Genomic DNA, 57671 nt, shown 5'->3' with positions numbered 1-57671 from the left:
CCGTTCAGCGATGTATTCGATGATCGCGAGCGAATCCCAGACCGTCACGTCGCCATCGATCAGCGCCGGAACCTTGCCGGACGGACTCACGTCCAGAATGCGCTTTTTGTCAGCCGCGCCGGTGTAGAGCGGAATCGACCTCTCTTCGAATGCTATGCCGCCAGCCTTGAGTGCCAGCCAGGGCCGCATCGACCATGACGAATAATTCTTGTTCCCGATCACGAGCGTCAGAGTCATCCCGGTTCACTCCGTATCGGTTTCACTCTCGGACAGCAGGCTGAAGGGCCCGTATCGGACACTTCCTCTTGCGGAACAATTATCGTTGCGTCATGGCATCAGCTATGACCGCACAAGATTCGCAGCCGGCGCTCTCCCTCGAAGACAGCATTCTCAAGGTCCTGACGCGCGATGTCACCAAAACGCTGAGCGCGCCGGAGATCGCGCAGGCGATTGCCTCCGAATCCGATTGGCACGCTCTGCTGATGCCGATCCGGCGCGCCGCGGTGGCCTTGGCGCAATCGGGGCGCCTCGTAATCTATCGCAAAGGCAAGCCGGCCGATCCGCTGGACTTCCGCGGCGTGTACCGGTTGGGCTTGCCGCGACAGGATTGAGCGCGCGAACCGACTAATCGGAGCGTGGCGACGGCAACAACGCATCGCTGCGCCCCGTCAGCCAATAAGCGACCAGACCAGCCCATTCATGCACGGCGGTATCGCTGGAGGCGAGGCCCGCGCTCAGCCTGTCGAACGGCGTGAAGGCATCGACCCATCCCCGCGTGCGCCAATCGACCGGATAGGCCTCGACATCGAAGCCGGCCTTGCGGAATACGCCGATCGACCGCGGCATGTGATACGCCGACGTGACCAGCAGCCAGCGTTCGCCGGGTTTCGGTGAAACCAGCTTGCGGGTAAACCGCGCGTTCTCGTCGGTGGTGCGGGAGTCGCTTTCCAGAACGATGCGCTCGGATGATATTCCAAGAGTTTCCAGCAACCGCCCGGCAACCGGCGCTTCGGGAACAAAGTCGGTAACCAGATTTCCGGTTCCGCCGCTGTAGACAATACGCGCCTTTGGAAACCGCCGCGCCAATTCGAGCGCGGCGATCACCCGCTCCGCGGAGCCATTGGTCTCCACGGAGCCGCGAGCGGCAGATATCGCGGGATCAATGGCGCCGCCAAGGATGATGATGCCGTCGGGATCGTGCCCGTCGTACTGCCATGCGGGGAAGCGATCCGACAATGTCAGCAGCAGCACATTCCCGGCCGGCGAATATCCGAACACCAACAGCGAGACGATGCCCACCGTCAGCAGGCAGACGCCGGTCCGTCGCCATCTCATCATCATCAGGCACAGGCCCAGACCGCAGACGATCGCAATCGCGTTCGACGGCAGCGCGACAAATCCGATGATTTTGGAAAGCACAAAGAACATGTGATCAGCCGGCAAGCGGAGGGACGACATCCATGAGCGAGCGGCGCGCCGAAATCAACCACCGCGGTTCATCGCTGTGAGCTAATCCCATTTCGGAGCAAAGCCGAAATCCGTTAACCGTCCCTTGGCGCTGCCCATCGCAGATATCTGCGCCATCTCCTCATCGCTCAGCGTGAAATCAAAAATATCGATGTTCTCCGACAGTCGTTCTATCCGCGAGGTCCGTGGGATAGCCGCCACGTTTTGCTGAACCAGCCAGCGCAGGCAAACCTGCGCCGCCGTCTTGCCGTGAGCGACCCCTATCCGGCGCAGCACGTCATCGGTCTTGATGCGCCCCTTGGCGATGGGACTGTAGGCAACCAGCGCCATGTCATGGCGTCGGCACGCTTCCACCACTTTGGCCTGATCGAGATAGGGATGATATTCGACCTGATCGCAAACCAGCGGCTCCGGGCAGAGTGCGACCGCCTCATCGATCAACGCGACGGTGAAATTCGACACGCCGATGTGGCGTGCCATGCCGAGCCGCCTGACGTTGGCAAGCGCGCCCAACGTCTCGGACAGCGGAATGCGCGGATTGGGCCAGTGCAGCAATACGAGATCGACCTGGGCGAGCCGCAGTTGCCTGAGACTTTCCTTGACGGACCGTTCGAGATCGTGGGGCGCGAAATGTGTGGTCCAGACCTTGGTCGTAACGAAAACATCGTCCCGATCAATGCCGGACGCGCGCAGGCCTTCACCAACCTCGCGTTCGTTCTCGTACATCTGCGCGGTGTCGATATGGCGGTAGCCGAACCTGAGCGCCTGCTCGACCAGACGCGCGCAGGTCCGGCCGCGAAGTTCCCATGTACCGAGCCCGATGGCCGGAATGCGCGCGCCATTGGCTTCAACGTATTGCATCGCAAATCTCCTGCGGCGATGTCACCGAGGGTAAGTCGATCTTTGCGCAAACATTATGCCGCTGGAGCCGCCAGGCGCGGCTGAATGCCTAGCCGCCCGGGCGCCCGTCGAGAGCAGCGAACACGGTTTCGGGCGCGTGCGCAATGACTGCAAGGAGCGCGCGCGCAGGTCCGCGCGGCATCCGCTTGCCCTGCTCCCAGTTCCGGATTGTCTCAACGGGGACGCCGAGCCGCGCCGCGAATTCGACCTGGGTCAGACCCGCCCGCCGACGCAGGCTTCTGACCTCGGGTTCTGCGTCCGGAGATATTCCGGCCACCGCAGACCCCACAACGAAAGGGTCGGAAGCGGAACTCGCATTCGCGACGGATATCGAAGGCGCCAGCGGAAACTCCCGCCCGTCGCGGATCTCCACGATCCGCCCGTCTGCCTTCAGTCGCAACCGTTGCATGACCACCCCACGATTCGGAGGATGGTCGATGATGCGCGTTAAGGCCCGGTGAACGGTTGGAGCGTGTGGCTGCGAATAAGCTATACTCGACACGGTGATACACACGTGATGAGCCGTCGCATGATGGGCAAGTTGAAGGTCGCGCTTCTCGTTCTTGTTTCATGGACCGTACCGGCATGGGCCGGCGACTGCCCGCGTCCTGGAACACTCGGTACGTCGCGCATCCTCGAGGTTGATGCCGCCAGGTATCCACGTATCGGCCTCAAGAGCTTTCCCCAGACGCTCCCGCTCGAAGACAAGGAAGTGATCCTCACTTTCGACGATGGTCCGGCGGCAACAACGCCGCGCATTCTGGCTGCGCTCGCGCGCGAATGCGTACTTGCGACGTTTTTCCAGGTCGGCAGGAATTCGCAGGCGTTGCCGGGTACGGTGAGAAAAGCTGCGGCGCTCGGCCATACGCTGGGGCACCACTCCTGGTCGCACCCGCACCTCAATGCGATGAGCTTTGAAGCCGCCAAGGACAACATCGATCGCGGCATTGCGGCGGACGAAGCCGCCCTCAACGGGAAGGCGACGACCATCCCGAGCACGCCGTTTTTTCGCTTTCCCTACTTCGAGTCCACGCCTGAACTTCTCGAAATGCTTCAAGCGAGGGGAATCGTCGTGTTCGGCGCCGATTTCTGGGCGAGCGACTGGCTGCCGATGACTCCCCAGGATGAATTGAAACTGGTTACCGGACGGCTCAAGGCTGCGCGGAAGGGCATCATCCTGTTTCACGACATTCGCGCGCAAACCGCTGCCATGCTGCCCGATTTTCTCAAATACATGCGGGTCAACGGCTACCGTGTGGTGCACGTCGTTCCGAAGAAGCCCAAAGACGCCGACAAGCATGCGAATGCCGATGACAGCCCGACCCATTCCGCCGGATCACGATGATTTTGAACCGGATCGATCAAAAATCGTGAATGATCGATTTCGATGTTCCGGGACGGGATGTGAGCGGAAAACCGCTACACGCTTTCCCTCATTCCGTTCCAGCCGCAAGTTAAGGCGGCATTCATAGCCCGGCGGGTAGTTTCGAGACCGAATTGGCGGCGCGAAGGTCTCTCGAATGACAAAGACATTGAACCGGACTTGGCTGAAGCCACAGCGTTTTTTTTGCGCCGGTCTTCTCGCCGCTGCCCTGGAACTCACGGCAGGTCCCGTCTTGGCCGGCGATTGTCCCGGCAATCCAGATGCGCTCGGAACCTCCAGGACGCTGGTCGTGGACCCCCGCGAACATCCGCGTATCGGAGGCATGCAATACCCGGAAACTTTGCCACTCAAAGATCACGAGGTGGTCCTGACCTTTGATGACGGTCCCCTGCCGCCGCACAGCCTCCAGGTGCTCGATATCCTCGCGCGGGAATGCGTGAAGGCGACCTTCTTTACCATCGGCAGCATGGCGCACGCCTATCCGCAAGACCTGCGCCGCGTGCTGGCGGCAGGTCATTCCATCGGCACCCATTCGCAAACCCATCCGCTCAGCATGAACCGGATGCCGATCGAACGGGCGCGAAAGGAAATCGATGACGGCATCGCTTCCGCGACGGCGGCATTGGGCGATCCTGCGGCTGTGGCGCCTTTCATGCGCATTCCCGGTCTGCTGCGGGCGAAGGACGTCGAGGATTACCTCGCGTCGAAAGGCATTCAGGTCTGGAGCGCCGATTTCCCGGCGGACGACTGGCGTCACATCTCGGCCGATCGCGTCTACCAGCTCGCGATCAGCCGGATCGAGGCCAAGGGCAAGGGCATCTTGCTGCTGCACGACATCCAGGCGAGGACGGTCGCCGCGCTGCCAAGGATTCTCCGCACGCTGAAGGAGCGCGGCTACCGCATCGTCCACGTAGTGCCCGCCACGCCCGATCGGCCGAAGACGCCGACATCGCCGCACGACTGGCAGACGCATCCGACGTCAGACGCGGTCGCGTCAGCGCATTGGCCCAAGGTACCGCGTTTCAGCTTCGCGCACGCCGGCACGCTGCCCGCTCCCGCGGTTTCAGATTCCGACTTGCGCGATGGCAAGCTGTTTCTTTTGCCGGAGGCATTCAGCGGTTCGCGCCGTTTCGTCCGGGGCGCCGCGCCCGCGCCGGAGGAGTCGCCCTGGCCGCGCCAGTCGGAGGTGGTCGAAGGCCCCGCTACCAACACATTTCCCGTGCCGGCGCAGAATATATTTACAATCCCGGAAAAATCCGCCGCGCCGTTAAAGGCCATGGTTTCGCTGCCGCATCACGCCAAACCAACCCTCCGGGCAAGCCGTCACGTCGATGAAGATGACAACGTGCAATCGATTTCCAGCGATGCCAGTGCTGCGAAGCGCTCCATTCCTGGGAGCCTGCCGGTGCTACGACCCGGTTTTCACTAGAGCTGGAGCGTTTTCGAGCGAAGTGGATACAGGTTCGCTTGAAGCGTTGTAACCAGCTTTCCGCCTCCGACGGGATCAGAAGCAGGCCCTGCAAAGTTGTGAAAGCCCTTCATCAAGCGGCCTGCTGAAGCCTGGTTCGTCCATCAGTGCCGGTCGCGCGTAGCGCGGAGCCGGACGATTTCTTCGGCTTCCAACTGCGCCATGTCGAGCAGGTAGCCGAGAGTTTCCAGGCCGTGGCGCCGGGCAATCAATCCGAGATCGGCGACCGCTGTCGCCAGGTAGCGCACTGCCTCATCCGGCCCGCCATCGCCAGCGGGTTCGTCCGCGCCGGTGTCGGGACCACGAGACTCTACGTTCCGGTCCGGTCTCCCTCTCATCCCGGCCGCTCCTCTCATCATGACCAGCCCCATCATGCCAGAGTGAAAGCTGTATCGCGGCTTCGCCACCCTCCATGCGTTCACAACTATAAGTTGTTAATAATGAAAACACAACCAAAATGACAGGTCAGCCTTTCGGCCTTTCACACAAGTCTATTTGACTTAAGAGCGCGCTGCACCCATGTTCGCCGCGAAACAGCCGGGGCGCTCCCGATGGAGCCAGCTTCGAGTTTTCATGTAAACTATTGGAATAACATGAATATCGTCATTGTCGAGTCGCCCGCCAAGGCCAAGACGATCAACAAGTATCTCGGCGCGTCATATGAGGTATTGGCCTCGTTCGGCCACGTCCGCGACCTCCCCGCCAAGAATGGATCGGTCGATCCGGACGCCAATTTCCAGATGATCTGGGAGGTCGATCCGAAGGCCGTCAGCCGACTCAACGACATCGCCAGGTCGCTCAAGGGTGCCGACAAGCTGATCCTCGCCACCGACCCCGATCGCGAAGGAGAGGCGATCTCCTGGCATGTGCTCGAGGTGCTGAAGCAGAAACGCGCGCTGAAGGACCAGAAGATCGAGCGCGTCGTCTTCAACGCCATCACCAAGCAGGCCGTCACCGACGCGATGAAGAATCCGCGCCAGATCGACGGCGCGCTGGTCGACGCCTACATGGCGCGCCGCGCGCTCGACTATCTGGTCGGCTTCACGCTCTCCCCCGTGCTGTGGCGCAAGCTGCCCGGCGCGCGCTCGGCCGGCCGGGTGCAGTCGGTCGCCCTGCGGCTGGTCTGCGACCGCGAGCTCGAGATCGAGAAATTCGTGCCCCGCGAATACTGGTCGTTGATCGCGACGCTCGCGACGCCGCGGGGAGAAACCTTCGAAGCCCGCCTCGTCGGCGCGGACGGCAAGAAAATCCAGCGGCTCGACATCGGCAGCGGCACTGAGGCCGAGGATTTCAGGAAGGCGATCGAGGCCGCCAATTTCACCGTCTCGACCGTCGAGGCGAAACCGGCGCGCCGCAATCCGCAGGCGCCCTTCACCACCTCGACGCTGCAGCAGGAGGCGAGCCGCAAGCTCGGCTTCGCGCCCGCGCACACGATGCGAATCGCGCAACGGCTCTATGAAGGCATCGACATCGGCGGCGAGACCACCGGCCTCATTACTTACATGCGAACCGACGGCGTGCAGATCGATCCGTCGGCAATTACGCAGGCGCGCAAGGTAATCGGCGAGGACTACGGCAATGCCTACGTGCCGGACGCGCCGCGTCAGTACCAGACCAAGGCCAAGAACGCGCAGGAGGCCCATGAGGCGATCCGCCCGACCGACCTGTCGCGTCGTCCCGCGGACATGAAGCGGCGTCTCGATTCCGATCAGGCAAGACTCTATGAGCTGATCTGGACCCGCACCATCGCCAGCCAGATGGAATCGGCGGAGCTGGAGCGTACGACCGTCGACATCGCGGCCAAGGCCGGATCGCGCATGCTGGAGCTGCGCGCTAGCGGTCAGGTCATCAAGTTCGACGGCTTCCTGGCGCTGTATCAGGAAGGCCGCGACGATGAGGAAGACGACGACAGCCGCCGCCTTCCGGCCATGAGCGAAGGCGAAGCGTTGAAGCGCGAGAACCTCAGCGTCACCCAGCATTTCACGGAGCCGCCGCCGCGCTTCTCGGAAGCCTCACTGGTCAAGCGCATGGAGGAGCTCGGCATCGGCCGACCCTCCACCTATGCCTCGATCCTGCAGGTGCTCAAGGATCGCGGTTACGTCAAGCTCGAGAAGAAGCGGCTCTACGGCGAAGACAAGGGTCGCGTCGTCGTTGCGTTCCTGGAAAACTTCTTCGCGCGCTATGTCGAATACGACTTCACCGCCAACCTCGAGGAGCAGCTCGATCGCATCTCGAACAACGAGGTATCGTGGCAGCAGGTCCTGAAGGATTTCTGGGACGACTTCATCGGCGTCGTCAATGACATCAAGGATGTGCGCGTTTCCGAAGTGCTCGACGTGCTCGACAACATGCTTGGGCCGCACATCTATGCGCCGCGCGAGGACGGCGGCGATCCGCGCCAGTGCCCGACCTGCGGTACCGGAAAGCTGAACCTCAAGGCCGGAAAATTCGGCGCATTCGTCGGCTGCTCCAACTACCCGGAGTGCCGCTATACCCGGCCGCTGGCCGCCGACGGCGATGCGGGCGGCGACCGCATTCTCGGCAAGGATCCGCAGAGCGGTCTCGACGTGACGGTGAAGTCCGGCCGCTTCGGCCCCTACATCCAGCTCGGCGAGCCCAGCGATTATGCCGAGGGCGAAAAGCCCAAACGCGCGGGCCTTCCTAAAAACACCTCGCCCGCCGACATGGAACTGGACCTCGCGGTAAAGCTCCTTTCGTTGCCGCGGGAGATCGGCAAGCATCCGGAGACCGGCGAGCCGATCACCGCCGGCATCGGCCGCTTCGGTCCGTTCGTCCGGCACGAGAAAACCTACGCGAGTCTTGAAGCCGGCGACGAGGTATTCGACATCGGCCTTAACCGCGCGGTGACGCTGATCGCGGAAAAAATCGCGAAAGGGCCGAGCCGGCGCTTCGGTGCCGATCCCGGCAAGCCGCTCGGAGACCACCCGACGCTCGGCGTCGTGGCGGTCAAGAGCGGGCGATACGGCGCCTATGTGACCGCGGGCGGCGTCAACGCCACCCTTCCGAGCGACAAGACGCCGGATACCATCACCCTCCCCGAAGCCATCGCGCTGATCGACGAACGCGCAGCCAAGGGAGGCGGCAAGACCAAACGCGCGGCGAAGAAGGCCAAGCCCGCCAAGACTGAAAAGGCTGCTGATGGGGATGCCGCGGCGAGGAAGCCGGCCAAAAAGGCAGCCAAGAAGGCGGCCGCGAAACCGGCCTCCGCCAAGCCGAAGTCCGACGCGGTGAGCAAGGCGCGAGGCCCTGTCGCGGCGGCCAAACCACCCGCCACGACCGCGAAGCCGCCTGCCAAGAAGAGCGCCGGCAACGGCTAACGTGGACAAACCGCGCGACAGGCGTTTCCCGGACCGCGAGACTATCGTCGCCTTCATTCGCGCGCATCCCGGACAAGCCAACACGCGCGAGATCGCCCGCGAGTTCGGCTTGAAGAATGCGGATCGCGTCACACTGAAGAAGGTCCTGCGCGATCTCGCGGACGACGGCACGATCGTCAAGCGAGGCCGCAAGCTACGTCAGGCGGAAACGCTACCGCCGACGCTGATGGCCGATATCACCGGACGCGACAGCGACGGCGAACTGCTCGCTACGCCGACCGAGTGGGACGAGGAAGCAGGCACTCCGCCAAAAATCCGCATTCACGTCCCGCGCCGCGCGAAGCCCGGCACCGCTGCCGGCATCGGCGACCGCGCGCTGCTTCGCATTGAGGCGACGGAGCCCGACGACTCCGCGCCTTATCGCGCCCGCGTCATCAAGGTGATCGATCATACCCGCGCGCGCATCCTTGGCATCTATCGCGTCCTGCCGCAGGGCGGCGGTCGTCTCGTGCCGGTCGACAAGAAGCAGGCCGGCCGCGAATTGAACATCGCGAAGGCCGACAGCGCCGGCGCGGAAGACGGCGATCTGGTTAGTGCCGAGCTTGTGCGCACCCGCGACTTCGGTCCTGCGTCAGGCAAGGTCAAGGAACGGCTCGGATCGCTCGCGACCGAAAAAGCCATCAGCCTGATCGCGATCCACGCCCATGACATTCCACAAGTCTTTGCGCCGGCTGCCTTGCGCGAAGCGGAGGCTGCGAAGCCTGCGACCCTTCAGGGTCGCGAGGATTGGCGCGCGCTGCCGCTCGTGACCATCGATCCGCCAGATGCCAAGGATCACGACGATGCGGTTCACGCTGCGCCCGACGACGATCCGAACAACAAGGGCGGCGCTGTCGTCACCGTGGCTATCGCCGACGTCGCCTATTATGTGCGGCCTGAATCGGCGCTGGATCATGACGCGCTGAAGCGCGGCAATTCGGTCTATTTCCCCGATCGCGTGGTGCCGATGCTGCCGGAGCGCATCTCCAACGATCTCTGCTCGCTGGTGCCGGGCCAAGCGCGCGGGGCTCTCGCCGTGCGGCTGGTGATCGGTCCCGACGGCCGCAAGCGCTCGCATGCGTTTCATCGCATCCTGATGCGCTCTGCGGCGAAACTGAACTACGCGCAGGCACAGGCTGCGATCGACGACAACCCCGACGATGTCACCGGTCCCCTGCTCGCGCCGATCCTGAAGCCGCTCTATGCGGCCTACGCTCTGGTGAAGCGCGCACGCGACGAGCGCGATCCGCTCGATCTCGAATTGCCCGAGCGCAAGATTCTGCTGAAGCAAGACGGAACGGTCGACCGCGTCATCGTGCCGGAGCGGCTCGACGCGCATCGGCTGATCGAGGAATTCATGATCCTCGCCAACGTCGCCGCAGCCGAGACGCTGGAGAAGAAAGACCTGCCGCTGATCTATCGCGTTCATGACGAGCCGACGGTGGAGAAGGTTCACAACCTCCGCGAATTCTTGAGGACGCTGGACATATCGTTTGCCAAGAGCGGCGCGCTGAGACCCGAATTGTTCAACCGCGTGCTCGATCACGTCAAAGGCCACGACTCCGAGTCGCTGGTGAACGAGGTCGTGCTTCGCTCGCAGGCGCAGGCCGAATATTCGGCCGAGAACTACGGCCACTTCGGCCTCAATCTGCGCCGCTACGCCCATTTCACCTCCCCGATCAGGCGATACGCAGACCTGATCGTGCACCGCGCCCTGATCCGGGCGCTCGGCCTTGGCGACGGCGCCTTGCCCGCGACCGAGACCGCCGAGACGTTGGCGGAGGTCGCCGCCCAGATTTCGGTCACCGAGCGCCGCGCCATGAAGGCGGAACGCGAGACTGCCGACCGCCTGATCGCGCATTTCCTCGCCGACCGCATCGGAAATATCTTCGAGGGCCGGATTTCGGGCGTGACCCGCGCGGGGCTGTTCGTGAAACTGACCGACACCGGCGCCGACGGGCTGATTCCGATCAGGACCCTGGGCACGGAATATTTCAACTATGACGAGACCCGCCATGCACTGGTCGGCTCGCGTAGCGGTTCCATGCACAAGCTGGGTGACGTGGTGGAGGTTCGTCTGGTAGAAGCGGCACCCTTGGCAGGTGCTTTACGTTTCGAGCTCCTATCGGGCAGGAATTCCGGGTCACATGACCGCACCCCCCGCCAGCGCGAGGGACGAAACAGGAAGGAGACGCGCGGGCCGCAGGGAGCGCGGCGTCTCAAAGTCCGTTCGAAAGCCCATCCGGGCCGCAAACCGCGCAAGACGTCACGCAAGCCGGGCAAGAGCAAGGCTGGCAAACCGAAGAAGGGCAAATCATGACGACAACTCGGCCCGATCCCGCGACCACCAAAGTCTGGACCCGCGAATCCGCGATTGGCGAGAAGCGCAACGCCTGGGCCGCGGTGAGACGCGGCCTTTTCTGCCGCTGCCCGAGATGCGGCGAAGGCAAGCTCTTTCGTTCCTTTCTGAAAACCGCCGACAAGTGTTCCGAATGCGGACTGGATTTTACGCCGCACCGCGCCGACGATCTTCCGGCCTACCTCGTCATCGTCGTCGTCGGCCACATCGTGGTCCCGCTGGCCCTCATGATCGAGAAAGAATTCTCGCCGCCACTCATGCTGCAGTGGGCGATTTATCTGCCGATGACGCTGTTCATGGCGCTATGGCTGATTCAACCGATCAAGGGTGCTGTGGTCGGTCTCCAGTGGGCCCTCCGCATGCACGGTTTTGACGAGAATTTCGTCGACGACCACGTCTGAATCCGGCGGTTCAGCCGGATCATCGAGTCGTCCGTAGCGACATGCAAGAGACCGCGGAGCAGCCTGCGCAACAGGCGAGTGGTCCGATTCTGACATTCGTATCCCTTTTCTCCATGGATTTTGCGAATGTCAGATCAAAAGGACCACTAGCAAATATAGGTTTCTAGTGGAGTTCTGGATTTGACGTTCGCATCACGAACCGGCGGCGAGTTGGCTAGCGAACGTGAAATCCACGCCACGAGCCATCACTCCTATCGCCGGCCGAAAGATGCCGCCACGCTGATCCTGATCGACCGCAGCGCGGCCGCGCCAAGGGTGCTGCTCGGCAAGCGCCACGACAACGTGGTCTTCATGCCGGGCAAGTTCGTCTTTCCCGGCGGCAGCGTCGAAAAGACCGACCACAGGGTGCCTGTCGCCGCGCCGATCCCGAAAGAACTCGAAGCCAACCTGCTCAAGGGCAGTCCAAAGATTCAATCGTCGCGCGCCCGCTCGCTCGCAGTCGCCGCGATCCGCGAGGTTTGCGAGGAAACCGGACTTTGCCTCGGACGCAAGACCGAGAAACCCGTCGCGAAACTGACCGGGGCGTGGCAACACTTCGGCAATGCCGGATTGCTGCCGGACCCCTCAGGCCTTTACCTGATCGCGCGCGCCATCACCCCGCCCGGTTGCGTACGCCGTTTCGATACCCGCTTCTTCAGCGCGGATGCCTCCGCCATCGCCCATCGCGTCGAGGGCCTGGTCCACGCCGACGCTGAACTGGTCGAACTTGTCTGGGTGGAGATGGATGCAAAACCTCTCGCCGGCCTTCATTCGGTGACCCGGAGCGTACTCGACGAACTCCAAAAGCGTCTTGCCGCCGGGCCGCTGCGACACGATGCCGACGTGCCGTTCTTCCATTTCTGCGGCGGCAGAATGCAAAGGGATATTTTGCCGGGCACGGCTTGAATCACCAATTCCGCGATGCCGGCGCAGCGCGCGACCGCTCCTTGCGGCAGCCGGCCGAGAAAATGGCCATTTTGCGGGAAACACCGATTTGAAGCCCTCGACAGCCTCGAAATCCTTGACTTTGGGCGTTTCACGGCTAGTTTGCCGGCCAACGCGGGCCTGACGCTGGGCCGGCTTTCCAGATTCCTGACATCGAAGGATTGCACATGGCCAAGGCGGTCACCATCAAGGTCAAGCTGGTTTCCAGCGCCGACACCGGCTTCTACTACGTCGCCAAGAAGAACTCGCGCACCATGACCGACAAGATGGTCAAGAAAAAGTATGATCCGGTGGCGCGCAAGCACGTCGAATTCCGCGAGGCGAAGATCAAGTAACGGCGCTTCGTCAGCGGTGAATCAGGACGGGGCCTTGGGCCCCGTTTTATTTTGCGAGAACCTGCGGCAGTGTCAGGCCGCCTCCGCGACGACGCGGTTTCGCCCATCGTGCTTGGCGCGATAGAGCGCGATGTCGGCGCGCTTGAGAACGTCGGCGACAGGTTCGCCCTTGCGCTCCAGAATCGACAGGCCGATCGAGATCGTCACCTCGATCCGCTTCGCACCGTTGTGGATAGCGAACGGTTCACCGGCGATCGAACGGCGCAGCCGCTCGGCGACGATGCCCGCGACATGCAGGTCGGTTTCCGGCATCACGATCACGAACTCCTCGCCGCCATAGCGGCAGGCGAGATCGATGCCGCGGATGGATTTGCGGACCCGCACCGCGAATTCGCGCAGAACATCGTCGCCGGCATCGTGCCCATAGTTGTCGTTGATCGACTTGAAGAAGTCGATGTCGAGCATCATCAGCGCCAGCGGCTTGCCGCGCGTCGCGGCCTGCTCGGCCAGCGTGACCAGATGGCTTTCCATGTAACGACGGTTATGCAAACCGGTCAGCCCGTCAGTCACCGCCATTTCGATCGAGTTCTGCACATTGTCGCGCAGGTGATCGGTATAACGGCGGCGGCGTATCTGCGTGCGGGCGCGCGCCAGCAACTCGTTCTTGTCGATCGGCCGCAGCAGATAATCGTTCACGCCGATCTCGAGACCTCGAAGCAATCGCGCATTGCTGTTGGCGTCGGCGATGGCAAGGATCGGAACGTGCCGCGTGCGTTCCAGCGACCGTGCCTGGCTGCACAACCGCAAGCCGTCGAAATTTTCCAGTCCGAGCGACACGATGAGAAGATCGTAATTGTTCTCGGCGGCGTGAAACAGCGCCTCGGACGGATCGGTTTCGACATCGACGGTATGTTCGGCGCTCAACACCGCCGCCAGCCGCTCGTACGACGAGGCGCGGTCGTCCACCAGCAGAATGCGGCCGCCCTTCCCGGCATCGGCAACCGCGTCGCGTTCCGGCGCCTGCATTCCGATCTCGAGCGACGTCGCGGCGCGCAGGCGCAGTTCGTCGGTCATCATTTTCAGGCGCGTCAGCGAACGCACCCGCGCGATCAGCACCGCATCCGGAGCAGGCTTGGTCAGGAAGTCGTCCGCGCCAGCCTCGAGGCCCCGCACGCGATCGGACGGGCTGTCCAGCGCCGTTATCATCACCACGGGAACGAAATGGGTCGCCGGGCTGGTCTTCAGCCGGCGGCAGACCTCAAAGCCGTCCATGTCCGGCATCATCACGTCGAGCAGGACGATATCGCACCTGGCGCGCGCGCAGATTTCAAGCGCCTGCGCGCCGCTGGAGGCGGTCACGACGTCGAAGTATTCCGCCGACAAGCGTGCTTCCAGAAGTTTGACGTTGGCGGGAATATCGTCGACGACCAAAACACGCGCGGACACCGCTGTCTCCTCAACCCACGAACCGTCGAACGGTCTCGATAAACTTGCCGACCGAAATCGGCTTGGACAAATAGGCTTCGCAACCACCCTCGCGGATGCGCTCTTCGTCGCCCTTCATCGCAAAGGCCGTCACCGCCACCACGGGAATCGAACGCAGTTCGGGATCGTCCTTGATCCAGCGCGTGACATCGAGGCCGGAGACCTGTGGCAACTGAATATCCATGAGAACGAGGTCGGGGCGAAGCCTGCGAACCAGATCGAGCGCCTCGAAGCCGTTGCTGGTCCCAGACGTCTGGTAACCGTGAGCCTCCAACAGATCGCGGAAGAGCTTCATGTTGAGCTCGTTGTCTTCCACGATCAGGACCGTCTTGGCCACCCTGACCTCCAGTCGATACACTCACCCACCTTGGTGAGCGAAACATGCACAAGCATCGCAAAACTTGTCCGCAAACTGGATTTAGATTTGCACTAGAATTCGCTCCAAAGCCGTTAAGGCGAATGCCCGTCTTTTTGCGAGCGGATTAGCACTTGCTTGAACACGTTTCCCGGACTCGGGCATGATGGTCCCAAAGTAGAAGCGATATATTACGGAAAGGCAAACACCCGCGATGACAAAGCGTGTGCATAATCCGCGCGAAGTAGCTGAAATCGTGGCGATTCAGGCGCTTTCTTTTATCGCGGATGACGGTGAACGACTTGGCCGGTTCCTGTCGGAAACCGGGATCGGCCCGGAAACCCTGCGTGCTTCCGCCTCCGATCCTCACTTTCTTACCGGCGTGCTCGATTTCGTGCTGCGGGATGATGCCACCGTCAGCGCTTTTTCAGAATCCTCCGGACATCATCCGACCACCATCGCCGCAGCCAGGATGGCGCTCGGCGATTCTCTCGCGGGACGCGAGACCCCGTGACCGAGGCGCCGCCGGACGGTCCGTTATGCTTCTGCCGGGATTGTTTCGGCGATCTCGACTTTTCGGCGATCCGCTGCAGCGCATGCGGCTCTCCTCGGCTCGTGCGCCACCGTCAACTGCCGGCCCTAGCGCTCGCCCATATCGACTGTGACGCATTCTATGCCACCGTCGAAAAACACGACAATCCTGCGCTGGCGGACAAACCCGTCATCATTGGCGGCGGCAAGCGCGGCGTGGTGTTGACGGCCTGCTACATCGCTCGGACGTATGGCGTGCGTTCCGCGATGCCGATGTTCAAGGCGCTCGCGCTCTGTCCCCCGGCCGTCGTCATTCCGCCTGACATGGCGAAATATATCCGGATCGGCCGCGAAGTACGTCACGCCATGCAGGCGCTGACGCCGCTGGTGGAGCCGCTGTCGATCGACGAAGCCTTCCTCGACCTTCGCGGCACCCGGCGCGTCCACGGCATGATTCCAGCCAAGGTGCTCGCAATGTTTGCGGGCGAGGTCGAACGCAGCATCGGCATCACGGTGTCGATCGGACTGTCCTGCAACAAGTTCCTCGCCAAGATCGCCTCGGACCTCGACAAGCCGCGGGGATTCGCGGTGGTGGACCAGGACGAAGCGCGCATCATGCTCGCGGACAAACCGGTCGGATTCATTTTCGGCGTCGGCCCGGCCACCCAGGAACGATTGTCGCAGCGCGGCTTTCGAACCATCGGCGATCTGCAGCGTGCCGACGAGATCGACATGATGAAGAAATTTCCGACCGAGGGCCGCCGGTTGTGGCGGCTGGCGCGCGGCATGGACGACCGGCGGGTGATCGCGGACCGCGGCGCCAGGACCATCTCCAGCGAGACGACGTTCGAAACCGATATCCGCGACTTCGCCACGCTCGAACGAATCCTCTGGCGGCTGTCGGAGAAAGTATCATCGCGGCTCAAGACAAGCGAGCTGGCGGGATCGACGATCACGCTGAAGCTCAAGACATCCGACTTCCGGCCACGGACCCGTTCGCAATCGGTCTCCATTCCGACTCAACTCGCGTCGAAGATATTCGCAACCTGCCGCGAAATGCTGGCGAAGGAAATCGACGGCACCGCGTTCCGCCTGATGGGAGCGGGCGTCAGCGCGCTGCGGCCGGGGTCGCGGGCCGATGACACCGATATGCTGGATCGCCGCTCGGCTCATGCTGAGCGGGCTATGGACGATCTGCGCAGAAAGTACGGAAGCGCTGCCGTCATCCGGGGCATAGCCTACGACGGTCCCGAGAAACCGCGTCAATAAAGGCAGGCAGACGGCTCACCCGATTTACCTTTTTGTGTACGTTACTTGCAGGGTTTGGCTTTCCTGACATCGCTGACGTCGAATTTGCCCAAGGTGCCGGAAATCACGAAGTCGTTGTAGTCGAGCACCAGCGCCCGCGACACGCCGTCTTCGAACAGTTCGAACGACATCGTATAGACCGGCGTTTGTTCGCCGCTGTGGGTCTTGGCGTCGCGATCGTAGTAGCTGACGGTGACGGGCCACCGGGTCAGTTTCTTCATGTGATCGTTGGTGGTGGACGGATCGGACGTCGATCCGGGTTTATCGCCGTGAATCGGTTTACCGATGACCGAGAGCGTGTTGTAGACTTTCTCGCCGTTGTCGGAGCCGTCATACACGGTCAACTCGAGCAGGGACTTGCCCTCCTTCGCGGCCGCAATGATGCGCTGAATCTGTTCGGTCGGAAACACGACCTTGCCGTCGACCGTGAACGTCTTGGCCACCGGTTGCGTCAGCTTCACGGTAATCTTGTCGCCGGTCCGTTCGGCGAGACCGTCAACCTCGCTCTGATCGCTGTCATTCATGCGGGTCACGATCTTGAACCGGTAGCTCTTGCCCTCCGCATCCTCCCAACTCGTGGATTGCAGGTCGCTGAGTGTGCTTCGCCCTTCCCCGCCATCCATTTCCGAGACCTGCCTGAAATCGGATGTGTACCCCTCACAGGCATTTCCGGAGAACTTGTACAGGATTCGCCCGCGCGCGCTGTCCAGCGACGTGCCGCCGCGCGACTTCAGAAGGCTCAGATCGTACAGCGCCTGATGGGGCAGAAACGAAGTCCCGGCTGCGGCGTGGGCTGGCTTTCCAAGTAGCGGCGAAAACGCTGCTGCCACGACCAACGTCAGAGCCCCGGGCCAAAAACCGAAGGTAAAGCAATCGAAGCGGGCGCGCATATCACCTCTCGATGTGGCCGAATCCAAGCATTATCGCTGCCCTATTGCGTCGCAACTAGGGCGGCGCGGCAGCACACTGCGATTTGATGGCCGACTTGACCATCGATCAAACCTTGCTCGGCATTTCCGCAAACCGGTCTCGCTCCGCCATCACTTGCATGTGACATGACGATGCGAGATAGAACCACTGAGCCGAGTTTTCAGGCAAAACAACCATCAGCGGGGGCCGAAATGGCAGGAACGATCGAGCAGAAGTTGGCGGCGCAAGGCGTTACGCTGCATGAACCAGCGTCGCCCGTGGCGAATTACGTCGGATTCGTCCGTACCGGCAATCTGCTGTTCGTATCCGGACAGCTCTGCTTCGGTCCGGAGGGCGAACTGATCGCCAAGGGCAAGCTCGGCGGCGGAGTCACCGTCGAACAGGGCAGCGCTGCGGCCCGCGGCTGCGCACTCAACCTGCTGGCGCAGGTCAAGGCTGCGCTGGGTGATCTCGACAAGGTGGTCCGCGTCGTCAGGCTGGGCGGCTTTATCAACTCCGCTCCCGATTTCCTTGACGCGCCCAAGGTGATGAACGGCGCATCCGATCTGATGGTTGAGGCGTTTGGCGACAAAGGCCGCCATTCCCGTTCGACCGTCGGCGTTGCATCCCTTCCCGCCGATGCGGCGGTCGAAGTGGAAGGTCTGTTCGAAGTTGCCTGACGCCGATGCGCGCACCTGACTGGTTGACGGCACGCCCGGTCGCCCACCGCGGCCTGCATGAGGAGGCCCGTGGCATCGTCGAGAACATGCCGGCGGCGGCCCGAGCGGCTATGGCCGGAAACTTCAGCATCGAACTCGATATCCAACTCACCGCCGATGGCGAGGCGATGGTTCATCACGACGACGAACTGGGCCGCCTGACCGAAGGTTCAGGAGCCCTGCGAACCAAAACCGCCGCCGAACTGAAACAGGTTGCCTTCAAGAACACGTCCGAGAGAATGATGTCGCTCGCGGACCTCTGCGCGCTGGTTGCCGGCCGCGTGCCGCTGGTGATCGAGGTCAAAAGCCATTTCGATGGGGATCGCCGGCTGGTGCGGCGGATGGCCGAGGTGCTGTCGTCATATGAGGGACCCGCTGCGGGCATGTCGTTCGACCCGGATCAGGTGCTGGCTCTGCGCGAACTGATGCCGGCGCGCCCGCGCGGCATCGTGGCCGAGCGGACCTATACCGCGGCCGAATGGCCCGGTACGACGCCTGATCAGCGCGCAGGCATGACCTATCTGCGTCACGCCTTCCGCACCCGGCCGCATTTTGTCGCTTACTGGGTGAATGAACTTCCGGCGTTAGCCCCATGGGTTGCAAGAAACATTTTTGGATGCTCCCTGCTGACATGGACGGTGCGAACCGCGGAACAGCGCATCCGCGCCGAAAAATATGCCGACCAGATGATTTTCGAGGGCTTCCATCCGGAGGTCTAATCTCCACTCCCTTGACGGCCCCGGCGCCGTGCCCAATCTCGTGGATCGAATGAAACCGCCACACAGCGGACATCACCACGTGCAATGGCTGATCGCAGGCTCAAATCCTCGATGACGTTATCCGACATATCGCTCGAAGCTATCGACTCGGTCGGCCAGATTCCGGCTGCGGACTGGGACGCCTGCGCAAATCCTGCAATCGAGCACCACGGATCGTCGGCGTCGGGAGATGAAGTCCCTGCACATTCGATTTTCAGATCAAATGAGACATACAACCCTTTCGTCTCACATGCCTTTTTCAGGGCGCTCGAAACATCGAATTCGGCGTGTGCGCGCACCGGATGGAAACCCTGCCACCTGATCGCGCGCCGCGACGGAACGGTCGTCGGCATCGTGCCGTGCTATCTGAAGTCCCACTCGCAGGGTGAGTATGTCTTCGATCACGGCTGGGCGGACGCCTATGAAAGAGCAGGCGGCCGCTATTACCCCAAGCTCCTGGCCTCGGTTCCCTTTACCCCTGCCACCGGTCCGCGGCTTCTGGTTCGCCCCGGCTGCGACGAGACGCGCGTCCCCGCCGTACTGGCCGGAGGCCTCATCGGACTCTGCGATGCGACGCAGGCTTCGTCGGCTCACGTCACCTTCGCCCGCGAGGAGGAATGGGCGTTTCTCGCAGGAAACGGATTCCTCCAGCGGACCGACCAGCAATTTCACTGGCGGAACGAAGGCTATTCGAACTTCGAGGATTTTCTCGCCAGCCTCGCCTCGCGACACCGCAAGGCGATCCGCCGCGAACGGCGCGATGCGCTCGCCAATGGCATCACCATCCATGTCCTCACCGGCAGCGATCTCACGGAGGAAGCCTGGGACGCCTTCTTCCGGTTCTATATGGAGACCGGATCACGCAAGTGGGGCCGGCCTTATCTGACCCGGTCCTTCTACTCCATGATCGGCGAGAGCATGAGCCGGGACATCGCGTTGATCATGGCCCGGCGCGATGGCCGCTGGATTGCCGGCGCCATCAACTTCATCGGCTCGGACACGCTGTTCGGGCGGCATTGGGGCGCGATCGAACATCATCCCTTCCTGCATTTCGAAGTTTGCTATTATCAGGCGATCGATTTCGCGATCCGCCACCGCCTGAAACGGGTGGAGGCGGGCGCGCAGGGCGAGCACAAGATCGCGCGCGGCTATCTGCCGCAAACCACCTACTCCGCGCATTATATCGCCGACCCTGCGCTGCGCCGCGCGGTAGGCGATTATCTCAAGCGCGAACGACAGTATGTCGCCGAAGCTGGCCGCGAACTGACCGAGGCCGGGCCGTTTCGCAAAGCGAGTAATGGCGAGGGCTGAGGTTTTCCTCGTTTTCCGGGGAATGTATCCGTCGTCACCCGGTTTCGAAATCGCCGTCCTGCGGCGGCGCAATCGGCGTGAACTGGCAACGGTTCGGCTTGATGTCGATCAGCGGCGTTTCGTCAATGCAATCCAGTCCACGCACCAGAACCGTCGATCCCTCGATGCCGACCAGCTTGACCAGCGAGGTTCCCAGCGGATTGGGCCGCACCGGGGATCGCAGCGAAAACGTGCCGTGCGTCTCGCCGCTGCTCTTTGGCGTCTGTAGCACGATGTCGCGACGCGACAGGTGCAGCCAATAAATGACCTCGATGCTCGTATATCGTTCGAGCCCCTGCAATGCTGGCTTCCAGAGATCGAAAATCTCGAGCCGGCAAACCGGCCCGTCTTCGCGCCCCTGACGCGGGGTTTTCAGGCGCGATGTCCAGGGCGTGCGAATTCTGCCGATGAACACCAGCCCGGCGTCGGTCGCAGGCGGCAATTCGACGACAACCTCTCCTTCTCGGACCTCATATTCACGCACCATGGCCGTTATCTCCCTGCGTCCTGATATCACGATACGGACCGTTATTTATCATAAAACATAACCAGATCTCGTCGAGCGGAGCATCCTCGCATCTGTCAACGCTCAGCCGTGAAATGCCGAACTCAACTTCTCATGCGCATGTTTCGCAGCACGAGGCAGGCACCGCCAGCGTGTCTGATCCGGTTGCAGAGACCATCGGCTTCCGCGCGCGTATCGGCCCCTACCCTGACCTGATAAAACGTCCGGGTGCCACGGCTACGCAATACCGAGCCCAGCAGACTTGGATCGCGGTCGCCGATCACGGAGCCGAGGTGCCGGATGGCTCGTGCGTACATGGCCATGGCGCGGACCCGGCTGAAGCCGGCCGCAAGCTGTACGCCCCAGGGTTTGTCTGCACCAAGCTTCACGCGTTCTTCAAGCCCCGCAACAAAAGGATTTGGCGCGCGCTTCAGCATCGCCATCAATTCGCGGCAACTCGATGATGGCTGTGCGCGATCCGGCGGCTTGCCGCCCTTGCCGGCATCGGCCCAGTCCTCGATCGGCGATCCCGTGATCGCGAAGACGTAGTTTCGCGTCTCGGCCGGCATCGATCCCTTGCCGTCGAGCCAGTCCTGCACGCGGCGAGGGCCGGCATTATAGGCCGCGGCCGCCAATCCCAGATTGCCGAATTGCCCGCGCAATTCGTTCAAATACTCGGCCGACTTCGGCAACGCCTGCACCGGGTCGAACGGGTCGAGCAGCCGCCGCTCGCTTGCCGTTCCCGGCATGAACTGCGCGATGCCCTGCGCGTGCTCGCCGCTGCGGGTCAGCGGACCAACGGCATCGGTCTGGAATCGACTCTCCTGCCAGATCACGCGTGCGAAAAATTCCAGCGGCAGGTTCTCGGCCCTGGCTGCCGACTCCACCATCAGGCAGATCGCTTCGCGCGTGTCCTGATCCGTCTTGGCCGCAGGTCCGGGATCAGGTGCCGTCTCCCAACCGACCTGCGCAAAGACGACGCGCGGCATTAGCAGCATCAAGACAAACGCGCACCGCAACAGAATGGGCGGGCATGACCCATCCGTATTCTTCCGCGACGGCGACGAACCGAAACTCATCCCGCGAGCATAACAGGCTTCCTGAGAAGCCCGATATATCCCCGCCGGTCCTTGAGAAAGGGATCGCCCAAATCCGGGAACCGACATTCGCTGCAAGGCTGCAGCGAATGTCGAAAACGCGCCTTAGCGCTTCGAGAACTGGAACGAGCGGCGGGCTTTCGCCTTGCCGTACTTCTTGCGCTCGACCACGCGCGAGTCGCGCGTCAGGAAGCCGCCCTTCTTGAGAACGCCGCGCAACTCGGGTTCGAAATTCGTCAACGCCTTCGACAGCCCATGACGAACGGCCCCCGCCTGACCCGACAAGCCGCCGCCGGCGACGGTGCAAATCACGTCGTATTGACCGGCGCGGGCTGCCGCGACGAGCGGCTGCTGGATCATCATGCGCAGCACCGGACGCGCAAAGTAAACCTCGACCTCGCGGGCATTGACCAGAATCTTGCCGGCGCCCGGCTTGATCCAGACGCGGGCAACCGCATCCTTGCGCTTGCCGGTGGCATAGGCGCGGCCGTACTTGTCGACCTTTTTGGTGTGCTTCGGCGCGTCGGATTCGGCCGTCTTCAGTGCGGACAACTGATCGAGAGACTGCATGGTATCGGACATCGTTATGCGGCCCTCATGTTCTTGCGATTCATCGCACCGACATTGATGACTTCCGGCTGCTGGGCTTCATGCGGGTGCTCTGCGCCGGCATAAACACGAAGATTGCCAAGCTGCACGCGTCCGAGCGGACCGCGCGGGATCATGCGTTCCACGGCCTTTTCGATGACGCGTTCCGGGAAACGACCTTCGAGGATCGACTTCGCGGTGCGCTCCTTGATGCCGCCGATATAGCCGGTGTGATTGTAATAGACTTTGTCGTCACGCTTGCGGCCGGTGAGAACCACCTTGGCGGCATTGATGATGATGACGTTGTCGCCGCAATCGACATGCGGGGTGTAGATCGGCAGATGCTTGCCGCGCAGCCGCATCGCAACGAGGGTGGCGAGCCGTCCGACCACCAGCCCGCTGGCGTCGATCAGCACCCACTTCTTCGTCACTTCGGCTGGCTTTGCCGAGAACGTTTTCATGTGAGAAATCCGTGAAAAGAGAACCTCAACGCCCGAGCGTCGAACCGAGGGCGTTCTAGAGAAGCAATCAATTCCAGTCAACGTCATCCGATCGATATTTTTATCTTATAATCAGTAGCTTATAAAAATGGTTTTATATTACCTCTCAAATTTTCAAGCATTCGGAATGGAGTAGGTAGAGGTCACATGGGCGATCGGATCTGGTGACGTGCCGGACAGCAGCGTCACTTCGCCCACCGCCAGACGCTTGCCGAGCTTGAGAAGTCGCGCTGCCGCAAGGACATCCTGACCCGGGCGTCCCGGGCGCAGAAAATTGATGTTGAGATTGGCGGTCACCGCGAGGCCGACCGGGCCGATGCGGGACAAAAGCACCACGTACATGGCGAAATCGGCCAATGCCATCAGCGTCGGCCCGGAAACCGTCCCGCCGGGGCGCAGCATGCGTTCGCTGTAGCGCTGACGCAGCAGCGACGTTTCGCCGTCGGCGCTTTCGATGGCGATATCGCCGTCCCTGAAGGCCTGAGGGAACTCGGCGTGAAGAAACGCCTCGAGTTCGGCCACGTTCATTTTCGCAGTCGCCATGTCGTCCTGCCCCTGCTCACGCCCGATGGTGCCTGTTACATTAGGATGATCGTTTCGCCCAAGCGGATAATTCGATGACCGCCAGCCCTGCCCGCGCCGAGACCCCGGAACGACCACCGGTACTCTTGCGGCAAACCGAAGGCAGCATCGCCGTGCTGACCCTCAACCGCCCGGAGGCGCGAAACAGCCTGTCGGAACGGCTGATCGGCGAGTTGCATGCGGCGATCGAGGCGGCCGGCGCGGACCCGACGGTTCGCGCGGTCGTGATCGCCGCCAACGGCCCGGCGTTCTCGTCCGGCCATGACCTTAAGGAGCTGACCGCGCACCGCGCCGACCCCGATCGCGGCCGCGCCTACTTCGCGCACGTGATGACGATCTGCAGCGCGATGATGCAGGCCATCGTCCAACTGCCGAAGCCGGTGGTCGCCTGCGTCCAGAGCGTCGCCACCGCAGCTGGCTGCCAGCTTGTTGCGACCTGCGATCTCGCCGTGGCTTCAGAGAAAGCGCGCTTCGCAACGCCGGGTGTCGACATCGGTCTGTTCTGCTCGACGCCGATGGTGGCGCTGACCCGAAACATCGCGCGCAAGCAGGCCATGGAAATGCTTTTGACCGGAGACCCGATCGACGCCGCGGCGGCGCAGCGGATGGGGCTGATCAATCGCGTGGTCGCCGATGGGTTCGAGCGCGATGCCGCACTGGAGCTTGCGCAGAAGGTCGCGCGCAAATCGGCCTATGTGGTGAAGCTCGGCAAGGCCACCTTCTACCGGCAGGCCGAAATGAATCTGGCCGATGCCTATCGTTACGCCGCCGAGGTCATGACCGAGAACATGATGGCCCGCGATGCCGAGGAAGGCATCGGCGCCTTCATCGAAAAACGTGACCCGAAGTGGAAAGATCGATAGGACTCAATTTTCTTCGTCATTTCGGGGCGCGGCGCCCTTCGCGAGCAAACCCGGAATCCATAAACACTGCCGGACACACGGATTGCGGGGCGGCGCGATAAGACCGCGCATCCCGGAATGACAACATCGGCTTGAACGGCCGCGATGATTTCAATGACCTGGACTTGAAAATGAACCACGACACCTACGACGACAGCTATATCCGCGGGATCCTGGACAGCGTGAAGACCATCGCGATGGTCGGCGCCTCGCCGGTCAACGTGCGGCCGAGCTACTTCGCGTTCAAGTATCTCGCCGAACGCGGATACGACATGATCCCGGTCAATCCGGGCCACATCGGCAAGAGCCTGGTCGGCAAGCCCTTCGTTGCATCGTTGAAGGACATCGGCCGCCCCCTCGACATGGTCGACATCTTCCGCTCTTCCAGCCACATCATGCCGATCGTCGAGGAGGCGCTGACGCTGTCGCCTTTGCCGAAGGTGATCTGGATGCAGCTCGGCGCGCGCGACGACGCGGCGGCTGCGAAAGCCGAGGCGGCCGGCATCAAGGTTGTGATGAACCGCTGTCCGAAGATCGAATACGGCCGCCTGTCGTCGGAGATTTCATGGATGGGCGTCAACTCGCGTACGCTGAGTTCGAAACGCGCGCCCATGCCCGTGCATGGCCAGCGGCTGTCGCTCAACCGCGTGAGCGTTGGCGGCGGCAGCACGCTGGCCGCCGACCGCGCCGCCAAGGACAGAAGCGACCCGGCGTGAGCGCATAAACCTTCCTCAGCTTCGCCGCGCCCCAAGGCCGCATGCCGAAACCGGCAAAGCCTCTCCTAGCGCCTTGACGGCGGCGCATGATCCCATCAGCATCGAAAACACTTTAGCGGAATGACCTCCGACCGAAACAGGACATGAGATGACCGATCGCATCCCCGGCTTTGCAACGCTTGCCGTCCACGCCGGCGCGCAGCCTGATCCGACCACCGGCGCGCGCACGACGCCGATCTATCAGACCACGTCGTTCGTCTTCAACGACGCCGACCACGCAGCGTCGCTGTTCGGATTGCAGGCCTTCGGCAATATCTACACCCGCCTCGGCAATCCGACCAACGCGGTGCTGGAGGAACGCGTCGCCGCGCTCGAAGGCGGCACCGCGGCGCTCGCGGTGGCCTCGGGACACGCCGCGCAGGTCGTCACGCTTCAGCAACTCATGAAGCCCGGCGACGAGGTCATCGCCTCGCGCAAGCTCTACGGCGGATCGATCAACCAGTTTACCCACGCCTTCAAGAGCTTCGGCTGGAACGTGGCGTGGGCCGACCCCGACGAGATCGAATCCTTCGAGCAGGCGGTCACGCCGCGGACGCGGGCGATCTTCATCGAATCCATCGCCAACCCGAGAGGCTCGATCACCGACATCGAAGCCGTCGCCGCTGTCGCTCGCAAGGCGGGCGTTCCCCTGATCGTCGACAACACGATGGCGAGCCCCTATCTCATACGGCCGATCGAGCACGGCGCCGACATCGTGCTTCACTCGCTCACAAAGTTTCTCGGCGGCCATGGCAACTCGCTCGGCGGCATCATCGTCGACGCCGGTACGTTCGACTGGTCGAAGGACAACAAGTATCCGATGCTGAGCGAGCCGCGCCCGGAATATCACGGCATCCGGATGCAGGAGACGTTCGGCAACTTCTCATTCGCGATCGCCTGCCGTGTGCTGGGCCTGCGCGACCTCGGCCCGGCGCTGTCGCCCTTCAACGCCTTCATGATCCTGACCGGCATCGAGACGCTACCGTTGCGGATGCAGAGGCATTGCGAGAACGCTCAGGCGATCGCCGAATGGCTGGCCGCGCATCCCGCGGTCGCCGCCGTCAACTACGCCGGATTGCCGAGCGACAAGTACAACGCGCTCGCACGCAAATATTCGCCGAAGGGCGCGGGCGCGGTGTTCACGTTCAGCCTGAAGGGCGGATACGACGCCGGCGTCAATCTGGTGTCGAAACTCCGGCTGTTCTCGCACCTCGCCAATATCGGCGATACCCGCTCGCTCGTGATCCATCCGGCATCGACCACGCACAGCCAGCTTGACGACGCGGCCAAGACGCGCGCAGGCGCCGGCCCCGACATCGTCCGCCTGTCGATCGGCATCGAGGACAAGGAAGACCTGATGGCCGACCTCGATCAGGCGATGACGTAGAACGGGTTTGCTTTGGACGGGATGCCCGTCATGCCCGGCTTATGCCGGGCATCCACCTTCTTCGAAGAGAGAGGGATTGCCGGGGGTGCGGCAATGACAAGATAGAACCGCTTCTGTCAAAACGCGCAAACTCTAACGCGACTGCTCCGCCGCAGGCGAGCGAGGCCGTTCGCCCATGACGGGTGCTCGCCGCACTTCAGTCAGATAGTTGAGGGTCAGCGACACCCAGATGATGCCGTAGAGCAGCATGAAGCAGCTCGAGTTCACGCCAAGCAGGTCGAGGATCGCTCCGAATATGATCGGCAGCAGAAAGCCGCCCAGACCGCCCGCCATGCCGACGATGCCGGACACCGCTCCCATGCTGTCGGGGAAATCGTCGCCGATGTACTTGAACGTCGAAGCCATGCCGCAGGCAAAGGCGATGCCGAGCGTGAACAGAAGCATCGTGAAGAACCACGACGGCAGGGCGATGCGGAAACTCAGGGGATCGCGGATCGTGTGCACGATCAGATCGGTTTTGGGGTAAGACAGCAGGAACAGGCAGACCCACGCGACCCACAACACCCACCATGTCACGTTGTGGGCACCAAAGCGATCCGACAGCCAGCCGCCGAAAGCGCGGAAGGCGCCGCCGGGCAGCGAGAAGCAGGCGGCCAGCAGCGAAGCCTGCGCGATGGTGAAGCCGTACTCGGTCTTGAAATATTGCGGCATCCAGATCGACAGCGCGGTGAAGCCGCCGAACACGATCGAATAGTACTGGCAGTATTTCCAGACCCGCGGATCGCGCAGCACCGACAGTTGCTGCCACATCGATGGTACCTGACCGCCGACGCCGGGATCAGGCTTGGACAACACCCAGAACAAAAGCGCCGTGACCAACAGCGCGACGGCATAGACCTTGGGCACCATCTGCCAGCCATAGGCCGCGATCAGCCAGGGCGCGACGAACATGTTGAGCGCCGCACCAACCGTTCCCGCGCCGAAGAAGCCCATCGCGAAACCTCGGCTCTCCTTTGGAAAGAAACGCGCGATGTAAGGCGTGCCGACCGAAAACGAGGCGCCGACGAGGCCGAGCGCCAGTCCGAGCAGCAGAAACTGCCAGAGCGCGGTCGCATAGGCGGCAAGCCAGAGCGGGACCGCACAGACGACCAGCAACAGCAGCATGATGATCCGTCCGCCGAAGCGGTCGGTCCAGATGCCGAGCGGCAAACGAAAAATCGCACCAGTCAGGACGGGCGTCGCCGTGAGGAGACCGAACTCGGTCGAACCGAGCCCCAGTTGTTCGCGGATCGGAATGCCGACCACGCCGAACATCATCCAGACGGCGAAGCAGACGGTGAAGGCCCAGGTGGTGATGAACAGGACGGACAGATTGCCGGATCTCGCCATTCCTCACCCCGATTTCGCTCCGCCCGCTTCGGGCTCGCCATCGATCGGGCGGGGTTATGAGATTTCCACCTTATCGAGGCTTGCTCATGACCCGGGCATCATGATGCAGGTTCGAAAATCTGTACAGGGCCAGAATTCGGGCCGGTCCGTTATGAGGACGTGAATCAGTCCGTGACGATTGAATCGATCACATCGCGTGTCAGGCGGATTCTGCTGATAGTACCACCACCGCTCCGTTTCTCAACGGAGGGCTGCCGATCGCCTCGGGCGTGCAAAAAAAGAGACGCGCCGCAACTACGCCACGCTTCCTTTGATCGGCCTATCCGGCCGCCACGCGCAGCCGGTGCCGCTCCAACGCGGTGTTGCCGGCCATCAGCCGTTCCGCCTGAACAACCGCGAGCGTCAGGACGAGGATCGCAACTCCCTGATGCACCAGCGCGAGCAGGATCGGAACCTGGTTCAGGAGAGTCAGGATTCCGAGCGTCGCCTGCAACGTCATTGCCGCCGCCAGCCAGAGCGCCCCGCGCACGACGGCACCGCCGGCGCGCGACACCACCGCGTCGATGAGATGCAGGATCGCGATCGCGAACAACGTATAAGCCATCATGCGATGCTCGAACTGCACCGTGAGCGTATTGTCGAACAGATTACGCCACCACGGTTGTTCGAAAAACAGCCGCGCGGAGGACGGAATGAACGATCCGTCGATGTCGGGCCAGGTATTGAAGACCTTGCCGGCGCGCAGTCCGGCGACCAGCGCCCCGAAATAAAGCTGCACGAATACCAGCACAACCAGAATGCCGCTGGTCATCCGCAATCGCAGCGGCGGCTGCAACGACGGTCGATCCGACAATCGCCGCACGGTCCAGACGATGGCCGCGAAAATCAGCAGAGCCAGCACCAGATGGGTCGCGAGACGATATTGCGACACCTCGACGCGATTGGTGAGACCGGAGGCGACCATCCACCAGCCGACCGCGCCCTGAAGCCCGCCCAGACCGAAAATGATCCACAGCCGGCGCTTCAGGTCGGACGGCAACATGCCGCGCCACATGAACCAGAGGAACGGCAGCAGGAAGGCCACGCCGATGAAGCGTCCCAGCAGCCGGTGGCTCCATTCCCACCAGAAGATGGTCTTGAACTGGTCGAGCGTCATGCCCGCGTTCATTTCGCTGTACTGCGGGATCTTCTTGTAGCCCTCGAAGGCCTGGGACCACTCATTTTGCGTGAGCGGGGGCAAAGTGCCCGTCACGGGCTTCCATTCGACGATCGAAAGACCGGATTCGGTCAGCCGGGTCGCTCCCCCGACCAGCACCATGGCGGCGATCAACAGCGCCACGAACACCAGCCACCATCGCACGGCGCGTAGCTGGAACCCCTTTTGTGCCATCGGACGGGTCATCAAAATCCGTGTGTTGAATGCATTTTTCGGGCCCTTTATAGTCCACCGCAGCCTCGGCGCAAGCCTCGTCCCAGCCCCGCGAGTTGCATTTTTAAGGTATGCGGATCCGTACTCGGAAATTCCTCGGCACCATCGCCCTGCTCGTGCTGGTCGTCGTCTGGTCGCTGCTCGGCATGACGGTCGCGCAGACGCCATGGCTCGCGGCATCCGGGCTCTATCAGGCGATCTTCTATCCGGTCGCCGGGCTCGGCTGGGTCTTGCCGGCCATGCCCATCGTCAGTTGGATGGCGAAACCCGACGCGTAAGCCCCCCATCGTCGCCGATTGACTGCTCGCGGAGCGCAACCGCCGCAATCCGCCCTCTCCCGCTTGCCTATTGGCATTACCCTTTGTTGACACTTCCCATGCAAGGGTCCGGCAAAGCGAAAAGTAAACAACAGCGATAACAGGCTTCAGCGATGACCTTGGCGGCTGTGATCGGAAGCCCGACGGCGGCGGCGAACGCATGCACGCGATCAAGCGAGCGGCGTATCGCGCATGTCGAGGTCTTTCACGATCTGAATGATGTCGAGCCGGTCTGGCGCGATCTGGAGACTTCACAGGTCTCGACGCCCTATCAGCGGTTCGACTTCCTGTCGGCCTGGCAAAGGCACGTCGGAACCCGGACCAATCTCCAGCCGTACGTGATCGTCGCCAGCGACGCCGAGCAGCGGCCACTATTGCTGTTGCCGCTCGCAGCCGGCGCGGAGAACGGCATCCGTGTCGCGCGCTTCATGGGCGGCAAGCACACGACCTTCAACATGGCGCTCTGGCAACGGGATTTCGCCGTCTCCGCCACGCAGGCCGATCTCGATGCGCTGCTTCGCGGCATCCGCGAGGTCCCCACCAAAATCGACGTGCTGGCGCTTGCGCGGCAACCGCAACGCTGGCGCGACCTGCAAAACCCGATGGCGCTGCTGCCGAACCAGCCATCCGCCAACGGTTGCCCGCTGATGACGATGGCGTCGGGCGCGGCGCCGTCCGAGCGCATCAGCAACTCGTTTCGCCGCCGGCTCAGAAGCAAGGAGCGCAAACTCCAGACGCTGCCCGGCTTCCGCTATCGCGTGGCGACGACCGACGCCGAGATCACGCGGATGTGCGATGCGTTCTTCGCGATCAAGCCGCTGCGGATGGCCGCGCAGAAGCTGCCGAACGTGTTCGCCGATCCCGGCGTCGAGGACTTCCTGCGAGCGGCCTGCCTGACGCCGCTGCCGGACGGCGGCCACGTCATCGAAATCCATGCCCTCGAATGCGACGCCGAGGTGATCGCGATCTTCGCCGGCGTCGCCGACGGAGAGCGCTTCTCGATGATGTTCAACACCTACACACTGTCGGACAGCGCCCACTACAGCCCGGGCCTGATCCTGATGCGCGATATCGTCGATCACTATGCCGAGCGCGGCTACACCTCGCTCGATCTCGGGATCGGGTCGGACGACTACAAGCGCCTGTTCTGCAAGGACGACGAACCGATCTTCGACAGCTATCTGCCGCTCACAACGCGCGGCAGGATGGCCGCCGCCGGCATGTCCTCGGTGGCCCGCGCCAAGCGCCTCGTGAAGCAGACGCCGGCGTTGAAGCGGATGGCGCAGACGCTGCGCGGCGCGCTGCAGCGCTGACGATACGTCGCTTCCCGGCGGAAGGATTCAGGCCGCCTCGCGCGGACCGTTCTGGATCTCCGGCGGCAACGACATCGGATCGAGCATCGTCACCGACGCGAAACCTATCGCCGTGAGCTGATCGCCGAACCGCGACCGCGCCTCCACGCTCATCGACGGGTCGGGAACGACGATCGCGCGCGCCTGCTCGGTCAGGAGTTTCGCCGGCAGGTCGGTGGCAGTGCCGGCGACAAGCAGGACGTGATCGTAAACCCGCAGCAGGGCGTCGAGCGCAATCGTCAGGCGCGGCGATTGCAGCAGCGCGCGGTCGGCCCCCGACCGTCCGGCGACCACCAGATGAACCGGCGAGTGTCCATCGCGGCTGATAACTTCTCCGAAGGAGGCCTCGCCCAGCATCAGTTCGGCCAGTCCCGGCGCCGCCGGATCGACCGCGGCGGCGGTCAGGGTCGACGATGCCGGCGACAGATCGACCAGGACCACCTTGGCGCCATGCGCCAGAAGCCGCCCGAGCGCCAGCGCGCTCAGCATGATGCGCTCGTTTTCGCCGGTGCCCATGATCGTGATCTTGCGCGCGGCTTCGCCTGCCGCTCGCAGGTCGTCCGCGACGCGGTCGATTGCGATCAGGTCCGCAGCCGGCTGGAGAGGAAGTTCGCGCGGCTGCGGCGGAGTGGCGGCGGCCTGTTGCGGAACGGGCTCGAACGCAGCCGGCGCCCGCGGCGCGGTGATACGCAGCAGTTCGCCCGTGGCGACGGTGCCCGCCGTCAGCATCAGCGTCGCCAGCGTCGCGATCAGGACGATCGGCAGCTTCTTGGGATACGCCGGCGTGTTCGAGACGATGGCGCGCGAGATGATGCGGCCATCGGACGGTGTGGCGTCGATGTTTTCGCGCGTGGTGGCTTCGCGATATTTTGCGAGATAGGATTCCAGCAGGTCGCGCTGCGCCCTCGCCTCGCGCTCAAGCGCCCGCAGCTTGACGTCGTCGCCGTTGGACGATGTCGCCTGCTTCTTCAACTGGTCCAGGCTGTTGCTGAGACTGTCGACCCGGCCGCTGGCGATGCGGGCATCGTTTTCCAGCGACCGTGAGATCTTGCCGGCTTCCTCACGCAACTGGCGATCGAGATCGGCAAGCTGGGCCTTCAGTTCCTTAATCCGCGGGTGTTGACCGAGCAGGGTCGAGGATTGCTCCGCCAGTTGCGCGCGCAGCGTCACGCGCTGCTCGGACAGGCGGCGGATCAATTCCGAATTGAGAACCTCGGAGGCTTCGATCGGCCTGCCGCTCTGAAGCATGTCGCGGATCAGCCGCGCCTTCGATTCCGCGTCCGACTTGAGCGCGCGCGCGTTGGTCAGTTGGGTGTTGATTTCACCCAGTTGCTGGTTCGACAGCGAGGTGTTGTTGGTGCCTATGAAAAGGCTCGACTTCGACCGGAAATCCTCGACCCGCGATTCGGCATCCGCGACCTTCTTGCGCAAGCTGTCGATTTCTCCGGACAGCCACTGGCCGGCGGCCCTCGCCTGCCCCTGACGCGCGTTCAGTTGCAGCACGAGATAGCCCTCGGCGATCGAATTCGCGATGCGGGCCGCAAGCTCCGGATCCTGCGACTGGAACTCAATGACGATCACGCGGGATTTGTCGACGGCGTAGGCGGTCAGCCGGTTGAAATAGGCATCCAGCACGCGCTCCTCCGGCGTCATCCGCAACGGATCGCGGCCGATTCCGAACAGCGCCAGCAACGACTTGATTGGAGAAACGCCGCGCAACACCGGATCGAATTCCGGATTCTCGGCGAGCTTGTTCTTCCCGATCACCTCGCGGGCAAGATCGCGCGACAGCACCAGTTGCACCTGGCTGGCGACCGCTTCCGGATCGAGCGCGCCGCGCTCGTCGTTGCGCTCGGCGTTCGGTCGCAGAAAAACGTTCTCGCGGCCGTCGATCAGGATGCGGGCTTCGGACTTGTATCTGGGCGTAATCAGGTTGACGACGACGAGCGAAAGCACGAAGGCGAGCAGCGTCGGGATGATGATCACGCGCTTCTTTCGCAGCAGCGCCTGCCATATCACGCGCACATCGAGATCGCCCGGCTGCGAGACAGCCCTTGGCGACGCAGGCTTTGGCGCGGAGACCGTGTTGGAAACCGCCGTCTTGTCCTTGCCGACGCGCCCAAACGCAAACCGCATCACATACTCCCGCTGGCCCCTCGAGCGTCCGAAACACCGGCCGCGTCTCGGCCGCGACTATCGGATCAGACCACGCGACCGGCGCGGCGATTACAGTCCATTATGGTTGCCATCGGGTTAATTCCCGCGGGCTGACACAGATGCGGCGGACGCGAAGGCGGACGACGATTACGTTTTATTAACCACAAAAGCCCTTAACTGGATTTGATATTTCATGGAAATGCCTGATGCGAAGCGTGCGCGCCGTAATCCTGTGCCTGTTGACCGCGCTGGCGCTGGCAGGGTGCATGCGGCACCCGGCGCCAGACGCGATGGCGCGCCCGCATAACGATCTCGACGCGCTGGCCTATGGCGGACGGCAGGCCTCCGCACCGCCGCCGGTCGCTCGCCGCGACCTGCGGGTTCGAGCGGCCCGCGCCGCCGTGCCTGTCGTCTACGCGGCGGCTCCGCCGCCCGTCGTGCACGACCCCGCTTACCGCCTCGATGCCGGCGACCGGCTGCGCATCGTGGTCTACGGCCAGGAAGGCCTCACCAACACCTATCTGGTCGACGCAGGCGGCAGCATCACCATGCCGCTGATCGGCGCCGTCACTGCGCGCGGCCGCACGCCCTCCGAACTGTCCGCCGCCATCGCCGCACGGCTGCGCAACGGCTACATCCGCGAGCCCTATGTCGCCGCCGAGGTCGAAGCCTATCGGCCGTTCTTCATTCTCGGCGAAGTGGCGGCGCCGGGGCAGTATCCGTTCGTGCCCAACATGACGGTGGAGAGCGCCGTCGCCATCGCCGGCGGTTTCTCGCCGCGCGCCAGACGCGACCGCGTCACCGTCACGCACACGGACGCCCGCGGCACCGTCCGCCTCGTCGTGCCTACCGCCACCCTGCTCAGCCCCGGCGATACCGTCCTGGTCGACGAACGCTGGTTCTGAGGCATGACGTCCTCGCCCGATCAACCGCTTCGCATACTGCACGCCGTCCGCGCGCCGGTCGGCGGAATCATCCGCCACATCCTCGATGTCGCCAACGGACAGGCTGGCCGAGGCCATCTCGTCGGCATCGTCGCCGACAGCCTCACCGGCGGCGAGCGCGCGGAGACTGCACTCGCCGAGATCGCGCCGCGGATGAAGCTCGGCGTTCACCGCATCCCGGTCCGGCGCGAACCCCACTTCACCGACCTGTTCGCGTGGATGCGGTTCGCCGCGCTGGTCCGAAAGTTGAAGCCCGACGTCCTGCACGGACACGGCTCCAAGGCCGGCGTCTTCGTGCGGCTCAAGGAGGCGTCGAAAGATGTCATCCGCGTCTACACGCCGCACGGCGGGTCCCTGCACTATCCGCTGGCGACGATGAAAGGCGCGTTCTACAGCCGTATCGAACGCGCGCTGATGAATCGCACCGACCTGTTCCTGTTCGAAAGCGCCTTCGCGCGCAACACGTATCAACGCATCGTCGGCACGCCGGCCGGTCTCGTGAAATGCGTGTTCAACGGCGTCACCGCCGATGAGTTCGATCCCGTCGCGCTGGCCGACGACGCGACCGACATCGCCTATGTCGGCGAGTTCAGACACATCAAGGGCGCCGACCTCCTGATCGACGCGGTGGCGCAATTGCGGGCCGGCGGCCGACCCGTCACGCTCACCCTCGGCGGCGACGGCGAGGAGACCGCGGCGCTCAAGGCCCAGATCGAGCGGCTCGATCTCGGCGATGCGGTCCGCTTCATCGGACACGTCAAAGCGCGTTACGGTTTCTCGAAAGGCCGGTTGCTGGTCGTGCCGTCGCGCGGCGACTCCATGCCGTATGTGGTGATCGAAGCGGCCGCGGCGGGCATTCCCATGATCGCGGCGAATGTCGGCGGCATTCCCGAGATTTTCGACTCCCACACCGACGCGCTGTTCGCGCCCGCCGACGTCGGCGCCCTGGCGGAGGCCATAAAGGCCGCGCTGGATAACCCCGCCGCTGCGGCGGCGCGCGCCAAATCGCTGCGCGAGCGCATCGTCCTGCATTTCTCGCAGACGGCGATGGTCGAAGGCGTCTTGGCAGGCTATCGCGAGGCGTTTGCGAAACGTTAACCGTTTCCGAAATGCCTCCGGTTTCGCGAAACCAAATCTTCCCGATTTCGTCCTTAAGTCGATCTGCCCGGCGCCGCATTCCGTCGTGCGGCGCGGATGTGGACTTGAGGACATGGACCTTATCAACGCGCGCTCGAGGACCGAGACGACGGCGAGCAGCGGCCGGGCCGTACCTGTCGAGCGCCGGCTGCGGCTGTCGCCAGCGGCCCTTGCGGTCGCCAACCAGAAGGTGCGGCCGGCCTATTCGCCCATCGTCATCACCGGCATCGTGCGTGCCGCCGACTTCGTGCTGCTGAGCCTGATCGGCACTGCGCTCTATCTCGGATACGCCGCCCGCATCGATGGTTTCAACTGGAGCTATATCGCGGCGATCCTTGCCATGGCCGCCGCCACGGTCGTCTGTTTTCAGGCAGCCGATATCTACGCCGTGCAGGTCTTTCGCGGACAACTGCGGCAGATGACGCGGATGGTCTCGTCATGGGCCTTCGTTTTCCTGCTGTTCATCGGCATCTCTTTTTTCCTCAAACTCGGCGGCGCCGTCTCGCGGCTCTGGCTGGCTTCGTTCTTCTTTGTCGGCCTGGCGGGCCTGATCGCGGGACGGCTCATGCTGCGCGCGATCGTCCGGCGCTGGGCGCGTGACGGCCGGCTCGACCGCCGCACCGTCATCGTCGGTTCGGACGAGAGCGGAGAAAACCTCATCAGGGCGTTGAAAGCGCAGCCGGATTCCGACATCGAGATTCTCGGCGTATTCGACGATCGCAACGATCAGCGCGCGCTCGAGACCTGCGCCGGAAGCCCGAAACTCGGCAAGGTCGACGACGTGCTCGAATTCGCGCGGCGGACCCGGCTCGATCTGGTGCTGTTCGCGCTGCCGATTTCGGCCGAAACCCGCATTCTGCAGATGCTGAAGAAGCTGTGGGTGCTGCCGGTGGATATCCGCCTGTCCGCGCACACCAACGAACTTCGTTTCCGTCCCCGCGCCTATTCCTATCTCGGCGAAGTCCCGATGCTGGACGTCTTCGAGGCTCCGATCACCGACTGGGACCTGGTGCTGAAATGGCTGTTCGACAGGGTGGTCGGCGCCGTCATCCTGCTGCTGGTTTCACCGGTGATGGCGCTGGTCGCGCTCGCGGTCAAGCTCGACAGTCCGGGTCCGGTGCTGTTCCGCCAGAAACGCTTCGGCTTCAACAATGAGCGCATCGACGTTTTCAAGTTCCGCTCGCTGTTTCACGATCAGGCCGATCCGCTGGCCACGAAGGTGGTCACCAAAAACGACAGCCGCGTCACCCGCGTCGGACGCTTCATCCGCAAGACCAGCCTCGACGAGCTGCCGCAGCTTTTCAATGTGGTCTTCAAAGGCAACCTGTCCCTCGTCGGACCACGTCCGCATGCCGTGCAGGGCAAACTGCAGACGCGGCTGTTCGATGAGGCCGTCGACGGTTACTTCGCGCGCCACCGCGTCAAACCCGGCATCACCGGCTGGGCGCAGATCAACGGATGGCGGGGCGAGATCGACAACGAGGAAAAGATCCAGAAGCGCGTCGAGTTCGACCTCTATTACATCGAGAACTGGTCGGTGCTGTTCGATCTCTACATTCTGCTCAAGACGCCGATGGCGCTGCTGAAATCAGAGAACGCCTATTGACCGATCTCGTGTGTGGAGTTGGGCGAGAGTGTAATGGCTTATCCCGCAGCGGTTGACGGTTCGCTTCGGCTTCCGACGACGCAGGCGCCGGGCGTCGCCTCGCTGCAGCGCGCGCTGCTGTGGCTTGTCGGCGCCGGCGGCGCGATCGTCTACATCGAACCCAGCCCGTACGAATTCGCGACGCTGGCCGCGATGATCGTGTTTGTCGCGACGGGCCTGCGGATGCGGCTGGCGTTCGTTCCGCTGATGCTTCTGCTGTTTCTGATCAACTTCGGCTATACGGTCTGCGCCGCATACCTGATGGACAAAACCCCGATCGTGAACTGGATCATGACCTCGTGGTACATGGCCGTGACGGTCATCTTCTTCGCGCTGGTGTTTTCGGACGATACCGCGGCACGGCTCGAACTGCTGCGGCGCGGCCTGATTTTCGGCGCGGTGATCGCCTCGCTCGCCGGCATCGCGGGCTATTTCCATCTGGTGCCGGGCGAGCACGACATCCTGACGCTCTATGGGCGCGCGCGCGGCACCTTCAAGGACCCGAACGTGCTCTCCGCATTCCTGATCCTGCCGGCATTGTTCGTCCTGCAAAGCGTCGTCACGGACCGTTTGGGAAAGGCCATCCGCAGCGCCATCGTGCTCGGGATCATCAGCCTTGCGCTGCTGCTGGCGTTTTCGCGCGCGGCCTGGGGCCAGTTCGTGCTGACCTCGGCTTTCATGCTGGTCCTGATGTTCCTGACCAGTCCGTCAACAAGACAGCGCTCGCGCCTGGTCACGACCGCGGTGATCGCGGCCGTCGCGATCGCGCTGCTGCTCGCGATCCTGCTGTCGTTCGATTCAGTCGACAGCCTGTTCAGGGAACGCGCGAGCTTCGACCAGAGCTATGACGAGGGCCGCTTCGGCCGTTTCGGCCGGCACATTCTCGGCTTCCAGATGGCGCTGGACCTGCCGCTCGGCATCGGCCCGCTGCAGTTCACGCGGTTCTTTCCCGAAGATACCCACAACTCCTATCTGAACGCCTTCATGTCGGGCGGGTGGATTTCGGGTATCTGCTATCCCGTGCTGATCTTCACCACCGTCATCCTGGGCTTCCGCTACATTTTCGTCCGGGTTCCCTGGCAACGAAACTATCTCGCGATTTTCACGGCGTTTCTGGGCACCGTCGGCGAGAGCTTCGTCATCGACACCGATCACTGGCGTCACTACTGGCTGATGCTCGGCATCATGTGGGGCATGTTCGCTGCCGCCCACCGGCACATGGCGGACACGCGGCCGGCTCCCGCTTCGCAGGCGTCGCAATCGAGTTGAGCAAAAGAGTTATGGCTCGATCGTGAACGTCATGCCGGCGTGGTCGACGAGCCGCTTGAGCAGCGCGTCCTTCATCGCAGCACCCGGCGTCCAGAAACCGCCGGCAATATCGGGCGTGTCGCGCCGCAGGCAGATCGCACATTCCGCAATCATTTTGGAGGTCGATCCGTAGCCCGGATCGCGGTCGCCGGTGACCGCAGCTTTCACCTTCTGCCCATCAGGCGCAAGACCGACAAAGAGAAGATCGTAGTAGCCGCTGTCGCGCTCCTCCTTCGACGGGCCCTCGCCCGGCTTCGGTCCGCCCTGCGCGCCGAGCTTGTTGTTGGCGGCGATGATGGCTTTCGCAGTCGCCTCGCCGGTGTCCCTCGGTCCCGCGACCATCATCTCGTCGTAGACGAAATCCCGCCCGTAGGGAAAGCCGAGCAGAAAGTTGGAGCGGTGGACGTTGCGGGTGTTGATATTCGCCATCACGAACGGCGCCACCCACATTCCGATGTCCTCGTCGAACAAAGGCTTGTTGCCTGGCGGCTGCTTCGGCCCTTCGAATCCAGGCGTCAGCACGAAGGGATCGCGCAGCTTCGGCAACAGGTCCGGATCGTTGGCGGCCGCGGCGAAGATCGCCCTCATGCTCGCGGCGGTGCCTCCGGAAAATGTTCCCTTCATCTTGCGGACGCGGCCCTTGACCCGTGCCACGCTCGACCCGAGCCGCTGTTTCGCGGCCTGCTGAAGAAAGAACACGCCGAGTTCGAACGGCAACGAGTCGTAGCCGCAGGAGAACACGATCCGCGCGCCGGTTTTGCGCGCCTGCGCCTCGTGGGCGTCGATCATCTGCCGCATCCATATCGGCTCGCCGCAGAGGTCGAGATAATCGGTCCCGCCGGCCGCGCAGGCGGCCACCAGACCGGAGCCGTAGAGCTGATAAGGTCCGACCGTACTCAGCACCGAGGCTGTGCGGCTAACCATGGTTTCGAGGGACGCGGGATCGCCGGCGTCCGCTGCGATGAGCGGCAGGTCGCGCGGCGCGCCGATGGCGTCGCGCACCGACGCGAGCTTGTCGAGGCTGCGGCCCGCGATCGCCCACCGCAGATCGCTGCCGCGATACTCGGTTGCAAGATATTCCGCGACCAGCCGGCCGGTGAACCCGCTCGCACCGTAGACAACAATATCGAATTCCGCCGACGCCATGACCGACTCCCCAAACAGAGTCCTGCTTATAGCGTTTTAGAGCAAAGCGGATACCGGTTTGCGTGAAGAAAACGCGTCAAATCAAAATCATAGCGCTCCGGCTTCTGATTTTCCTTCGGGCTCGCGGAAAGGCTTTGGCCTGCAGGCGCAGGCTGGCTATCTGCCCAGCTTCCAAGGCCACGGCTGATCGTTACCGTAGTGCAGAACGGATGCGGATAGGATTCCAGTGCCATGGCCGCAACCGATTCCGGGCGTCCTGGGCCGCACGGGAAAGATATGCACAGGGGATTATCCCGGTACCTCTGCCGCGCCTTATTTATGAGGTTTTTGTGCCACACCTGCCCGCAAAGTGCCTTAAATGAGGCCCGGCGGCCTCAATTGGCGCTCGAATCTCCAGCCTGACGGAACTCCTTCTGTTATTTAAGGACGCTCAAACGCCACGTCAGACTTTGAGTATTTGCGAATGCGAATTCAGATTATTGCACCACTCGTGATCGGCTTGGTGGTTCTCCCCGTCTCAGCCCATTCTCAAGGCGGTTTTTCAATCAACGATGCGTTGAAGCAGGCGGTGGCAACGAACCCCGGCGTGGGAGAAGCCGCCGCGAACCGGCGGGCGACTGAATCGGAACTTCGTCAACAACAGAGCACTCTGCTGCCGCAGGTGCGTGTCGAGGGACGCTGGGGTCCTGAGCGGTTCACCCAGAACGTCGTTCTGGCCCCGCTGGGTAACGGAAATTGGATGAACGGGCGCGCCGCGTCGGTCGTCGTCCGGCAATTGGTGTTCGATGGTTTCACATCGATCAACGAGATCTGGCGTCAGACGGCGCGCGTGAACGCCGCCGCTGCGCGCGTCCACGAACGAACCGAGTTGCTGGCTCTCGATGCGGCCGAAGCCTATGTCGACGTGACGCGCTATTTGCGACTTATAACGATAGCCGAAGACAATCTCAGGGTTCACCGGAACCTCTTCGCCAACGTGCAGGCCCGCTTTGACGGCGGCCGCGCGGGAGAAGGAGACCTTGAACAGACCCGCGAGCGGGTCGAGGCTGCCGAGGCGACCCTTGCCGGTTTCCGCCAGAGTCTGGATGAAGCTCGCGCAAAGTATCGGCGCTCCGTCGGCCTGGAGCCGGTCAATCTGCGAACGCCCGGACGACTCGGCGGGATGCCGCGATCAAAAGACGATTCCCTCGCGCGGGCGTTGCAGTTCAACCCCACCATCAAGGCCGCCGACTCCGACGCGCGCGCGGCGAAATATGCCTTCGACAGCACCGCAGGCGCGTTCGTGCCGAACGTCTATCTCGAAGGACGTGCATCGCAGGGTATCGATTCGGACAGCTATGTCGGACGCCGTGACGATGTCAGCGGCAAGGTGGTCGTGAGCTGGGATATCTTCCGTGGCGGCCAGGACACCTGGCGGCGAAAGGAAATGGCGGAGCGTTACATCGAGGGCACGATGCGGCACGCACGCCTGCAGCGCGACGCCGTGGAATCGATCGATAAAGCGTGGGCCGCCCGAACGCTGACCGCAGACCGCATCTCGGCCCTCACCCGGCAAATCGCCTCGGATCGCAAGGTCATCGTCTCCTATCAGAAGGAGTACGAACTGGGGCAGCGTTCACTGGTCGATCTTCTGAACGCCCAGAACCAGCTCTTCAACGGGCTCGTGTCGCTGGTCTCCACCCAGGGTGTCGCGGTGTTCGCCGACTATCAGCTCCTTGCCGCGATGGGGGAACTGATCGAGTACATCAAGACGCCCCCGCCGGCCGACGCGGCGCCGCTGCCGATCAAGCCCTTCGGCCTGTTCCCGACTAAACTTCCGCCTGTTCTGCTGCATGCGCCGGAATCAGGACCGGCTCCCCTCAAGGCCGAGATCGGGCAACCGGTCGGGCCGCTGAATTACGCGCCGATGAACGACGGCGGAAAGCGGGGCGCGCCTGACGGCGCCGGCTTCTCCGAACGCTGGAGCGGGGTCAATCCGGCAGCGGAACTGGTCGAGGCCGCGGCCAGCTGGCGTACGCTGCCTCATTGACAGCCGCGAGCCGCGAGGTCGGCAGACCGGCCAAAGTAAATTGAACGGCAAGACGACTGAGGGTCTTTTCATACGTATGCTGGCGCAGCACTGCCGCGTCAGTGTATGTATGTAAGTCTTATTTCGTTCGCCGGTACGAATTAGTATTACTTTGATGTTTTCCGATTTCCGGACCTGATCGCGCTTATGATGGGCCGGCATCGAGCCAGGCCAGGAAAGCGATCCGTGAACCCCAGCGCGTCAGTCAACCGCCAGCCCCCCGAGCTGGATAAGTCCGAGAGTGTGGACAATCAACGGGATTATCTAGCCGACGCCCTGCTCTATCTCGCCGCCCATCATGGTCGCGCGATCAGCCGTCAGGCGCTGATCGCCGGGCTCCCCACCGTCGACGGAAAGCTGACCGCGACGCTCGTCGAACGCGCGGGACTGCGCGCCGGTCTCGAGATCGAACCGGTCCAGCGTCCCGTCGCCGAGATACCGGCGCTGGTGCTTCCCGCGCTCCTGATCATGAAGAACAGGCCGCCCCTCATCCTGGTCGGCATTAGTGATAAGGACCGAACCGCAACCGTCGTCGACACCACACGGCCGGAGGCGCGCGAGGTCTATGACGTCGCCGATCTGGCCGCGAACTATTCCGGCTTCACGTTCCTGGTCAAACCGGCCGGCGCGGCGGACGCCCGCGCCATCGCCGCGGGCGATGCTCCGCGGACGCATTGGTTCTGGAGCGTGGTGCGCAAGTTCGGTTCGAACTACTGGCATGTCGCTCTGGCGGCGTTTCTCGTCAACATGCTTGCGCTCGCCGCCCCGCTGTTCACGATGAATGTCTATGACCGCGTCATTCCGAATGGCGCGGTCCCCTCGCTGATAGCCCTCGCGGTAGGTCTCGGCCTGGCGATCGTTTTCGATTTCATCATTCGAATCGTCCGCGCGCGGATCATCGACATCACCGGCAAGAAAATAGATGTCGTCCTGGCATCCGACATCTTCGAGCACGTTCTCGCGCTCAAGATGGCGAACAGGCCAACCTCCGTCGGCATTCTCGCCAACCAGATGCGCGACTTCGAATCGGTCAGGGATTTCTTCACATCGGGAACGGTCGTTGCCGCAACCGATCTCGTGTTCGCCATCATCTTCATCGGCGTCCTCTTTATGATCGCAGGGCCGCTTGCCTGGATTCCCCTGGCGATGCTGCCGATCGTCCTGACCGCAGGCATCATCCTGCAGCGGCCGCTCGACCGCGCGATCAACCGCCTTCAGGCTGAATCGGCCGCCCGCCACGGCGTCCTGATCGAATCCCTGTCGGGTATCGAGACCGTTCGCGCGACCGGCGCGGAATCGCGAATGCAGACCGCGTGGGAACGCTCGGTCGCGGCGACCGCAAGATCCGGAGAAGAGGTCCATCTCTGGTCGTCCATTGCATTGACGGTTTCAAGCTCCGCCCAACAGATCACCAGCATGCTGCTGATCGTCGTTGGCGTTTTCCTGGTTCTCGACGGTCAGATTTCGATGGGCGCGCTGATCGGCGCGAACATGCTGGCGGGGCGCGTACTGGCGCCGATATCCAGCCTTGCCTCCCTGATTACGCGCGCCACGCAGACCGTCATCTCGCTCAAGGCGATCGACAAGCTCATGCAGCTCGAACGCGAGCGGCCGCCGGGGCGCACGTTCGTCGAGCGCAAGATCGCGCAGGGCGCTGTCGTCTTCGACAATGTCAGCTTCTCCTATCCGGGCACCAACGAGAGCGCGCTGGAGAAAGTATCTTTCAAGATCGCGCCCGGCGAGAGGGTCGCGATCATCGGTCGCGTGGGGTCGGGCAAGACCACGGTCGGCCGCCTGCTTGCCGGTTTCTACGAGCCGCGGGAAGGAAGCGTCTCGATCGACGGCATTGACTCCCGACAATACGATCCGGCCGACCTGCGCACCGGCATCGGTTTTGTCATGCAGGATACCGACCTGTTTTTCGGCAAGCTGCGCGACAACATCACGCTCGGCAAGCCCTCGGCGACGGACGAGGAAGTCGTGAACGCCGCCAGGCTCGCCGGCGTCGAACAGTTCATTGCCGGACATCCGCTCGGCTACGACATGCCGATCTCCGAAGGCGGGCGCAGCCTGTCCGGCGGACAGAAACAGGCGATCGGTCTGGCGCGTGCCATGATCCGTAATCCGAAGATCATCTTCATGGACGAGCCGACCGCGCACTTCGACGTGCGCAGCGAGGCCGAATTCCTCGAGCGGCTGAAGACGCTCGCGAAGACCGACATGACGATCATAGTCTCGACGCACCGCCCATCCCTGCTCTCGCTGGTCAATCGCATCCTGGTGTTCGATCGGGGTAAGCTGGTCGCGGACGGTCCGCGCGAAGCGATCCTTGCGACCCTGCAAGCGACCGCCAAGCGCAAGACCGAACCGGTCAAGTTCGAACCTCCGGCGATGAAGTCCAATGCAGCAGTCTGATTTCGCATTCGCCAATGACGTGCGGGCGGCCGTCGAACTGCGCACGCCGCGAACATCGAGCATGATCCTGTTCTCGACGCTGGCCCTGATCGTGGTCGCGTTGATATGGGCCAATTTCGCGATTCTCGACGAGGTGAAGCGCGGCAACGGCCGCGTGATCCCCACTCAGCAGATGCAGGTGCTGCAATCGCTCGAAGGTGGCATCGTCGGCGCCATTCTGGTGAAGGAAGGCGATATCGTCTCCAAAGGCCAGACCGTGATGCGCATCGAGGACATCAAGTTCGCATCCGAACTCGGCGAGATCCGCGAACGCCGATACGCCACCGCCGCGCGCGTGGCGCGGCTGGAGGCCGAGTCGGCCGGCAAGAGCACGCTGGAATTTCCGGAAGAACTGGTGAAAGTCGCGCCCGCCGCTGTGGCGGCGGAGCAAAGCCTGTTTCAGGCCCGCGCCCGCAAGCTCGCGCAGGACATCGACGTGATCGTCCAGCAGTCGACGCAACGCCGCAGCGAGCTTGGAGAATACAAGGCGACGGCCGAAAAACTGACCAACACGATGAAGCTTTTGCAGCGCGAACTCGACCTGACGCAGAAGCTTTATAACCAGAAAGTCGTTCCCGAGATTGAATTACTGCGGATCCAGCGGCAGGCCACCGAGATGCAGGGGCAACTGGAAGTCGCCAAGGCATCGATGGCGAAAGCCGAGGCCGGAATCCAGGAGGCTGAATCACGCCTGCAGAACGCCAAAACCACATTGCGGGCGCAGGCCGACGAAGATCTCGCGAAATCCCGCGGCGATCTCGCGGTGCTTGAGGAGAACATCAAGTCGGCGAAGGACCGTGTCTTCCGCGCCGAGATGAAATCTCCGGTGCACGGCATCGTCAACAAGATCAATGTGACGACCATCGGAGCCGTCATTCAGCCCGGCGGCAATCTGATGGACATCGTTCCGCTGGACGACAACCTGCTGGTCGAGGGGCAGATCCGGCCGCAGGACATCGCCTTCATCAGAGCCGGCCAGGATGCGATCGTGAAGATTTCGGCCTACGACTCCTCGGTCTACGGATCGCTGAACGGAAAGGTAGAGCGTGTCAGCGCCGATGCGATCACCGACGACAAACCGGGCCGCAACGGCGAGAAGGAAACCTTCTATCGTGTCATCGTCCGGACCGAGAAGAACCATCTCGGCACCAGCAAGACGCCGCTGCCGATCATTCCCGGGATGGTTGCGACCGTCGAGGTGATGACCGGACACAAATCGGTTCTGGACTATCTGATCCGGCCTGCCCGGCTGCTTCGCGACGAGGCGCTGCGCGAACGTTGAGTGGTCGCGCAGGAGGCCGCCCTTGGAAGACCCGCGCGTTGCTTCTTCCACTTTGATTCAAATCTTACGCAATTCTTCGATTAAATCTTACGTGCTTCGGCATCCTCCTGTTGGCCTCGTTGCCCGATATATACGGAAAACAACGAGGCTTTAACGGCGTTCTAGCTGCGCACAACTATTGATCGTCCCAAACACGGGACGAGGATCGGCTTCAGCCGACCGACGATCCCGGAAAACTGGGGCGTCGTATGTTGTTCGGACTCACGTGCCGCGTTGTCGTCGCGGGCGCATTTTTCAGCCTCACGATTCTGGCCGGTACGACGCAGGAGAGCCTCGCTGCAAGGAAAGACAGGCTCAAGACGCACATCTTCGATGACCTGATTACGCCATCGATGCTGGAGCCGCCCAAGCCTGCGCCGACGCCGCGAACCAGTGGCGCGCGCTTCTTCTCGATCAACGGCGTTCTGGCAAGGCTGGACGGCAAGGCTCCGCCCGAGCAGACCGTTCGCGTCGCTTCGACCTCCGGCGAGACCGTTGCCTCGGATGCCCCCGGCACGGTGTCGCCAACCACGGTGTCGGCCGAACCGTTCGGGCTGTTTACGTTCAGGGCGCCTGAAGGCGTGCTGTGGCGCAAATGGCGCGCGCTGAAGGGCGAGTTCGATACCGAGATGCGCGCCGTCGCAGCCTGCCGGAGCGATCCAGTCGCCTGCACGCCTGCTGCCACCCGCTTCGTGGCGCTAATCGCGGAAGCGAAGACGCATGACGGCCGGGCCCGTCTGGAAACGGTGAACCGGCTCGTCAATCGCGCGATTCTCTACACCAGCGACCTCGCGCAATACGGCGTGCCCGACGTATGGTCTGCTCCCCTCGCCTCGCTTCGCAGCGGCCGCGGCGACTGCGAGGACTATGCGATCGCCAAATACGCGCTGCTCCGGGAAACCGGCACAGCCGAACAGGACCTTCGCATTTTGCTGGTGCGCGACCGATCGGTCCGCGAGGATCATGCCGTACTCGCAGTGAAAGATCGCGATGGCTGGGTCATACTCGACAATCGCCGTTCGGCGCTCGCAACCGATAGCGAGGCAGGCTATCTGACGCCGATGTACGCGCTCAACGCCAACGGCATCAGCCTGTTTGCCTCGCCCTATCTGACCCAACACGATCGCAGCGCAAAAGCGATGCTGCCCGCGGCGGATAGCGCCGACATCTCCAAGGCAGGCAATCCGGCCGCGCCGCTCGCGGCGTTCCGGATGACAGATTTCGACAGACCGGAGATGCCGGGCGTTTCAGGGCAAGCGGGCGCCGGGCTCACGCTTCAACTCTGATCATCGCGGAACCGGCGGCCTGTTCAGCCAGGTTCGTTCCGATGACGGAGTGTCATCCTGGCTGCACGGCAGACGCTTTCATGCTATCCAGTCTGGCACGTTATCGTGCGGCGGTGATCCGCCCGCGAAAAATCCGGCTTGCATGGTGTGCGTCCCTTGATATCGAAACCCCGCGCCACTCCAGACGGCATGATCTCGCTGGCGGCATTCGGCACGAGTTTTACATTGGCTCTCGCGCTGATGACCTCGGCATCGGCTCAGACAGCCACCGTCGAACGGACAGCCAAAGGACCGGCCGCCGCCAACATCCAGGTCGGCCTCTATCTCAATGTCAGGCCGGACTGCACAAGCGGCGCGCTGCCTGCCATCCGCCTGCTCGCTCCGCCCGCCAACGGAACGCTGACGATCAAGCGCGGCAAGGTGACGGCCACCAACTACAAGCAGTGTCTCGCGCTCGAGGTGCCCGGCTTCGTCGCCTTCTACAAATCGAAACCTGATTTCGCCGGCGTCGACAGCGCCACCCTCGAGGTCAAGTATCCGGCGGGCCGCACCGAAATCCAGCGCATCAGTATCACGGTCGGCGGCGGCAAGGGCGGGCAGAAGATTTAGAGCCCCATTGGATTGATCTGTCCTGCGCGCGCCAGGCGATTCGTGTTTAAGCGGACGTCTTGATGGAACGTCTTTCGATAAATTCGAAAGACACGTGAATGCCCGGAAATGAGGCCGAGGATTAAAAAATCCGCCGGAGATCGTCCGGCGGATTTTTCGCATTCGGACGACGCGATCAGGTCGTCGTGACGTGAAGCTGATGCTCCTGGCCCGCGAAGACCGCGTTCACGATATCAGCGTTGCTCATCGAATAGTTCGACAGCACTGCGACATCGACGAAGTGCGCGCCGCCCGCCGGGCCGTTGGTATCGACCTGGACGTGAACATCGGTCCCCTGCTGCGTCAGCTTGACGAAATCCGACGGGCTGCTTGACGGCCCAAAGTTGGTATCGAGCAGCGCGGACAGGTCGAGCTTATCACCATCGGCAAAGTTGTAGTGCAGGATCGTGTCTGCCGTCTCGGTGGTGGCGAGCGCGAAGGTGTCGGCAACGCCATCGGTTCCGGTTTGCGTGTGTGCGTGATGATCGTCCGTGACCTCACCTAGAGACGTGTCCAGATCAACCTCGACGTACGAACCCTTCGAGCCGTCCGCGTAGGTGAACGTGCCGAGCGCGGGTACCGACTGGCCGTCAATCGGCGTTCCCGGCATGGTCGCAAGATCGATGCTGAGAATGCCGAGGTCGGCAAGCCCCTTCAGTTCGCCCGCGTCGCTGACGCCATTATGGTTGACGTCTTGCCAGACCATCAGCCTGGCGAAATCATGATCGGCTGCGTCGATAATGCCGTCATGATTACTGTCGAGGCTGGCCAGCGCCGCAAGCCCGTCGGCGAAATGCCCGCCCGCGAAGCCCGGCGTAAACAGTTCGCTGCCATCGTCGATCTTGCCGTTGCCGTTGACGTCAACCGCCAGCAGACCGTCGTGCCCGTTGGTCCAGGCAACTTGGTCTTTGGCTCCGTCGTGGTTGATGTCGAATTGAACGCCATTCTCATGCGAAGTGAAGCTGAAGCCGTTGTGATCGAGATCGAGCACGATGGGATCGGCATCGACCGTGCCCAGCACACTTAGCTGACCGCCGCTGGCCGAGATACTCGTCGCATTGACCTTGTAGAGATCGATCAGGACATCGTTGCTGTCATTGCTTCCCTGAATGAAGACAAAGGTATGGTCTATTCCGGCAAGCGTTGCCTCGAACGCCACGGTCCGACCATTCCCGCCGAGATCGACGCCCTGCAGATATTGGGTGACTGCCGCAACATCCGACATCGACGTCAACTGGACCGCTGTAGTGAAGGCGTTCGCGTCATCGAAGGTAATGATGCCGCTGGAAATGTGATGGGATGCGACTACCGCATTGGTGTGGAGCAGCAGGGTTGAATTCGCTCCGTCGACACTCATCTGATTGGCTGCGAGTTGGATACTTGAGTAAGATATCTTTTCGCTAGCCCCCGCGGTCGCGCCTGGTGAAAAATCGCGGATCGTATCGTAGCCGGATATCGTTCCGGATGTCCCTGAGCCGCCGATGGTCAGAACACTGTCGCCCGCTTCGAACGCGAAAACATCGGAACCGTCGCCGCCAACGAGCAGGTCGGCACCCTTCCCACCATTGAGCGTGTCGTTACCCGTGCCGCCGATGAGGACGTCGTTGCCATCATAGCCCATCAATGTGGTCGCGAAATTACGTGCAAGCAAAATATCAGCGAGCCCGGTTCCATCAAGAGTGGTATGAGCAGCTTGTCCGCGATCCACCGTCACCGTACCGGTGTCGCTCTTTCCACCTGCCGTTCCCGTATAGATGAAAGAACCGCCGTTAGAGCTAAAGGCGTCATCGGTGAATGTAACAACTCCGGTGCCCTGACTGACGGTCCCGCTCTTCGCACCGCCGACCCCGGTGATCGCGATAGTCTGTCCATCGCCATCCTTGTCATTGAACAGCAATGCATAGTCTGGAATAACGATTGACACGGCAGCACCATATAGATTGGTGATCACGTGATCGTCCCGCACGATCGGAGCGCGGTCGGCGTTATTAACGTGGATCGTCAGCGTGTTGCCCGCCGCATCCCCGTCGTTATCGACGAGAACAAACCCGACAGGAACATCGAAGTTGCTGTTGATGACGGCCGGCGGCGTATAGGTGTAGGCGCCGGTGTCCATGGTCACGACGAACTTGCCCCCGTTGGCAAGCGTCACCGTCAGCGTGTGCGTGCCCGCGTTGAAGTTGCCATGCGTGCCGCCGGAGATCGATCCACCCGATGCCGGATTGTAGGTGTAGGTCTCGCCTCCAATCGTGACCGACTGCAGGTGGCCACCATCGGCGCCGTAGCCGCCAGCAGGCGCGCCGCCCGTCACCAGATTGCCGGTTACATCGGTCGCGATCCCGACAAGCGTCTGCGCGAGCTGATTGAGATCGGTGACGACCTGGGACGAGGTGTTCGTATGAGTCACCCCGTCATAGGCGACCGGATCCAGCGGACCGGTCGATATGTTCGCGCCGATACCGAGGGCATAGGATGTTATATGATTGTTGATGAGGAAGTTTGTCCAGTCGCTTTCGCTTGCGACGCCTTTGCCGTTATCCGGCGCGCCATCGGAGATGAAGTAGGACACGTTCTGGACGTTGCCGGTGGTCAGCTTGCCGGCTGAGGCAAAGGCGTCCATCGCATCGTTGATCGCGTCGGCATAATTGGTGCTGCCGTTCGCGGACAGACCATTAACGATGGTCTTGGCGTCCGCCAACGATAGCCAGACGTTGCCCTGGGTTACGCCGCTGCCGGAGAATGTGACGATTCGTACGGCAACGTTGCCCTCGTTGCCGTACTGCTCGAACAGCTCGTTCACGGCCGCCTTGAGGACATCCAGTTTCGTCGCATTGGTCACGCCGGACGCATATCCGGAACCCATGCTGCCGGATGTATCGAGGATCAGCAGCAGGTTGGTGTTGACGGTCGCGTTTTCGTCGACAGTTTTCGTCTGCGGCGTCGCCATAGGCGAATCGTCATTGGTAACGACAGAAAGCGTTCCATTGGCCGTGTCGCCGTTCGAGTCTTTCACCTGATAACCGATATTGATCGTCAGGTTGTCCTCGTAAGAGGTTTCAGGACCGTTATTCCTCCCATCGGCATCGTGGCCCGGATGATCGAGCGGCTTGAGTTCAGTGTAGATATAGTTGCCCGTCGTCAGGTCCGACCCGGTCAATACGATCTTGAATGCCGCGTTCGCCGCCGCTGTCGTCGGGTTGGTCGGATTTGTCGTGCCATAGAGCGTATGAGACGACGTGTCATAGAAGTAGCTCAACGCCACCCCGCCGGACGTCACGGCATGACCGAGACTGTCGAGCACCGCTCCCGTCGAGGTGAAGCTGATGGCATTTGAAGTCGCCGCTCCATCCCCGTTGTAGTTGTGGATCAATGTTCCCGAAACGGTCGTTACCGCTCCGGCCACATCGCCCGACTGCGCGGTGGTGATCCCGCCCGCAAGGCCGTCTTCATCGACCACGATCGACTGGCTTCCGGCCGTGGGACTTGTGTTCGCGTTGATGATGTTGACAGTCTGCAGGGCAGACGACGTATCGCCGTCACCGTCCGTGATCGTATAGGTAAAATTGCCGGTGGTGTTCGAGTTATCCGAATTGATCACCGGATCGAAGGTCCATGAGCCATCCGCCTGGAACGTGTAAGTGCCGTTGACGGTTGTCAGCGTCGTAATACCGCTCGCGGCGATCGCATGGGTGCCGGTACCGTCGTTGAAGTTGACGCCGGTGACCGTAGCGCCGTCGGCGCCCCGTACGTCGTTCGCCAGCAGATTGACGCCAGTGGTAACGCTCGCGGTCTCCAGCACGGTCAGCGCAGAACCTGCAACCGCGTGCGGCACGTCGTCGACGATGGTGATCGTCAGCGAGCCCGCAGGCGCGGCGTCGCCGTCGGAATCCGTCACCGCCACGCTGAAAGTCCGCGGCGACGGATCGACCAGCGTGTTGTCCAGGAGCGTGTAGCTGTAGTGGATTGCCCCGACCCCGGTCGTGGGGTTGTACGAATACCAGGCGCTCAGATCGCCCGTCATCCCGTCATGGATCACCGTCGGGTGGCTCGAGTCGGCGGACACCGACGTGGCGTTCAGTTTGACCGCTCCGACCCCGTCCACCGACGTGAATGCAATCGTCCCGCCCGCTGTCGTCGGATAGGCCAACTCGCCACTATGCGAGCCCGCCGGTTCGTTCGTCCTGTCAGCCGTTGTCGACGCAAGACCCGCCTCATAGACCCGCGCCGCATCGCCCCCCGCATCCGGCGAGTTGCTCCCGATCGTCGGTGTCGAATCGCCGATCCTGACCGTCAGCGTCGCCGGCGATGTGTCGCCGTCGCCGTCCGTCAGCGTGTAGTTGAAGACATCATCGACGCCGCCCATCGAACCTGACGTGCGGGTATAGGTGTAGTGTCCGTCCGACGAAATCTTCAACTGGCCGTACGCGCCATCGATCACCGTGTCGGTGCCGACAGGCTTCGCCGAGCTCACGCCGTCCTTGCCATAGGCTGAAGACACGTGCGCGCCATCCGCGCCCAACGTGTCCATGCCCAGGGCACCGCTCGTCGTGTCGGCCCCGGTAATGACATTGCCGTCCGTCGACGTCCCGGTTCCGACCGAGTCGATGTCGCCGCGCGCCGTCGGCACGTCGTCCCTGATGTCGATGACGAGGTTCGCCGTGCCCGTCGCGCCGCCGGCGTCCGTCACCGTCAACTTGAAGGTGTCGCCGGGGCTGACCACGTCGTCGGCGTTGTTCGGCGCCGCGTCCTGAACCGGCTTCGTCAGCGTATAGGTGTAGTTCGCGATGCCGGTGCCGGCATCGTAGCCGCTGATGACCAGCGTGCCGTGCGCGTCGCCGCTGGTGAAGTCGAACGTGTGGGTGCCTGGACCGGTGATGTCACCGATGTTCACCTGCTGGGACGACCCGCCGAGGCTCACCGTCAGCGCCGCGATATCGCCTAACCCGTCCGCATCCCCCAGGTGGATGGTGCCGTGCGCGAACTCGCTGGGCGCGGCCGCGTTCGATCCGGTCGAAAGCCCGGCCTCGTCCACAAGGTTGTGACCGCCGACAGGGTCGGTCGGCGTCACCGTGATCTCCGGGGTGTGGTTGGTGCCGGTGATCGTCAGCGTCAACGTCGCCGACGAGGTGTCGCCGTCGCCGTCGCTCATCGTGTAGGTGAACACATCCGTCAGAGTCTGGCCTTTCGCCAGCGACTCCGCAACGCCGCTGTCGAGCTGATAGCTGTAATGGCCATCGGCACCCAGCGTCAGCGTGCCGTGAGTACCATGCACGCCGGAGCCGACCTGCGCATTGGTCCCGCCGGCGGTCGCGCCAGCTTCGATGCCGACGGCCCCGCTGCCGGCACCGTCCGCGCCGAGCGCATCGTTGTGCAGCACGCCGTTAGCGGCCGCGACCACGAGCTGCCCGCCTTCCGTCACCGAACCCGTATCGGCGTGCGCAACCGGAACGTCGTCGTTGACCACGACCGTGAACGTGCCCGATGCATGGTCGCCGTCGGAATCCGTCGCGACATAGTTGAACGACAGCGCAATGTTGTTTTCGTTCTGGCCAGCGGCGTGATCGAGCTGATCCAGCAAAACGAAGCGGAACGAACCCGATCCATCGTCTGACAGCGACACCTCGAACACGGTGCGCGCATCCACGCCCGCGGTTCCCGCCGTGCCGTACAGGACAGTGTGATCGGCATTGAACGAGAGCTGGATCTCCTCGCCATGCGAGGTCAGGTGCCCCGATGTCAGCGTTCCGCCGAACGCGGCCAGCGGATTGCTGCCGAAAGTGACGCTGCGATTGCCGTTACCGCCAGGATGATCCTGGGCCAGCGTGCCGTACGTTCCCGTCGTGCTATCGGCGCCGCCGTTGTCGGCGCTGTCGGCACCCCACTTGATGTTGAGAAGCCCGGTCGCGGTAGCCTCGTTGCCGTCGTGATCGGCATTGGGAACGTCGATATCGCCCGGCTGGCTATCATGATTGCCGAACGCATTCGGCCCGGCCAGTCCGTCCTCGTCCACCACCACGGCCGCGACCAGGCTGACGTTGTCGATCAGCGCGCCGAGCGAATTCTCCTGGCCGATCGCGTGGAAACCTAGCTCGTTGCCCGGGCCGGTGCCTTCGACGAATACGGTGATCTGCTGCCACACTCCCGGCGTCATGCCGGAGGAATCGATCGTCTTCACGACCTGACCGTTCCAGAGCACTTCCATGCTGCCGCTGTCGGCGTTGCCCTCGTTCGGGCGCGGCGCGTACCAGAAGGTCAGTTCGTAGGTCTGTCCGGCTTCGGTGCCGGAAATGACCTGCTGAACGGTGGAGTTGGTGTGACCGGTCGTGTTGACGTGGTTGTCTCCGGACAGATTCCCGCCTGTGAAATCTGAATCGAGTTCGACCAAAGCGCTGCCGTCCTGCGCCGGTACGCCGCCGGGGCCGCCGACCTGCACCTCGAAAGGCACGCCATCCGCGCCCGTGGTCCAGCCGCCGTCCAGCGTGTGATAGATCGACCACTGGCCGCCGGAAAGGCCGTGGCCGTCCTCGAAGCTGCCGTTGACGATGAGATTGGTCTGCGTGGCCACCAACGGCACGTCGTTCTCGATGGTGACGTTGACCCCGCCGGTCAGCACGACGCTGTCGCCGTCGGCGTCGGTCGCAGCGAACAGCGACGCCAGATTGAACGTCAGCGTCCCGCTGTCGCCGTTCGCCGGATGATCGACATTGTCGAGCAGCGTGAAGACGAAATTGCCCGCTCCGTCGTCGACCAGCGTGAAGATGAGCCGGTTATCGGCGCTGACGCCGCTCAGCGTGTTCCCCGTGATCTGATAGCTGATCGCCGATCCGTCGGAGGTCAGGCCGGACAACGTTCCGTTGGCCGCCTGATTGAAGCCGATTCCGCCCGGACCATCGGCGCCGAAATTGACGAGATGAGCCAGATCGGCTGCATGGATGGTCACCGACGTCGCGGTGTGTCCGGTTTCCGGATTGCCGTCCGACAGGCCGTCTTCATAAACAGCGCCTGCATCGACGTTGCCGCCGAGTGCAACCGGCATGTCATCGTCGACGCCGACCATGAAGGTGCCGGTGGCGGTGTCGCCATCGGAATCCGTCGCGGTGAAATGGAAGGTGATGTTGATATCGTTCTCGGAGCCGTTCGGCGCGTGATCGAGCGCGTCGTGCAGCGTAAATTTGAACGCGCCTGTCCCGTCGTCGGACAACGACACTTCGAAGACGACGCGCGAGACGCCGTCATGGATCGCGGTGCCGACGAGATGCGTTCCGGCATCGTCGAGGGTGACGACAACGGAATCGCCATGCGACGTCAGGGACGTGGAGTTGAGGCCGCCGCTAACGCCGATGTCGGCGCTGGTGAAGGTGACGCTGCGGCCGATCAGCGCGCCGGCGTTACTGTCTTGATAGAAGCGGTTCGCATCGGAGGTGTCGGCCGTCGAGGAGTCGTAATTGTCGGCGCCCCAGTTGATGTGGAGATCGCCGGTGACCGACGTCGCCGTTCCGGGCGCGTCGCCTTCCGACGGAAGGGGAAGATCATGATTGCCCGCGGCCAGACCGTCTTCATCGACGACATAGGCCGCGACCAGTCCGACGTTGGCCAGATAGGTGCCGTGATAATCTTCGGTCATCAGATCGTGGCCGTCCCACGTCTGATCGATTTTCGCGTTGCCTGTGCCGATTTCACGGAACGTCAGCGCATCGGACGTTCCATTCGCCGTGACGATATAGTTGTACGACGTCAGCGCGCCCGGTCCGCTCGGATGAATGGTGCCGATGACCTGACCGTTCCAGAGAACCTGCAATTCCGCCGTCTTCGGGAATGGCGCGCCGGCCTCGAACTGGATCGCATAGGTCTGACCGGCGGTCAGGCTGCTGAATTGCTGCGTGATCTGGACGTTGCCGGGCGAACTGCCCATGTCCACCATCTCGGCGCCGTTCGATGTCGTCATGCCGAGATAGCCGCTCGGCGAGCGCTCGAGGTCTACGGTATATCCGCCGGTCGGCGACGGCCCGATCGCCCAGCCGTCGACGCTGGTCGACATCGATCCCCACCAGACCGGATCGCTCCAGACGCCTGCCACGAACTGGCCGTTGACGATCTGGTTCAATGGCGCCGGTGCGACGGACGGGCCGTCGTCAAGGAAATGAATCTGGTGGCCGATTCCGACGGAGGCGACGGACGTGTCGCCGTCGCCGTCCGTCACCGTGACGGAGGCCTGGATCAGATTGTCGGCAAGCGTCAGCGGCGACGCGGCCTCGTTCGGATCAGCCGGATTATGATGATACAGCGCGATGTACTCCGCGACGGTCAGCACGCCGGTCGAACTGTCGAGCGAAATCGCGAATGCAACCTTGCCGTTCGAATCGGCATCGCCACCCGAGGTACCCTCGCGTCCGACGATGAGATTGCCTTCCTTGTACAGGAACACACTGCGGCCATCGGTGGCATCCAGGCCTGAATCGACGCCGTTGCCGCCCGACAGGTTGAGCGCGAAGACCGGCGCGACGCCCTGCCCGTCAGCGCCGTAAATGGTGCCCGTTGCAGACACCACAGCCGCCTGGCTTTGAGCGATCTCGATCGGCATGCCGGGAATGCTGCTGAACAAGGCGGCGTGAGCCGCGATATTGGCGACATCGTCGGTGGAAGCGTCCTGCCCGGCTGTCTCGTCGATCGTCAGCGCCGTCGAGGTCGCAACCAGGTCGGCATGCGGTCCGTCGTCGTCGAAGCGGACATTGGCAGAAATATCCGCGCTTCGGGTCGCGGTGTCGCCGTCGCCATCGGTGATGGTCACGCTCACCGACAGCGAACCGGCGTTGAGGAAGACGCCTTCGTTGTTGCTTAGGGTGTCGAACTGATGCAGCGATACATACTGCACCAGCGAAAGCACGCCGGTGGCGGGATCGACGCGGAATGCGAATGCAGCGGCGTCTGAAACGCTGCCGCTGCCGTAGCCCGCATTACTGACCGAACCGGAATTGTCAGAGTCATAGCGGCCGACGACGTAGGTCACTCCGCCATAAGTCTCGTTGAACAGGTAAATGTGTTGCTGGGACGTGGTCTGAAGACCTGAATCCGTGTTGTTGGTCGTATTCAGCGAATAGACCGTCGCCTGCGTTACGGAGCCATTCAACGGACCATCAGCCCCGAAATTCGCCGCAACGTTGACCACGGGAGAAGTGCCGGCCGCAAATTGCGGGCCGCCGGTCATGTCCGCATCGACGCCCTTATGGGCGACGGCGTCGAACAGATGGTTGGAAACGACGTCGTTGGTGTTCGGCTGGTTGCCGGCGCTTTCGTCGATGACGATAAGACCGACCGACACGTTGGCCAGATAGGTGCCCTGATTGTCGGGCGCACCGGTCTCGCGGAACTCAAGCAGGTTGCTTCCGTCGCCGGAGCCGCCAGTGATCTTGAGGTCGTAGGCGGTCATCTGACCGTTCGGCGTGAAGTCATCGATCCTGACGCCGCCGAACCAGATTTCCAGATGCGCCGAATTCGGGAACGGCGCGCCGGCCTCGAAGCGCAGGTCGTAAACCTGTCCGGTGACAAGCCCGTTGACGATCTGGCTGATCTTGACGTCATGCGGCGAGGCGTCGAGGTCGACCATGTAGCCGTTGTTCGACGAATGCATGCCCTGATAGCCGTCGCCGACGCGCTCGAGCTGCACGGCGCCGCCGCCGGTGTTGCCGATCGGGTTGGCGCTGTGGCCGTCATTGGCGTCGGAAATCGTCCAGCCGCCGTTGGTGCCGGTGGCGACGCCGCTGCCGGTGCCCCACGCATTGCCGTTCAGCGCGAAGTCGCCGAAGTCGAGACCGTTGATCGCTGCCGGTGCAGTGACGGTGAGCGACGGGCCGTCGTCCTGGAAAACGATGTTGCCGCTCATATTGATGGTTTGCGAAACGCGATCGCCGTCACCGTCGGTGAGGGTCACGGTCGCCTGGATGTTTCTCAGCCCGCTCGCAGCTTCATCGTGAGCGGCATCGCTCGAACCTGGCGTCGGATTCTTCAGCGAGACATATTGCGCGATGCTGATCGTGCCATCCTGCCCGAGCGCGACCGCGAATGCCGCCGGATCGACGGACGAACCGTACGAGCCGTTGGTCACGCTCGAACCGGGATCGGTTCCGTCGTAGCGGCCGACGATCAGGCCGTTCTCGATGAACAGGTAGATGCGGTGCCCGTCGGTGGTCTGCAGGCCGGAATCCGCACCGTTACCACCGGCGATCGCGAGAGAAAGCACCTGCGAATTGTTGATCGCGGCGCCGTCGGTGCCGAAATCGGCGCTGACATGCACGATCGATCCCTGGCTTGTGGCGAAGCCGATGGCCCCGTGTTCCTTCAGCGCGTTGGCGACGTCGGTATCCACGCCCTTGTTCGCCACGCCGTCGAACAGCGTCAGAACGCCCGCCGGCAGGCCGGAGCTTGCGACGTCGTTCGAGGCGGTCGGATCCGCACCGGTCACGCCAGGCGTTTCGTCCTGGATTACCGTTCCCGAAGCCGAAAAGCTTGTGATCCTCGGGCCGTCGTCCTGGATCTCGATGATCGAGGTGCGCGAGTCGGCGATCGTGACGGTTTTCGAGTCCGATGCGACATCGCCGTCGCCGTCAGTTGCGGTCACCGTCAGTGTGATGCCGAGGCTGGCGTCACGATCATCGAACGTCAGGAAG

General features: G+C 62.7%; 45 protein-coding genes (2 of these 45 running past the window's edge). 27 read left to right on the top strand and 18 right to left on the bottom strand.

Features of this window, described 5'->3' with window-relative positions; genetic code table 11:
- Positions 1 to 237, bottom strand: the start of a protein-coding gene (locus tag ACS3WB_RS08760; protein WP_438275174.1) for a glutathione S-transferase family protein. 420 nt of this gene lie to the left of the window's left edge; the window shows 237 of its 657 coding nt (coding positions 1-237); its start codon is at positions 235 to 237; its stop codon lies beyond the left edge, outside the window.
- Between the two features lie 104 nt (positions 238 to 341).
- Here ACS3WB_RS08760 and ACS3WB_RS08755 point away from each other — a divergent pair, with 104 nt between their 5' ends.
- Entirely contained in the window at positions 342 to 611 is a 270-nt protein-coding gene (locus ACS3WB_RS08755; RefSeq protein WP_438275173.1) for a DUF3253 domain-containing protein, read from the top strand.
- A gap of 13 nt (positions 612 to 624) precedes the next feature.
- Here the strand turns inward: ACS3WB_RS08755 and ACS3WB_RS08750 are convergent, their stop codons facing one another.
- From ACS3WB_RS08750 to ACS3WB_RS08740, 3 genes are all read right to left on the bottom strand, one after another.
- Positions 625 to 1428: a YdcF family protein gene (locus ACS3WB_RS08750; RefSeq protein ID WP_438275172.1), complete on the bottom strand. Its 804-nt coding sequence runs from the start codon at positions 1426 to 1428 to the stop codon at positions 625 to 627.
- Between the two features lie 81 nt (positions 1429 to 1509).
- Entirely contained in the window at positions 1510 to 2328 is an 819-nt protein-coding gene (locus ACS3WB_RS08745; RefSeq protein WP_438275171.1) for an aldo/keto reductase, read from the bottom strand.
- 88 nt (positions 2329 to 2416) lie between these two features.
- Entirely contained in the window at positions 2417 to 2776 is a 360-nt protein-coding gene (locus ACS3WB_RS08740; RefSeq protein WP_438275170.1) for a helix-turn-helix domain-containing protein, read from the bottom strand.
- Between the two features lie 123 nt (positions 2777 to 2899).
- On the opposite strand from ACS3WB_RS08740, the gene ACS3WB_RS08735 reads away from it, so the two are divergent.
- Both ACS3WB_RS08735 and ACS3WB_RS08730 read left to right on the top strand, forming a co-directional pair.
- A complete protein-coding gene (locus ACS3WB_RS08735) occupies positions 2900 to 3712 on the top strand; it encodes a polysaccharide deacetylase family protein (RefSeq protein WP_438275240.1) in 813 nt (270 codons plus the stop codon).
- 175 nt (positions 3713 to 3887) lie between these two features.
- Positions 3888 to 5180 carry a polysaccharide deacetylase family protein gene (locus ACS3WB_RS08730; RefSeq protein WP_438275169.1) on the top strand — a complete coding sequence of 431 codons (1293 nt, stop codon included), beginning with the start codon at positions 3888 to 3890 and terminating at the stop codon, positions 5178 to 5180.
- A 143-nt stretch (positions 5181 to 5323) separates the two neighbouring features.
- Here the strand turns inward: ACS3WB_RS08730 and ACS3WB_RS08725 are convergent, their stop codons facing one another.
- A complete protein-coding gene (locus ACS3WB_RS08725) occupies positions 5324 to 5557 on the bottom strand; it encodes a hypothetical protein (RefSeq protein ID WP_292620103.1) in 234 nt (77 codons plus the stop codon).
- A gap of 255 nt (positions 5558 to 5812) precedes the next feature.
- Between ACS3WB_RS08725 and topA the strand changes: the two genes are divergently transcribed.
- The 5 genes from topA to rpmG all read left to right on the top strand — a co-directional run bounded on the left by topA (position 5813) and on the right by rpmG (position 12675).
- Positions 5813 to 8557 carry a type I DNA topoisomerase gene (gene topA, locus ACS3WB_RS08720; protein ID WP_438275168.1) on the top strand — a complete coding sequence of 915 codons (2745 nt, stop codon included), beginning with the start codon at positions 5813 to 5815 and terminating at the stop codon, positions 8555 to 8557.
- A complete protein-coding gene (gene rnr, locus ACS3WB_RS08715; RefSeq protein ID WP_438275239.1) occupies positions 8487 to 10916 on the top strand; it encodes a ribonuclease R in 2430 nt (809 codons plus the stop codon). Before topA ends, rnr begins: the two co-directional genes overlap by 71 nt.
- Positions 10913 to 11356: a DUF983 domain-containing protein gene (locus ACS3WB_RS08710; protein WP_438275167.1), complete on the top strand. Its 444-nt coding sequence runs from the start codon at positions 10913 to 10915 to the stop codon at positions 11354 to 11356. The genes rnr and ACS3WB_RS08710 overlap by 4 nt, the downstream gene beginning before the upstream one ends.
- 210 nt (positions 11357 to 11566) lie before the next feature.
- Positions 11567 to 12301 carry an NUDIX hydrolase gene (locus ACS3WB_RS08705; RefSeq protein WP_438275238.1) on the top strand — a complete coding sequence of 245 codons (735 nt, stop codon included), beginning with the start codon at positions 11567 to 11569 and terminating at the stop codon, positions 12299 to 12301.
- Between the two features lie 206 nt (positions 12302 to 12507).
- Positions 12508 to 12675 (top strand): 50S ribosomal protein L33, encoded by a 168-nt coding sequence (rpmG, locus tag ACS3WB_RS08700; RefSeq protein ID WP_006611239.1) that lies wholly within the window; start codon positions 12508 to 12510, stop codon positions 12673 to 12675.
- A gap of 72 nt (positions 12676 to 12747) precedes the next feature.
- Here the strand turns inward: rpmG and ACS3WB_RS08695 are convergent, their stop codons facing one another.
- Positions 12748 to 14121, bottom strand: coding sequence for a PleD family two-component system response regulator (locus tag ACS3WB_RS08695; RefSeq protein WP_438275166.1), 1374 nt, complete (start codon positions 14119 to 14121; stop codon positions 12748 to 12750).
- 10 nt (positions 14122 to 14131) lie between these two features.
- Positions 14132 to 14497, bottom strand: coding sequence for a response regulator (locus ACS3WB_RS08690; RefSeq protein WP_438275165.1), 366 nt, complete (start codon positions 14495 to 14497; stop codon positions 14132 to 14134).
- 232 nt (positions 14498 to 14729) lie between these two features.
- Between ACS3WB_RS08690 and ACS3WB_RS08685 the strand changes: the two genes are divergently transcribed.
- Entirely contained in the window at positions 14730 to 15029 is a 300-nt protein-coding gene (locus ACS3WB_RS08685; RefSeq protein ID WP_438275164.1) for a DUF3572 domain-containing protein, read from the top strand.
- Positions 15026 to 16315, top strand: coding sequence for a DNA polymerase IV (locus ACS3WB_RS08680; RefSeq protein ID WP_438275163.1), 1290 nt, complete (start codon positions 15026 to 15028; stop codon positions 16313 to 16315). The genes ACS3WB_RS08685 and ACS3WB_RS08680 overlap by 4 nt, the downstream gene beginning before the upstream one ends.
- A 41-nt stretch (positions 16316 to 16356) precedes the next feature.
- Here the strand turns inward: ACS3WB_RS08680 and ACS3WB_RS08675 are convergent, their stop codons facing one another.
- Positions 16357 to 17244, bottom strand: coding sequence for a cell envelope integrity EipB family protein (locus ACS3WB_RS08675; RefSeq protein ID WP_438275162.1), 888 nt, complete (start codon positions 17242 to 17244; stop codon positions 16357 to 16359).
- Positions 17245 to 17475: 231 nt separating this feature from the next.
- On the opposite strand from ACS3WB_RS08675, the gene ACS3WB_RS08670 reads away from it, so the two are divergent.
- From ACS3WB_RS08670 to ACS3WB_RS08660, 3 genes are all read left to right on the top strand, one after another.
- Positions 17476 to 17943, top strand: coding sequence for a RidA family protein (locus ACS3WB_RS08670; protein ID WP_438275161.1), 468 nt, complete (start codon positions 17476 to 17478; stop codon positions 17941 to 17943).
- Positions 17944 to 17948: 5 nt separating this feature from the next.
- The gene (locus ACS3WB_RS08665; protein WP_438275160.1) at positions 17949 to 18701 is read left to right on the top strand and encodes a glycerophosphodiester phosphodiesterase family protein; all 753 of its coding nucleotides are present in this window, start codon (positions 17949 to 17951) and stop codon (positions 18699 to 18701) included.
- Between the two features lie 84 nt (positions 18702 to 18785).
- A complete protein-coding gene (locus ACS3WB_RS08660; RefSeq protein ID WP_438275159.1) occupies positions 18786 to 20051 on the top strand; it encodes a GNAT family N-acetyltransferase in 1266 nt (421 codons plus the stop codon).
- Between the two features lie 34 nt (positions 20052 to 20085).
- Here ACS3WB_RS08660 and tsaA read toward each other — a convergent pair whose 3' ends face one another.
- From tsaA to ACS3WB_RS08635, 5 genes are all read right to left on the bottom strand, one after another.
- Positions 20086 to 20577, bottom strand: coding sequence for a tRNA (N6-threonylcarbamoyladenosine(37)-N6)-methyltransferase TrmO (gene tsaA, locus ACS3WB_RS08655; protein ID WP_438275158.1), 492 nt, complete (start codon positions 20575 to 20577; stop codon positions 20086 to 20088).
- Between the two features lie 122 nt (positions 20578 to 20699).
- Positions 20700 to 21584: a transglycosylase SLT domain-containing protein gene (locus ACS3WB_RS08650; protein WP_438275157.1), complete on the bottom strand. Its 885-nt coding sequence runs from the start codon at positions 21582 to 21584 to the stop codon at positions 20700 to 20702.
- A 213-nt stretch (positions 21585 to 21797) separates the two neighbouring features.
- Positions 21798 to 22274, bottom strand: a complete 477-nt coding sequence (gene rpsI, locus ACS3WB_RS08645; protein WP_438275156.1) for a 30S ribosomal protein S9 — start codon at positions 22272 to 22274, stop codon at positions 21798 to 21800.
- A gap of 2 nt (positions 22275 to 22276) precedes the next feature.
- Complete coding sequence (rplM, locus tag ACS3WB_RS08640; protein ID WP_438275155.1) at positions 22277 to 22741, bottom strand: 50S ribosomal protein L13; 465 nt, start codon at positions 22739 to 22741, stop codon at positions 22277 to 22279.
- A gap of 153 nt (positions 22742 to 22894) precedes the next feature.
- Positions 22895 to 23323: a PaaI family thioesterase gene (locus tag ACS3WB_RS08635; protein ID WP_438275154.1), complete on the bottom strand. Its 429-nt coding sequence runs from the start codon at positions 23321 to 23323 to the stop codon at positions 22895 to 22897.
- Positions 23324 to 23397: 74 nt separating this feature from the next.
- Here ACS3WB_RS08635 and ACS3WB_RS08630 point away from each other — a divergent pair, with 74 nt between their 5' ends.
- The 3 genes from ACS3WB_RS08630 (at position 23398) to ACS3WB_RS08620 (ending at position 26406) form a co-directional block, all read left to right on the top strand.
- On the top strand, positions 23398 to 24225 hold the full coding sequence (locus ACS3WB_RS08630) for an enoyl-CoA hydratase (RefSeq protein ID WP_438275153.1): 828 nt from the start codon (positions 23398 to 23400) through the stop codon (positions 24223 to 24225).
- A 170-nt stretch (positions 24226 to 24395) separates the two neighbouring features.
- Positions 24396 to 24980 carry a CoA-binding protein gene (locus ACS3WB_RS08625; protein WP_438275152.1) on the top strand — a complete coding sequence of 195 codons (585 nt, stop codon included), beginning with the start codon at positions 24396 to 24398 and terminating at the stop codon, positions 24978 to 24980.
- Positions 24981 to 25128: 148 nt separating this feature from the next.
- Positions 25129 to 26406: an O-acetylhomoserine aminocarboxypropyltransferase gene (locus ACS3WB_RS08620; protein ID WP_438275151.1), complete on the top strand. Its 1278-nt coding sequence runs from the start codon at positions 25129 to 25131 to the stop codon at positions 26404 to 26406.
- Between the two features lie 132 nt (positions 26407 to 26538).
- On the opposite strand, the gene ACS3WB_RS08615 is transcribed toward ACS3WB_RS08620, so the two are convergent.
- Both ACS3WB_RS08615 and ACS3WB_RS08610 read right to left on the bottom strand, forming a co-directional pair.
- Positions 26539 to 27795 carry an MFS transporter gene (locus ACS3WB_RS08615; RefSeq protein WP_438275150.1) on the bottom strand — a complete coding sequence of 419 codons (1257 nt, stop codon included), beginning with the start codon at positions 27793 to 27795 and terminating at the stop codon, positions 26539 to 26541.
- A 319-nt stretch (positions 27796 to 28114) separates the two neighbouring features.
- A complete protein-coding gene (locus tag ACS3WB_RS08610) occupies positions 28115 to 29197 on the bottom strand; it encodes a COX15/CtaA family protein (protein ID WP_438275149.1) in 1083 nt (360 codons plus the stop codon).
- Between the two features lie 98 nt (positions 29198 to 29295).
- Between ACS3WB_RS08610 and ACS3WB_RS08605 the strand changes: the two genes are divergently transcribed.
- Together ACS3WB_RS08605 and ACS3WB_RS08600 are read left to right on the top strand one after the other, a co-directional pair.
- Positions 29296 to 29502, top strand: a complete 207-nt coding sequence (locus ACS3WB_RS08605; protein ID WP_292614734.1) for a DUF2842 domain-containing protein — start codon at positions 29296 to 29298, stop codon at positions 29500 to 29502.
- Between the two features lie 152 nt (positions 29503 to 29654).
- Positions 29655 to 30854 (top strand): GNAT family N-acetyltransferase, encoded by a 1200-nt coding sequence (locus tag ACS3WB_RS08600; RefSeq protein ID WP_438275148.1) that lies wholly within the window; start codon positions 29655 to 29657, stop codon positions 30852 to 30854.
- Between the two features lie 27 nt (positions 30855 to 30881).
- On the opposite strand, the gene ACS3WB_RS08595 is transcribed toward ACS3WB_RS08600, so the two are convergent.
- Positions 30882 to 33029 carry a GumC family protein gene (locus ACS3WB_RS08595; RefSeq protein ID WP_438275147.1) on the bottom strand — a complete coding sequence of 716 codons (2148 nt, stop codon included), beginning with the start codon at positions 33027 to 33029 and terminating at the stop codon, positions 30882 to 30884.
- A gap of 227 nt (positions 33030 to 33256) precedes the next feature.
- Here ACS3WB_RS08595 and ACS3WB_RS08590 point away from each other — a divergent pair, with 227 nt between their 5' ends.
- The 4 genes from ACS3WB_RS08590 (at position 33257) to ACS3WB_RS08575 (ending at position 38045) form a co-directional block, all read left to right on the top strand.
- Complete coding sequence (locus tag ACS3WB_RS08590; protein WP_438275146.1) at positions 33257 to 33955, top strand: polysaccharide biosynthesis/export family protein; 699 nt, start codon at positions 33257 to 33259, stop codon at positions 33953 to 33955.
- A 3-nt stretch (positions 33956 to 33958) separates the two neighbouring features.
- Positions 33959 to 35092, top strand: coding sequence for a glycosyltransferase (locus ACS3WB_RS08585; RefSeq protein WP_438275145.1), 1134 nt, complete (start codon positions 33959 to 33961; stop codon positions 35090 to 35092).
- A gap of 112 nt (positions 35093 to 35204) precedes the next feature.
- Positions 35205 to 36737 (top strand): undecaprenyl-phosphate glucose phosphotransferase, encoded by a 1533-nt coding sequence (locus ACS3WB_RS08580; protein ID WP_438275144.1) that lies wholly within the window; start codon positions 35205 to 35207, stop codon positions 36735 to 36737.
- A gap of 33 nt (positions 36738 to 36770) precedes the next feature.
- On the top strand, positions 36771 to 38045 hold the full coding sequence (locus ACS3WB_RS08575; RefSeq protein WP_438275143.1) for an O-antigen ligase family protein: 1275 nt from the start codon (positions 36771 to 36773) through the stop codon (positions 38043 to 38045).
- A gap of 9 nt (positions 38046 to 38054) precedes the next feature.
- On the opposite strand, the gene ACS3WB_RS08570 is transcribed toward ACS3WB_RS08575, so the two are convergent.
- Complete coding sequence (locus tag ACS3WB_RS08570; protein WP_438275142.1) at positions 38055 to 39230, bottom strand: saccharopine dehydrogenase family protein; 1176 nt, start codon at positions 39228 to 39230, stop codon at positions 38055 to 38057.
- A gap of 463 nt (positions 39231 to 39693) precedes the next feature.
- On the opposite strand from ACS3WB_RS08570, the gene ACS3WB_RS08565 reads away from it, so the two are divergent.
- From ACS3WB_RS08565 to ACS3WB_RS08545, 5 genes are all read left to right on the top strand, one after another.
- A complete protein-coding gene (locus tag ACS3WB_RS08565) occupies positions 39694 to 41259 on the top strand; it encodes a TolC family outer membrane protein (protein ID WP_438275141.1) in 1566 nt (521 codons plus the stop codon).
- Positions 41260 to 41448: 189 nt separating this feature from the next.
- Positions 41449 to 43713 carry a type I secretion system permease/ATPase gene (locus ACS3WB_RS08560; RefSeq protein ID WP_438275237.1) on the top strand — a complete coding sequence of 755 codons (2265 nt, stop codon included), beginning with the start codon at positions 41449 to 41451 and terminating at the stop codon, positions 43711 to 43713.
- Positions 43700 to 45034 (top strand): HlyD family type I secretion periplasmic adaptor subunit, encoded by a 1335-nt coding sequence (locus ACS3WB_RS08555; protein WP_438275140.1) that lies wholly within the window; start codon positions 43700 to 43702, stop codon positions 45032 to 45034. The genes ACS3WB_RS08560 and ACS3WB_RS08555 overlap by 14 nt, the downstream gene beginning before the upstream one ends.
- 248 nt (positions 45035 to 45282) lie before the next feature.
- The gene (locus ACS3WB_RS08550; protein ID WP_438275139.1) at positions 45283 to 46359 is read left to right on the top strand and encodes a transglutaminase-like cysteine peptidase; all 1077 of its coding nucleotides are present in this window, start codon (positions 45283 to 45285) and stop codon (positions 46357 to 46359) included.
- A gap of 189 nt (positions 46360 to 46548) precedes the next feature.
- Positions 46549 to 46968 (top strand): hypothetical protein, encoded by a 420-nt coding sequence (locus tag ACS3WB_RS08545; protein ID WP_438275236.1) that lies wholly within the window; start codon positions 46549 to 46551, stop codon positions 46966 to 46968.
- A gap of 175 nt (positions 46969 to 47143) precedes the next feature.
- On the opposite strand, the gene ACS3WB_RS08540 is transcribed toward ACS3WB_RS08545, so the two are convergent.
- Positions 47144 to 57671, bottom strand: the 3' portion of a protein-coding gene (locus ACS3WB_RS08540; RefSeq protein ID WP_438275138.1) for a DUF5801 repeats-in-toxin domain-containing protein. 4352 nt of this gene lie beyond the right edge of the window; only the last 10528 of its 14880 coding nucleotides appear in the window; its start codon lies off the right edge, out of view; its stop codon occupies positions 47144 to 47146.

Origin of the sequence: Nitrobacter sp. (assembly GCF_051535215.1) — a bacterium.
Taxonomy (GTDB): domain Bacteria; phylum Pseudomonadota; class Alphaproteobacteria; order Rhizobiales; family Xanthobacteraceae; genus Nitrobacter.
Note: the sequence above shows the minus strand (reverse complement) of the source record. Positions and strands in the feature narration are given on the sequence as shown.

Excerpts from the sequence above, each read along its gene's own strand:
- ACS3WB_RS08755 (WP_438275173.1), top strand. The coding sequence starts at position 342 with ATGACCGCACAAGATTCGCAGCCGGCGCTCTCCCTCGAAGACAGCATT.
- ACS3WB_RS08750 (WP_438275172.1), bottom strand. The coding sequence starts at position 1,428 with ATGTTCTTTGTGCTTTCCAAAATCATCGGATTTGTCGCGCTGCCGTCG.
- ACS3WB_RS08745 (WP_438275171.1), bottom strand. The coding sequence starts at position 2,328 with ATGCAATACGTTGAAGCCAATGGCGCGCGCATTCCGGCCATCGGGCTC.
- ACS3WB_RS08740 (WP_438275170.1), bottom strand. The coding sequence starts at position 2,776 with ATGCAACGGTTGCGACTGAAGGCAGACGGGCGGATCGTGGAGATCCGC.
- ACS3WB_RS08735 (WP_438275240.1), top strand. The coding sequence starts at position 2,900 with ATGGGCAAGTTGAAGGTCGCGCTTCTCGTTCTTGTTTCATGGACCGTA.
- ACS3WB_RS08730 (WP_438275169.1), top strand. The coding sequence starts at position 3,888 with ATGACAAAGACATTGAACCGGACTTGGCTGAAGCCACAGCGTTTTTTT.
- ACS3WB_RS08725 (WP_292620103.1), bottom strand. The coding sequence starts at position 5,557 with ATGAGAGGGAGACCGGACCGGAACGTAGAGTCTCGTGGTCCCGACACC.
- topA (WP_438275168.1), top strand. The coding sequence starts at position 5,813 with ATGAATATCGTCATTGTCGAGTCGCCCGCCAAGGCCAAGACGATCAAC.
- ACS3WB_RS08710 (WP_438275167.1), top strand. The coding sequence starts at position 10,913 with ATGACGACAACTCGGCCCGATCCCGCGACCACCAAAGTCTGGACCCGC.
- rpmG (WP_006611239.1), top strand. The coding sequence starts at position 12,508 with ATGGCCAAGGCGGTCACCATCAAGGTCAAGCTGGTTTCCAGCGCCGAC.
- ACS3WB_RS08685 (WP_438275164.1), top strand. The coding sequence starts at position 14,730 with ATGACAAAGCGTGTGCATAATCCGCGCGAAGTAGCTGAAATCGTGGCG.
- ACS3WB_RS08675 (WP_438275162.1), bottom strand. The coding sequence starts at position 17,244 with ATGCGCGCCCGCTTCGATTGCTTTACCTTCGGTTTTTGGCCCGGGGCT.
- ACS3WB_RS08670 (WP_438275161.1), top strand. The coding sequence starts at position 17,476 with ATGGCAGGAACGATCGAGCAGAAGTTGGCGGCGCAAGGCGTTACGCTG.
- ACS3WB_RS08665 (WP_438275160.1), top strand. The coding sequence starts at position 17,949 with ATGCGCGCACCTGACTGGTTGACGGCACGCCCGGTCGCCCACCGCGGC.
- ACS3WB_RS08660 (WP_438275159.1), top strand. The coding sequence starts at position 18,786 with ATGGCTGATCGCAGGCTCAAATCCTCGATGACGTTATCCGACATATCG.
- tsaA (WP_438275158.1), bottom strand. The coding sequence starts at position 20,577 with ATGGTGCGTGAATATGAGGTCCGAGAAGGAGAGGTTGTCGTCGAATTG.
- ACS3WB_RS08650 (WP_438275157.1), bottom strand. The coding sequence starts at position 21,584 with ATGCCGCGCGTCGTCTTTGCGCAGGTCGGTTGGGAGACGGCACCTGAT.
- rpsI (WP_438275156.1), bottom strand. The coding sequence starts at position 22,274 with ATGTCCGATACCATGCAGTCTCTCGATCAGTTGTCCGCACTGAAGACG.
- rplM (WP_438275155.1), bottom strand. The coding sequence starts at position 22,741 with ATGAAAACGTTCTCGGCAAAGCCAGCCGAAGTGACGAAGAAGTGGGTG.
- ACS3WB_RS08635 (WP_438275154.1), bottom strand. The coding sequence starts at position 23,323 with ATGGCGACTGCGAAAATGAACGTGGCCGAACTCGAGGCGTTTCTTCAC.
- ACS3WB_RS08630 (WP_438275153.1), top strand. The coding sequence starts at position 23,398 with ATGACCGCCAGCCCTGCCCGCGCCGAGACCCCGGAACGACCACCGGTA.
- ACS3WB_RS08625 (WP_438275152.1), top strand. The coding sequence starts at position 24,396 with ATGAACCACGACACCTACGACGACAGCTATATCCGCGGGATCCTGGAC.
- ACS3WB_RS08620 (WP_438275151.1), top strand. The coding sequence starts at position 25,129 with ATGACCGATCGCATCCCCGGCTTTGCAACGCTTGCCGTCCACGCCGGC.
- ACS3WB_RS08615 (WP_438275150.1), bottom strand. The coding sequence starts at position 27,795 with ATGGCGAGATCCGGCAATCTGTCCGTCCTGTTCATCACCACCTGGGCC.
- ACS3WB_RS08610 (WP_438275149.1), bottom strand. The coding sequence starts at position 29,197 with ATGACCCGTCCGATGGCACAAAAGGGGTTCCAGCTACGCGCCGTGCGA.
- ACS3WB_RS08605 (WP_292614734.1), top strand. The coding sequence starts at position 29,296 with ATGCGGATCCGTACTCGGAAATTCCTCGGCACCATCGCCCTGCTCGTG.
- ACS3WB_RS08600 (WP_438275148.1), top strand. The coding sequence starts at position 29,655 with ATGACCTTGGCGGCTGTGATCGGAAGCCCGACGGCGGCGGCGAACGCA.
- ACS3WB_RS08595 (WP_438275147.1), bottom strand. The coding sequence starts at position 33,029 with ATGCGGTTTGCGTTTGGGCGCGTCGGCAAGGACAAGACGGCGGTTTCC.
- ACS3WB_RS08590 (WP_438275146.1), top strand. The coding sequence starts at position 33,257 with ATGCGAAGCGTGCGCGCCGTAATCCTGTGCCTGTTGACCGCGCTGGCG.
- ACS3WB_RS08585 (WP_438275145.1), top strand. The coding sequence starts at position 33,959 with ATGACGTCCTCGCCCGATCAACCGCTTCGCATACTGCACGCCGTCCGC.
- ACS3WB_RS08580 (WP_438275144.1), top strand. The coding sequence starts at position 35,205 with ATGGACCTTATCAACGCGCGCTCGAGGACCGAGACGACGGCGAGCAGC.
- ACS3WB_RS08575 (WP_438275143.1), top strand. The coding sequence starts at position 36,771 with ATGGCTTATCCCGCAGCGGTTGACGGTTCGCTTCGGCTTCCGACGACG.
- ACS3WB_RS08570 (WP_438275142.1), bottom strand. The coding sequence starts at position 39,230 with ATGGCGTCGGCGGAATTCGATATTGTTGTCTACGGTGCGAGCGGGTTC.
- ACS3WB_RS08565 (WP_438275141.1), top strand. The coding sequence starts at position 39,694 with ATGCGAATTCAGATTATTGCACCACTCGTGATCGGCTTGGTGGTTCTC.
- ACS3WB_RS08560 (WP_438275237.1), top strand. The coding sequence starts at position 41,449 with ATGGGCCGGCATCGAGCCAGGCCAGGAAAGCGATCCGTGAACCCCAGC.
- ACS3WB_RS08555 (WP_438275140.1), top strand. The coding sequence starts at position 43,700 with ATGCAGCAGTCTGATTTCGCATTCGCCAATGACGTGCGGGCGGCCGTC.
- ACS3WB_RS08550 (WP_438275139.1), top strand. The coding sequence starts at position 45,283 with ATGTTGTTCGGACTCACGTGCCGCGTTGTCGTCGCGGGCGCATTTTTC.
- ACS3WB_RS08545 (WP_438275236.1), top strand. The coding sequence starts at position 46,549 with ATGATCTCGCTGGCGGCATTCGGCACGAGTTTTACATTGGCTCTCGCG.